The 51,986-nt window shown below is 63.6% G+C and carries 50 protein-coding genes and 2 tRNA genes (1 of these 52 only partly in view); 30 read left to right on the top strand and 22 right to left on the bottom strand.

Features of this window, described 5'->3' with window-relative positions; all coding sequences use genetic code 11:
• Positions 1–161: 161 nt before the first annotated feature.
• Complete coding sequence (locus ACGYK7_RS07255; RefSeq protein ID WP_394400392.1) at positions 162–359, bottom strand: Flp family type IVb pilin; 198 nt, start codon at positions 357–359, stop codon at positions 162–164.
• A gap of 359 nt (positions 360–718) precedes the next feature.
• On the opposite strand from ACGYK7_RS07255, the gene ACGYK7_RS07250 reads away from it, so the two are divergent.
• Positions 719–1,534, top strand: a complete 816-nt coding sequence (locus ACGYK7_RS07250) for a lytic transglycosylase domain-containing protein (RefSeq protein WP_394400391.1) — start codon at positions 719–721, stop codon at positions 1,532–1,534.
• Between the two features lie 44 nt (positions 1,535–1,578).
• On the opposite strand, the gene ACGYK7_RS07245 is transcribed toward ACGYK7_RS07250, so the two are convergent.
• From ACGYK7_RS07245 to tldD, 6 genes are all read right to left on the bottom strand, one after another.
• Positions 1,579–2,202: a CoA transferase subunit B gene (locus ACGYK7_RS07245; protein WP_394400389.1), complete on the bottom strand. Its 624-nt coding sequence runs from the start codon at positions 2,200–2,202 to the stop codon at positions 1,579–1,581.
• Complete coding sequence (locus ACGYK7_RS07240) at positions 2,202–2,906, bottom strand: CoA transferase subunit A (protein WP_394400387.1); 705 nt, start codon at positions 2,904–2,906, stop codon at positions 2,202–2,204. Before ACGYK7_RS07240 ends, ACGYK7_RS07245 begins: the two co-directional genes overlap by 1 nt.
• Positions 2,907–3,001: 95 nt before the next feature.
• Positions 3,002–3,589: a L,D-transpeptidase gene (locus ACGYK7_RS07235; protein WP_394400385.1), complete on the bottom strand. Its 588-nt coding sequence runs from the start codon at positions 3,587–3,589 to the stop codon at positions 3,002–3,004.
• Positions 3,590–3,740: 151 nt separating this feature from the next.
• Positions 3,741–6,425 carry a type I DNA topoisomerase gene (topA, locus tag ACGYK7_RS07230; protein WP_394400383.1) on the bottom strand — a complete coding sequence of 895 codons (2,685 nt, stop codon included), beginning with the start codon at positions 6,423–6,425 and terminating at the stop codon, positions 3,741–3,743.
• A 243-nt stretch (positions 6,426–6,668) separates the two neighbouring features.
• A complete protein-coding gene (gene dprA / locus ACGYK7_RS07225) occupies positions 6,669–7,823 on the bottom strand; it encodes a DNA-processing protein DprA (protein ID WP_394400381.1) in 1,155 nt (384 codons plus the stop codon).
• Positions 7,824–7,919: 96 nt separating this feature from the next.
• Positions 7,920–9,341 carry a metalloprotease TldD gene (gene tldD / locus ACGYK7_RS07220; RefSeq protein WP_394400379.1) on the bottom strand — a complete coding sequence of 474 codons (1,422 nt, stop codon included), beginning with the start codon at positions 9,339–9,341 and terminating at the stop codon, positions 7,920–7,922.
• 179 nt (positions 9,342–9,520) lie between these two features.
• On the opposite strand from tldD, the gene coxB reads away from it, so the two are divergent.
• The 10 genes from coxB to ACGYK7_RS07170 all read left to right on the top strand — a co-directional run bounded on the left by coxB (position 9,521) and on the right by ACGYK7_RS07170 (position 18,592).
• Positions 9,521–10,438: a cytochrome c oxidase subunit II gene (gene coxB, locus ACGYK7_RS07215; RefSeq protein WP_394400378.1), complete on the top strand. Its 918-nt coding sequence runs from the start codon at positions 9,521–9,523 to the stop codon at positions 10,436–10,438.
• 68 nt (positions 10,439–10,506) lie between these two features.
• A complete protein-coding gene (gene cyoE, locus ACGYK7_RS07210; RefSeq protein ID WP_394400377.1) occupies positions 10,507–11,442 on the top strand; it encodes a heme o synthase in 936 nt (311 codons plus the stop codon).
• Complete coding sequence (locus ACGYK7_RS07205) at positions 11,442–11,609, top strand: cytochrome C oxidase assembly protein (protein WP_067267789.1); 168 nt, start codon at positions 11,442–11,444, stop codon at positions 11,607–11,609. Before cyoE ends, ACGYK7_RS07205 begins: the two co-directional genes overlap by 1 nt.
• On the top strand, positions 11,609–12,184 hold the full coding sequence (locus ACGYK7_RS07200; RefSeq protein WP_394400375.1) for a cytochrome c oxidase assembly protein: 576 nt from the start codon (positions 11,609–11,611) through the stop codon (positions 12,182–12,184). The genes ACGYK7_RS07205 and ACGYK7_RS07200 overlap by 1 nt, the downstream gene beginning before the upstream one ends.
• 35 nt (positions 12,185–12,219) lie before the next feature.
• Positions 12,220–13,026 (top strand): cytochrome c oxidase subunit 3, encoded by an 807-nt coding sequence (locus ACGYK7_RS07195; RefSeq protein ID WP_394400373.1) that lies wholly within the window; start codon positions 12,220–12,222, stop codon positions 13,024–13,026.
• Between the two features lie 95 nt (positions 13,027–13,121).
• On the top strand, positions 13,122–13,808 hold the full coding sequence (locus ACGYK7_RS07190; RefSeq protein ID WP_394400371.1) for an SURF1 family protein: 687 nt from the start codon (positions 13,122–13,124) through the stop codon (positions 13,806–13,808).
• Positions 13,809–13,812: 4 nt separating this feature from the next.
• Positions 13,813–15,201 carry a threonine synthase gene (thrC, locus tag ACGYK7_RS07185; RefSeq protein ID WP_394400369.1) on the top strand — a complete coding sequence of 463 codons (1,389 nt, stop codon included), beginning with the start codon at positions 13,813–13,815 and terminating at the stop codon, positions 15,199–15,201.
• Positions 15,198–16,460, top strand: a complete 1,263-nt coding sequence (locus ACGYK7_RS07180) for a M16 family metallopeptidase (protein ID WP_394400367.1) — start codon at positions 15,198–15,200, stop codon at positions 16,458–16,460. The genes thrC and ACGYK7_RS07180 overlap by 4 nt, the downstream gene beginning before the upstream one ends.
• Positions 16,457–17,041 carry a GNAT family N-acetyltransferase gene (locus tag ACGYK7_RS07175; protein ID WP_067267819.1) on the top strand — a complete coding sequence of 195 codons (585 nt, stop codon included), beginning with the start codon at positions 16,457–16,459 and terminating at the stop codon, positions 17,039–17,041. The genes ACGYK7_RS07180 and ACGYK7_RS07175 overlap by 4 nt, the downstream gene beginning before the upstream one ends.
• Before the next feature lie 135 nt (positions 17,042–17,176).
• Entirely contained in the window at positions 17,177–18,592 is a 1,416-nt protein-coding gene (locus ACGYK7_RS07170) for an FAD-binding oxidoreductase (protein WP_394400365.1), read from the top strand.
• Here ACGYK7_RS07170 and ACGYK7_RS07165 read toward each other — a convergent pair.
• Both ACGYK7_RS07165 and ACGYK7_RS07160 read right to left on the bottom strand, forming a co-directional pair.
• The gene (locus ACGYK7_RS07165; protein WP_394400363.1) at positions 18,589–19,119 is read right to left on the bottom strand and encodes an adenine phosphoribosyltransferase; all 531 of its coding nucleotides are present in this window, start codon (positions 19,117–19,119) and stop codon (positions 18,589–18,591) included. The genes ACGYK7_RS07170 and ACGYK7_RS07165 overlap by 4 nt on opposite strands.
• A gap of 167 nt (positions 19,120–19,286) precedes the next feature.
• Positions 19,287–20,159, bottom strand: coding sequence for an S-methyl-5'-thioadenosine phosphorylase (locus ACGYK7_RS07160; protein ID WP_394400361.1), 873 nt, complete (start codon positions 20,157–20,159; stop codon positions 19,287–19,289).
• Positions 20,160–20,427: 268 nt separating this feature from the next.
• Between ACGYK7_RS07160 and ACGYK7_RS07155 the strand changes: the two genes are divergently transcribed.
• A complete protein-coding gene (locus ACGYK7_RS07155; protein ID WP_394400359.1) occupies positions 20,428–22,059 on the top strand; it encodes a SulP family inorganic anion transporter in 1,632 nt (543 codons plus the stop codon).
• Between the two features lie 269 nt (positions 22,060–22,328).
• Here the strand turns inward: ACGYK7_RS07155 and ACGYK7_RS07150 are convergent, their stop codons facing one another.
• Positions 22,329–22,934, bottom strand: coding sequence for a flavin reductase family protein (locus ACGYK7_RS07150; protein ID WP_394400357.1), 606 nt, complete (start codon positions 22,932–22,934; stop codon positions 22,329–22,331).
• 103 nt (positions 22,935–23,037) lie between these two features.
• Between ACGYK7_RS07150 and ACGYK7_RS07145 the strand changes: the two genes are divergently transcribed.
• Together ACGYK7_RS07145 and ACGYK7_RS07140 are read left to right on the top strand one after the other, a co-directional pair.
• Positions 23,038–23,517 (top strand): GNAT family N-acetyltransferase, encoded by a 480-nt coding sequence (locus ACGYK7_RS07145; protein ID WP_394400412.1) that lies wholly within the window; start codon positions 23,038–23,040, stop codon positions 23,515–23,517.
• A 50-nt stretch (positions 23,518–23,567) separates the two neighbouring features.
• A complete protein-coding gene (locus tag ACGYK7_RS07140) occupies positions 23,568–24,335 on the top strand; it encodes an EcsC family protein (RefSeq protein ID WP_394400355.1) in 768 nt (255 codons plus the stop codon).
• Here the strand turns inward: ACGYK7_RS07140 and modC are convergent, their stop codons facing one another.
• The 3 genes from modC to modA are packed head-to-tail and all read right to left on the bottom strand — an operon-like array spanning position 24,336 to position 26,840.
• Entirely contained in the window at positions 24,336–25,421 is a 1,086-nt protein-coding gene (gene modC / locus ACGYK7_RS07135) for a molybdenum ABC transporter ATP-binding protein (RefSeq protein ID WP_394400353.1), read from the bottom strand.
• A complete protein-coding gene (gene modB / locus ACGYK7_RS07130; protein ID WP_394400351.1) occupies positions 25,421–26,113 on the bottom strand; it encodes a molybdate ABC transporter permease subunit in 693 nt (230 codons plus the stop codon). Before modB ends, modC begins: the two co-directional genes overlap by 1 nt.
• Positions 26,103–26,840 carry a molybdate ABC transporter substrate-binding protein gene (modA, locus tag ACGYK7_RS07125; RefSeq protein WP_394400349.1) on the bottom strand — a complete coding sequence of 246 codons (738 nt, stop codon included), beginning with the start codon at positions 26,838–26,840 and terminating at the stop codon, positions 26,103–26,105. Before modA ends, modB begins: the two co-directional genes overlap by 11 nt.
• A gap of 110 nt (positions 26,841–26,950) precedes the next feature.
• Between modA and ACGYK7_RS07120 the strand changes: the two genes are divergently transcribed.
• The 5 genes from ACGYK7_RS07120 to ptsP all read left to right on the top strand — a co-directional run bounded on the left by ACGYK7_RS07120 (position 26,951) and on the right by ptsP (position 32,383).
• Entirely contained in the window at positions 26,951–27,418 is a 468-nt protein-coding gene (locus ACGYK7_RS07120) for an NUDIX hydrolase (protein ID WP_394400347.1), read from the top strand.
• 94 nt (positions 27,419–27,512) lie between these two features.
• Positions 27,513–27,980: a DUF1178 family protein gene (locus ACGYK7_RS07115; RefSeq protein ID WP_394400345.1), complete on the top strand. Its 468-nt coding sequence runs from the start codon at positions 27,513–27,515 to the stop codon at positions 27,978–27,980.
• Between the two features lie 26 nt (positions 27,981–28,006).
• Positions 28,007–28,651, top strand: coding sequence for an SDR family NAD(P)-dependent oxidoreductase (locus ACGYK7_RS07110; protein ID WP_394400343.1), 645 nt, complete (start codon positions 28,007–28,009; stop codon positions 28,649–28,651).
• A gap of 87 nt (positions 28,652–28,738) precedes the next feature.
• Complete coding sequence (locus tag ACGYK7_RS07105; protein WP_394400341.1) at positions 28,739–29,977, top strand: aspartate kinase; 1,239 nt, start codon at positions 28,739–28,741, stop codon at positions 29,975–29,977.
• 162 nt (positions 29,978–30,139) lie between these two features.
• Complete coding sequence (ptsP, locus tag ACGYK7_RS07100) at positions 30,140–32,383, top strand: phosphoenolpyruvate--protein phosphotransferase (RefSeq protein WP_394400339.1); 2,244 nt, start codon at positions 30,140–30,142, stop codon at positions 32,381–32,383.
• Positions 32,384–32,392: 9 nt separating this feature from the next.
• On the opposite strand, the gene ACGYK7_RS07095 is transcribed toward ptsP, so the two are convergent.
• Positions 32,393–33,415, bottom strand: coding sequence for an NAD-dependent epimerase/dehydratase family protein (locus tag ACGYK7_RS07095; protein WP_394400337.1), 1,023 nt, complete (start codon positions 33,413–33,415; stop codon positions 32,393–32,395).
• Between the two features lie 197 nt (positions 33,416–33,612).
• On the opposite strand from ACGYK7_RS07095, the gene ACGYK7_RS07090 reads away from it, so the two are divergent.
• Positions 33,613–35,241 carry an alkaline phosphatase family protein gene (locus tag ACGYK7_RS07090; protein ID WP_394400335.1) on the top strand — a complete coding sequence of 543 codons (1,629 nt, stop codon included), beginning with the start codon at positions 33,613–33,615 and terminating at the stop codon, positions 35,239–35,241.
• Positions 35,242–35,290: 49 nt separating this feature from the next.
• Here the strand turns inward: ACGYK7_RS07090 and ACGYK7_RS07085 are convergent, their stop codons facing one another.
• The 6 genes from ACGYK7_RS07085 to ACGYK7_RS07060 form a co-directional block, all read right to left on the bottom strand.
• Positions 35,291–36,979, bottom strand: coding sequence for an amidohydrolase (locus ACGYK7_RS07085; RefSeq protein WP_394400333.1), 1,689 nt, complete (start codon positions 36,977–36,979; stop codon positions 35,291–35,293).
• 77 nt (positions 36,980–37,056) lie between these two features.
• A complete protein-coding gene (locus tag ACGYK7_RS07080; RefSeq protein ID WP_394400331.1) occupies positions 37,057–38,076 on the bottom strand; it encodes an extracellular solute-binding protein in 1,020 nt (339 codons plus the stop codon).
• 20 nt (positions 38,077–38,096) lie between these two features.
• Positions 38,097–38,900, bottom strand: a complete 804-nt coding sequence (locus ACGYK7_RS07075; protein ID WP_394400329.1) for an ABC transporter permease — start codon at positions 38,898–38,900, stop codon at positions 38,097–38,099.
• On the bottom strand, positions 38,893–39,804 hold the full coding sequence (locus ACGYK7_RS07070) for an ABC transporter permease (RefSeq protein ID WP_394400327.1): 912 nt from the start codon (positions 39,802–39,804) through the stop codon (positions 38,893–38,895). Before ACGYK7_RS07070 ends, ACGYK7_RS07075 begins: the two co-directional genes overlap by 8 nt.
• A 3-nt stretch (positions 39,805–39,807) precedes the next feature.
• A complete protein-coding gene (locus tag ACGYK7_RS07065) occupies positions 39,808–40,881 on the bottom strand; it encodes an ABC transporter ATP-binding protein (RefSeq protein ID WP_394400325.1) in 1,074 nt (357 codons plus the stop codon).
• Positions 40,878–41,126 carry a hypothetical protein gene (locus ACGYK7_RS07060; protein ID WP_394400323.1) on the bottom strand — a complete coding sequence of 83 codons (249 nt, stop codon included), beginning with the start codon at positions 41,124–41,126 and terminating at the stop codon, positions 40,878–40,880. Before ACGYK7_RS07060 ends, ACGYK7_RS07065 begins: the two co-directional genes overlap by 4 nt.
• Before the next feature lie 16 nt (positions 41,127–41,142).
• Here ACGYK7_RS07060 and ACGYK7_RS07055 point away from each other — a divergent pair, with 16 nt between their 5' ends.
• Positions 41,143–41,811 (top strand): LuxR C-terminal-related transcriptional regulator, encoded by a 669-nt coding sequence (locus ACGYK7_RS07055; protein WP_394400321.1) that lies wholly within the window; start codon positions 41,143–41,145, stop codon positions 41,809–41,811.
• A 217-nt stretch (positions 41,812–42,028) separates the two neighbouring features.
• Positions 42,029–42,259 carry a hypothetical protein gene (locus ACGYK7_RS07050; protein WP_394400319.1) on the top strand — a complete coding sequence of 77 codons (231 nt, stop codon included), beginning with the start codon at positions 42,029–42,031 and terminating at the stop codon, positions 42,257–42,259.
• Between the two features lie 24 nt (positions 42,260–42,283).
• Here the strand turns inward: ACGYK7_RS07050 and ACGYK7_RS07045 are convergent.
• A tRNA-Cys gene (locus ACGYK7_RS07045) sits at positions 42,284–42,357 on the bottom strand.
• A gap of 143 nt (positions 42,358–42,500) precedes the next feature.
• On the opposite strand from ACGYK7_RS07045, the gene ACGYK7_RS07040 reads away from it, so the two are divergent.
• The 6 genes from ACGYK7_RS07040 to ACGYK7_RS07015 all read left to right on the top strand — a co-directional run bounded on the left by ACGYK7_RS07040 (position 42,501) and on the right by ACGYK7_RS07015 (position 49,410).
• Complete coding sequence (locus tag ACGYK7_RS07040; protein ID WP_394400317.1) at positions 42,501–43,154, top strand: protein-L-isoaspartate O-methyltransferase; 654 nt, start codon at positions 42,501–42,503, stop codon at positions 43,152–43,154.
• A 121-nt stretch (positions 43,155–43,275) separates the two neighbouring features.
• Positions 43,276–44,712: a TolC family outer membrane protein gene (locus ACGYK7_RS07035; RefSeq protein ID WP_394400315.1), complete on the top strand. Its 1,437-nt coding sequence runs from the start codon at positions 43,276–43,278 to the stop codon at positions 44,710–44,712.
• A gap of 93 nt (positions 44,713–44,805) precedes the next feature.
• Entirely contained in the window at positions 44,806–46,005 is a 1,200-nt protein-coding gene (locus ACGYK7_RS07030) for a hypothetical protein (RefSeq protein WP_394400313.1), read from the top strand.
• 126 nt (positions 46,006–46,131) lie between these two features.
• A complete protein-coding gene (locus ACGYK7_RS07025) occupies positions 46,132–46,590 on the top strand; it encodes a (2Fe-2S)-binding protein (RefSeq protein ID WP_209219091.1) in 459 nt (152 codons plus the stop codon).
• A 1-nt stretch (position 46,591) separates the two neighbouring features.
• On the top strand, positions 46,592–48,832 hold the full coding sequence (locus ACGYK7_RS07020) for a molybdopterin cofactor-binding domain-containing protein (protein ID WP_394400311.1): 2,241 nt from the start codon (positions 46,592–46,594) through the stop codon (positions 48,830–48,832).
• Positions 48,829–49,410: a hypothetical protein gene (locus ACGYK7_RS07015; protein WP_394400309.1), complete on the top strand. Its 582-nt coding sequence runs from the start codon at positions 48,829–48,831 to the stop codon at positions 49,408–49,410. The genes ACGYK7_RS07020 and ACGYK7_RS07015 overlap by 4 nt, the downstream gene beginning before the upstream one ends.
• Here ACGYK7_RS07015 and ACGYK7_RS07010 read toward each other — a convergent pair.
• Complete coding sequence (locus tag ACGYK7_RS07010; protein WP_394400307.1) at positions 49,401–50,342, bottom strand: YihY/virulence factor BrkB family protein; 942 nt, start codon at positions 50,340–50,342, stop codon at positions 49,401–49,403. The genes ACGYK7_RS07015 and ACGYK7_RS07010 overlap by 10 nt on opposite strands.
• Positions 50,343–50,509: 167 nt before the next feature.
• Between ACGYK7_RS07010 and ACGYK7_RS07005 the strand changes: the two genes are divergently transcribed.
• Positions 50,510–50,583: transfer RNA gene (locus tag ACGYK7_RS07005), tRNA-Gly, on the top strand.
• A 154-nt stretch (positions 50,584–50,737) separates the two neighbouring features.
• A protein-coding gene (locus tag ACGYK7_RS07000; RefSeq protein ID WP_394400305.1) for an ABC transporter transmembrane domain-containing protein crosses the window boundary here: on the top strand, positions 50,738–51,986 show its 5' portion. Its footprint extends 563 nt past the window's final position; only the first 1,249 of its 1,812 coding nucleotides appear in the window; it begins with the start codon at positions 50,738–50,740; the stop codon falls past the right edge of the window.

Genomic DNA, 51,986 nt, shown 5'->3' with positions numbered 1-51,986 from the left:
ACCGATGCCCAAAGGTCTTCCTCTCAGCCATCGCTCTCGCCGCCACTGTCATCTACTGGCTATGAGTCCTGAGCCTAGCATTGAAAGAGGACCGCGCCCCAAGAGGGAGGCGGTCCTAAATCTTCGTAGAACCTATCGGTTTTGACCAGGTTTGGATTTAATCAGGGGGACTCAGCAGGGGCCTCGTCAGTGACACCAGCGATGTCGCCAGCGATTTGGTTCGTCAACGCAGTAGTGTTTTCGCCAATTGTGTTGAAAGCAACCACGGCCAGACCAACGATCGCAGCGGTCAGAACGACCCAGTCAACTGTCACGGCACCGTCTTCGTCTTTGCGGAAGTTTTTGATAAAGTTCATCATGTCATGTCCCTCCAAGGATCACTGAGTAAAAGGTCTTAACCTCGCCGTCCGGTTTGCCTCGCTCTCTCATTTGAAGCTGTCCGACTTGGTATGACCCTTTATAGCCGTCGGATTGGGGCGCTAATTTGGCAGCAAAAGTCCCTTTTTCAGACTATTGCCGGTTTTCTTGTGAAAACTTGTTAACCCGTTGTTCAGATGCACTTTAATTTTCGAAATGCGCCTTCTGACTGTGCGTTCGCACCCTCTAACACCGCAATTGCGGCGAAATCGCCATGATCCCCGCCTCCAACGCTGGCCCGATTCCACGATTCGTGAGATATTGCCGGGCAAAGGCGCGTCAGACGCAAGGTAGAGCAGGCATGTATCGCATATTGGCATTCTCGCTGGTCACGGCCCTCATGGCCCCTGCCGCCATGGCAGAGGGGCCGAAACCGTTCCCTGAGTTCTCGGCCAAGCGGGTCGGTCCGCCCAAGAAAGGGGCCAAACGCATCACTGTGCAAATTGATCTGGCGGCCCGTGCCGCCGCTGCAGCGAAGGTGGATACAGGCCCCGCCGTTGTCGCCACCCCGAGCGGCGCGATCGCGCCTTTGAACGCCGGGCAGTTCGATTGGTTCTGGGATAAAATCTCCCCCGCGGCTGAGCGGCGCGGGGCAGGGCGGTTGGCCCCGGCGATGGCGGCGCTTTCCGGTGGCCAAGTCCCCGCCCCGCGCCTGCAACATCTGCAAGATATCGCGCGCAGCAACGGGGTGGATATCCTGCGCGCCACGGTTGGCACCAATGTCTCGCCCGCGCTGGTGCTGGCGGTGATCAGCGTGGAATCCGCAGGCCGTGCCGATGCGGTGAGCCGGGCGGGCGCGGCTGGTCTGATGCAACTGATGCCCGATACCGCCGCCCGTTTTGGCGTGCGCAACACTATGGTCGCGGCCGAGAATATCTCGGGCGGGGTGAAATACCTCGACTGGCTGATGGGGGAGTTCGACCGCGACCCGATTCTCGTGCTCGCGGGCTATAACGCGGGGGAGGGGTCGGTGCGCAAACATGCGGGCGTGCCGCCCTTTGCCGAGACGCGCGACTATGTGCCCAAGGTGCTGGCGGCGTTTCAGGTGGCGCAGGGGCTTTGCCTGACACCGCCGGAACTGATCAGCGATGGCTGCGTTTTTGCCGCGATGAACTGAGCGCGACAGGCATGCCCCCGGCGGATGCCGCCGAGGGCTGATTTTCAAACGATGGTCGCTTGGGTCGCGGCGCGCAGCTCTTCTTCGGTCACGCCATCGGCGCATTCGACGATCTTCAAGCCACCTTCGACCACATCGAGTACGCCGAGGTTGGTGATGATCCGATCGACCACGCCCTTGCCGGTCAGCGGCAGGGTGCATTCTTTCAGCACTTTCGAGTCACCGGCCTTGTTCTGGTGGTCCATCACCACGATGACCTTGCGGACGCCGGCCACGAGGTCCATGGCGCCGCCCATGCCTTTGACCAGCTTGCCGGGGATCATCCAGTTCGCCAGATCGCCGTTCTCGGCCACTTCCATGGCACCGAGGATCGCCGCCGCGATCTTGCCGCCACGGATCATGCCAAAGGACATGGCGCTGTCGAAATAGGCGGTGCGGCTCAACTCGGTGATGGTCTGCTTGCCAGCGTTGATCAGGTCGGGGTCTTCATCGCCCTCGTATGGGAAGGGGCCCATGCCCAACATGCCGTTCTCGGACTGAAGGGTGATGTCCTTGTCGCCGACATAGTTCGCCACCAGCGTCGGAATACCGATGCCGAGGTTCACATACATACCGTCTTCGAGTTCCTCTGCGGCCCGTGCCGCCATCTGATCTCTATCCCAAGGCATTATGCGTCCTCCCGCTTGCGTGTCGTGACCTTCTCGATGCGTTTCTCATGCGCGCCTTGGATGATGCGATGCACATAGATGCCCGGCAGGTGGATGTGGTCGGGGTCGAGGCTGCCGCGGGGGACGATCTCTTCGACCTCGACGATGCAGACCTTCCCGCACATGGCTGCGGGCGGGTTGAAGTTGCGCGCGGTCTTGCGGAAGACGAGGTTGCCCGTGTCATCGGCTTTCCACGCTTTCACGATCGACAGATCGGCAAAGATGCCCTCTTCGAGGATGTAATCCTCGCCGTGGAACTGCTTCACTTCCTTGCCTTCGGCAATCTGGGTGCCGACGCCGGTCTTGGTGTAGAAACCCGGGATGCCCGCACCGCCGGCGCGCATACGCTCGGCCAGGGTGCCTTGGGGGTTGAATTCAAGCTCAAGCTCACCCGAGAGATACTGGCGCATGAACTCGGCATTCTCCCCCACATAGGAAGAGATCATCTTCTTCACCTGCCGCGATTGCAGCAGAATGCCGATGCCGAAGTCATCGACGCCCGCATTGTTCGACGCAAAGGTGAGGTCTTTGGCCCCGTTTTCCTTGATCGCCTGCAACAGCAATTCCGGAATGCCGCAAAGGCCAAAGCCCCCGGCGGCGATCAGCATGCCATCCGACAGAACGCCTTCCAGCGCCTCGACGGCGGATCCATAGATTTTGTTCACGGGCGACCTCCCTACAGTTTCGCTGCGCCATATGTGACCCTGCGTCGGGGCAGTGTCAATTACGTGGTGCTACGCAGGAAAGGCCGCCCGGAAGGTCAGATGATGCGCACCCGCGTGCCCACGGGGCAGAGGCCGAAAAGCTCTTCGATCTTTTCGTTATAGAGCCCGATGCAACCGTCCGAGGACCGCCGCCCGATCTTGCGCGTGTCATGGGTGCCGTGAATGATATAGGCAGGCCAGCTGAGGTACATCGCATGGGTGCCCAGCGGATTGTCCGGGCCCGGCGGCATGTATTTGTAATGCGGAAAACGCTCCATCATCGAGGCGGTGGGCGTCCAATCGGGGCCGACCTTCTTGCGCACGATCTCGGTGTAGCCGCGTTTGGTCAGCTCTTCGGTGGCGGGTACGGAGGTCGGGTAGACCTTATAGGTCTGGCCGTCCGCGCTCCAGTAATGCAGGGCGCGGCTGGTGGTGTCCGCCACGATCGCGCCTTTGCCAAGGCTGTCGAAATGGTTCTGCCAGCGCTGCGTGGCAAAGCTCGACGTGTTGCGCGACACGGGGGCTTCGGTGGAAAACTCGCGCGGCGCTTGGCCGGGCTCCTGTGCCCGCAGGATTTGCGGCGTCATCAGCGCCGCGCCGCTTGCGGCGATCAGCCCGCGCCGGGTGAATTTCATGCCTGACATTGATCTGCCTTTCATATTGGTCTTGCCACCGCCCCTGATCCGAAAATCGCAGGGGAATGGCAAATCACATATTCATGATGCTGGATATAAAGGCAGGCCACAGGCGGAACCGCGCCGATCTCCCGGCGCGGTTGCTGTGCCTATATGCGGCTTACGCGCTGTCGGCTTTTTTCGCGGTTGTTTTCTTCGCCGCGGGTTTCTTGGCCGCCGTCTTTGCCGGTGCCTTTTTTGTGGCCGTCTTTTTCGCCGCCGTCTTCTTGCCAGCGGTCTTCTTGGCCGCCGTCTTCTTAGCGGGTGCCTTCTTCGTCGCCGCTTTGCGTTTGGCGGGGGATTTGGCGAGCTTCTCTTCGATCAACTCCACCGCGCGTTCCATGGTCAGGTCTGCCGGTTCGATCTCCTTGGGGATCGTGGCGTTGACCTTTTCCCATTTCACATAAGGGCCGTATTTGCCTTCCATGACGTTGACCGCGCCACCCATATCCGGGTGCTCGCCCATCTCGCGGATCGGTTTCGCGGCCTTGCCCCGGCCACCGCGGCTGGCGACCTTTTCGGCCAGAAGCTGCACGGCGCGGTTCATGCCCACGGTCCAGACCTCGTCGATGCCTTCGAGGTTGGCATTGGTGCCGCCGCGGTCCGAGGTGCTCTCGGCGTGTTTGATGTAAGGCCCGTAGCGCCCGATGTTGGCCCAGACCATGACGCCGTCCTCCGGGTGGGGGCCGATCTGGCGCGGGAGCGACAAGAGCATCACGCCCTGTTCCAGCGTCAAGTCCTCGGGCACCCAATCCTTGGGGATCGACTGGCGCGGGGGTTTCTTGTTCTCTTCGGTCACCGGCCCGCGCTGTACGTAGGGCCCGAAACGGCCTTTGAAGACGCGGATCTCGTCGCCCTGATCCTCGCCCAGAAGCTTGCCATCCGGCGGGATGGCCGAGGCTTCGGCTTCCGGGTCGGGCGGGCCGAAGGGGCGGGTGTAGCGGCAGTCGGGGTAGTTCGAGCAGCCGATGAAGGCGCCGCCCGAACGCGCGGTGCGCATCGACAGGCGGCCAATCTCACAGTTCGGGCAGAGCCGCGGATCGCTGCCGTCCTCGGTGGGCGGGAAGAGATGTGGCTCCAGCACCTCGTTGATCTTCTCCAGCACCTCGGTGATGCGCAGCTCTGACGTTTCGGCGATGGCGGCCGAGAAGTCGCGCCAGAAGCGGCGCAGCACTTCTTTATAGGCGGCATCCCCGGCGCTGACTTTATCGAGTTGGTCTTCCAGATCGGCGGTGAAGTCATAGCCAATATAGCGGCGGAAGTAGTTCTCAAGAAAGGCGGTCACCAGACGGCCCTTATCCTCGGGGATCAGGCGGTTGCCGTCCTTGCGGACATATTCGCGGTCCTGAATCGTGGTGACGATGCTGGCATAGGTCGAGGGGCGGCCGATGCCGAGCTCTTCCATCTTCTTGACCAGCGTCGCTTCGGTATAGCGCGGCGGGGGCTGGGTGAAATGCTGCTCGGGGGTGACGGCGCGCTTGTCCATCGCGTCGCCCTGATGGATCTGCGGCAGGCGCTTGTCGTCCTCATCAACCACATCGTCGCGGCCTTCCTCATAGACCTTGAGGAAACCGTCGAAGAGCACGACCTGACCGTTGGCGCGCAGCCCGACCTGCGCGTCGTCGCTGCCGATCTCGACCGTGGTGCGTTCCAGCCGGGCGCTCTCCATCTGGCAAGCCAGCGTGCGTTTCCAGATCAGGTCGTAGAGCTTGGCCTGATCGGCATCGAGCTTCAGCGCCTTAGCGTCCTTGGTCATATCCGTGGGGCGGATACATTCGTGGGCTTCCTGCGCGTTCTTGGCCTTGTTCTTGTAAATACGCGGCTCTTTCGGCACGTAATCCGCGCCAAAACGGTCCTTGATCGCGTCGCGCGCCATCGAGACGGCCTCGGGCGCCATGTCGATGCCGTCGGTCCGCATGTAGGTGATGTGGCCTGCTTCATAAAGGCGCTGCGCGGTCGACATGGTCTGGCGCGCGCCCATGGAAAACTTGCGGCTGGCCTCCTGCTGAAGGGTCGAGGTCATGAAGGGGGCCGAGGGATTGCGGCTGGCCGGCTTCGCCTCGACGTTCATCACCTTGAGCGCGCGGGAGGTGATCGCCTGCACCGCCATCTCGGCCTGCGTGGCATCGGCGAGATCGAAGCGCTCGAGCTTCTTGCCGGCGAGCGAGACGAGGCGGGCCTCGAACTCCTGACCGCGCGGGGTGGCGAGCAGCGCCCTCACCGACCAGTATTCGCGGGCGCGAAAGGCCTCAATCTCCATCTCGCGTTCGACGATGAGGCGCAGGGTCACCGATTGCACGCGGCCCGCGGATTTCGCGCCGGGCAGTTTGCGCCAAAGCACGGGGGAGAGGTTGAAGCCCACCAGATAGTCCAGCGCGCGGCGGGCGAGATAGGCCTCGACCAGCGGCATGTCGACCTGGCGCGGGTTCTGCATCGCCTCGGTCACGGCCTTTTGGGTAATCTGGTTGAAGACCACGCGGCTTACCGGCGTGTCCTTCTTGATCGACTTGCGCTTGGTCAGCGCTTCTTGCAGGTGCCAGCTGATCGCCTCGCCCTCGCGGTCGGGGTCGGTCGCGAGGATCAGTGCGTTGTCTTGGGCCAGCGCGTCGGCGATGGCCTTGACGTGTTTCTTGCTGTCGCTGGCCACCTCCCATTTCATGTCGAAATCGGCGTCAGTGTCGACCGAGCCGTCTTTCGGCGGCAGGTCGCGGACGTGGCCGTAAGAGGCGAGAACGGTGTAATCGTCGCCCAGATATTTGTTGATCGTTTTGGCCTTGGCTGGGGATTCGACGACGACGACGGGCATAAATACAGGCACCTTAGATCAAAAACGGGGGCGGCTTTGCGCTGTCTCATGTGGGATGGCAGGGGTGTTTGTCAATGCGGCTGCTGCGTATCACGGGTTGGCCGCGCAGCGGTTTCGCAGGCCGGATGGGCCGTTTCGGGGGCATTGACCCTCGGCATTCGACGCTTGCTTGGCCCGCTTAAGTGTCGCGCGGTTGGCCCCCGGTCCCCGTGGTCTTCGGCCCAGGACTGCGTCATCGCGGCGTCAGGCGGAGCGGCTGAGCAGCCCGCCGGGTTGGCGCTGAATTTCTCCCGCCATCTCAAGATCGAGGAGCGCGGGGGCGACGTCGCTGCTGGGCACTTGCAGGTCGCGGATCAACTGGTCTTCGGCCAAGGGCGCATGGCCGAGACGGGAGAGGATCTGCGCGTGGAGTTTCGCGACGGGGCTTTGATTTCGCGGCGGCGGTTCCGGGCGAGGCGCTGCGGGGGGCTTGCTGCGAGGTGCCGAGGTCTGAACTCCCCCCTCCGGCAAGACCTCCAACACATCCGCGGCGGAGCGCACCAGCACCGCGCCGTCGCGGATCAGCATGTTGCAGCCTGCCGCGCGGGCGTCCATCGGATGGCCAGGGACCGCAAGCACGTCGCGCCCCTGATCCAGCGCATCGCGTGCGGTGATCAAACTGCCCGAGCGGGCCGCCGCCTCAACCACCACCGTTGCACGGCTCAGACCCGAGATGATGCGATTGCGGCTTGGGAAATGCCGCGCCATTGGTTGCAGGCCCATCGGTTGCTCTGACAGGCGCAGCCCCTGCGCGGCAATTTGACCGGCCAGCGCGGTGTTCTCGCTGGGATATATAATGTCGACCCCGCCTGCCTGCACCGCGATGGTGCCGTGGGCCAAGGCGGCATCATGCGCTGCCGCGTCGATCCCCCGAGCAAGGCCAGAGACGACGACGAAGCCAGCCTCCCCAAGTTCGGCGGCGAGGTTGCGGGCCATGCGCAGCCCAAGCGAAGAGGCGTTTCGCGCGCCCACGAGGGAGATCATCGGCCGGCCCAGCAAGGCCGGGTCGCCGATCAGCCATAAGAAGGGGGGCGCATCGGGGAGGTCGCGGAGCAGGCGCGGGTAGGGTGCCTCCCCCTCGACCAGTAGCCGCGCCCCGGCGCGGCGGGCGGCGTTGAGTTCCGCCTGAACGACCCCTTCGGGGCAGATACGATAATCCGATATTCCGACGGCACGTGCGACTTCCGGCAGCGCCTTCAGCGCCTCTTGGGCAGAGCCATGTTCATCCAGCAAGCGCCGGTAGGTCGAAATTCCCACACGGCGAGAGCGCAACAGACGAAGCCGGGCAAACTGTTCGTCTTCCTGGGTGGGTGGGAGTGGGGGGTGAGTGGAAGAAGGATGTAGGTCCTTGTCAGTCATCCCGAAACTCCGTCCGTTGCAGAATCAGGTATAGGATTTAGTGCTTAACAACCTATGAACATTTCCCCACGCATTTGATGCAATCCCTGCGTGCTGTCAGGTCGCGGCCCCGCCGACGGTCAGCCCGCCGATCATCAAAGTGGGCTGGCCCACGCCCACCGGCACCCATTGCCCCTGCTTGCCGCAGTTGCCCATGCCGGGGTCGAGCGTGGGGTCATTGCCGATAGCGCGGATCTTTTGCAAGGCCGTGGCCCCATCGCCGATCAGCGTGGCGCCTTTGACCGGGGCGCCGATCTTGCCGTTTTGCACGCGGTAGGCCTCGGTGCAGGAGAAGACGAATTTGCCGTTGGTGATATCGACCTGCCCGCCGCCGAAACCCACGGCATAGATCCCGTCCTTGAGGTCAGCCACGATATCGCCCGGAGCCGCCTCGCCGCCCAGCATATAGGTGTTGGTCATGCGCGGCATCGGGATATGCGCATAGGACTGCCGCCGCCCGTTCCCCGTTGAGGCACCGCCCATCAGCCGCCCGTTCTGACGGTCCTGCATATAGCCGACCAACACGCCATCTTCGATCAGCACATTGCGCGCCGAGGGGGTGCCCTCGTCATCGACCGAGATCGAGCCGCGCCGGTCGGGGATCGTGCCGTCGTCCAGCACGGTCACGCCCTTGGCGGCGATTTGCTGGCCCATCAGCCCGGCGAAGGCGCTGGAACCCTTGCGGTTGAAATCGCCCTCAAGCCCGTGGCCGATGGCTTCGTGCAGCAGAATGCCGGGCCAGCCGGGGCCGAGCACCACGTCCATCACGCCCGCGGGGGCAGGGACGGCTTCGAGGTTTACACAGGCAATGCGCAGGGCTTCGCGGACCTTGGCCTGCCAGTCTTCGGGGGCGAGCATCCCATCAAGCCCGATCCGCCCGCCGCCGCCGACACCGCCGCTTTCGCGGCGGCCATCCTGCTCGACGATGACCGAGACGTTGACGCGTGTCATCGGGCGCAGGTCACGCACCGAATGCCCCTCGGGGCGAAGGATCTCGACCTCTTGTATGCTGGCGGCGATGGTGGCGCTGACCTGAACGACGCGGGGGTCGAGCCCGCGGGCATAGGCGTCGATCTCGCGCAGAGTCTCGACCTTGACCGGGAAGGCATGGCCGGCGATCGGGTCTTCATCCGTATAAAGCCGCGTGTTGCTGGCCTGAGGCGCATCCGCCCAAGTGCCGCCGCCATCGCCCACCGCCAGCCGCGCCGTTTCCGCCGCGCGGCGCAGGGCGGCCTCGCTCAGTTCGGTCGAATGGGCGTAGCCTGCGACTTCGCCCCGCACGGCACGCAGGCCAAAGCCCTCGGCAGCATCGTAGCTCGCGGTTTTAAGGCGTCCGTCGTCGAACACCAGCGCTTCGGAGCGGCGCCGTTCGAGGAACAATTCGCCGTCATCGGCACCGGCCACGGCCTCGCGCAGCACGCTCAGAGCGGTTTCTCGGTCCAGATCGGCCTCGAAGGGGGTGAAATGCGCGCGGCTCATCGGGGGTATCCTTGCTTGCTGTCACAAAACTGTCTCGCGCGGCTCTATGACGCAAGCATGTGACTTTATCTTGTAGGCAGAATATGATTGTAAGCACCCAGGATTACAACGGCACCGGATCGCAGCCGCGGTTTGGGGTGCTTATCGGCTTCTTAATGGTCACAAGATCAGGACGACATATGAAACATCTACTCCCCCTTTCCGGTCTTTTGACCAGCCTTGCCGCCCTGCCCGCATTGGCACAGGACAGCCTGCGCATTGACGGGCTTGATGTCATCGGCAGACCTGTTGACGGCGAGACAGGCTTTCAACCCGCCGTTACCGAATTGGCGCGGGATATCCATGATTTGGATCACCTGATTCTGGTGATCATCACGGCAATCACCATCTTCGTGACCGGTCTGATCGTCTGGGTCATGGTCCGCTACAACAAAAAGCGGAACCCGAACCCCTCGTCCTTCACCCACCACACCCCGATCGAAATCGCTTGGACCATCGGGCCGATTCTCATTCTCGTGCTGATCGGTGCCTATTCGCTGCCGATCCTGTTCCGCCAGCAGGAAATCCCCGAAGCGGACATCACGATCAAGGCGATCGGCAACCAGTGGTACTGGACCTATGAATATGTCGACGAAGAGATAGCTTTTGACAGCTACATGATCGGCGCCCCGGCGACGCTGGGCGACGGCGATGAGGACGTGACCCCCTTCGTGCTGAATGACGCGATGGTCGCCAAGCTCGAAGAAGAAGGCTACAGCCGCGACGACTTCCTGCTGGCCACCGACACATCCGTCGTGATCCCCGTGGGCAAGACCATCGTCGTGCAGGTCACCGCCAGCGACGTGATCCATTCTTGGACCATCCCCGCCTTCGGCGTGAAACAGGATGGCGTGCCGGGCCGTCTGGCCGAACTGTGGTTCACTGCCGAGCAAGAGGGCGTCTACTTCGGCCAGTGTTCCGAGCTTTGCGGTCAGGCCCATGCCTATATGCCGATCACCGTCAAAGTCGTCTCGGAAGAGGCTTATGCGGAATGGCTTGGCAACGCCAAGGCGGAATATGCTGGCATCGAACAGCCGCTGACCGTCGCCTCTAAGTAAGCAAGTGCCACGGGGCAGGGCGCAGGCCCGTGCCCCGTGTTTCCCCTTGGAAGGTTCGAAGGTTCGGGATGACTGACATCACCAATACGCCGACACGTGAATACGACGCGCAGCTGGGGGATTACTTCGCCCTGCTGAAGCCGCGCGTCATGTCGCTGGTCGTTTTTACGGCCTTCGTGGGTCTGTTGGCCGCGCCGGTTTCGGTCAACCCCGTCATCGGCTTTTGCGCGATCTTGTTCATCGCCATCGGCGGCGGGGCCTCGGGCGCGCTGAATATGTGGTGGGACGCCGATATCGATGCGGTGATGCGCCGCACGCGCGGGCGCCCGATCCCCTCGGGCCGGGTCCAACCCGGTGAGGCGCTGACGCTTGGCGTGGCGCTCTCGGGTCTGTCGGTGATGATGCTGGCGCTGGCGACCAACCTGCTGGCGGGGGGGATGCTGCTTTTCACCATCCTTTTCTACGCCGTTTTCTATACCATGTGGCTCAAGCGTCTGACACCGCAGAACATTGTCATCGGCGGTGCTGCGGGGGCCTTCCCGCCGGTGATCGGCTGGGTCGCCGCCACGGGCAGCTTCTCAGTCGAGGCATGGCTGATGTTCGCGCTGATCTTCATGTGGACGCCGCCGCATTTCTGGGCGCTGGCGCTCTTCATGCGCTCGGATTACGACGACGCGAAGGTGCCGATGCTGACCGTGACCCATGGCCGCCCGGCCACGCGGCTGCATATCTTCGTCTACACCGTCCTTCTGGCCGCTCTGGCCATCGGCACGGCTTTCACGGCCATCGGCGGCATCTTCTATTTCGCCGTGGCGCTGGTGCTGAACGCGGCTTTCCTCTTGGGAGCCTACCGCATCTGGAAACGGGATGAACTCATGGCCGAGGGTGACGACTATGCCGAAGAGCGCAAGTTCTTCCGCCTGTCGCTGGCCTATCTCTTTTTGCACTTCGGGGCGATCCTGGGCGAAGCGGCCCTGCGCACCTTTGGCTTGGGGGGCTGGTAATGGGCATCCGACCCGAGCATGAGCTGCACGACCGCCGCCGGGGCCGCAACATCGGCGTGGGCCTGATGCTGGGCGCCTTCGTGGTGCTGATCATGGCGCTGACCTATGTCAAGATCACCCAGACCGATTTCGAACTCCCCCCGGAGCAACGCGAGGTGACACAGTAATGGCGCTTTCCGGTCCTCAGAAAACAGTGATGCAAACCGTCGGCGTGGTGGTGCTCATGGGCGGCCTCGCCTGGGCGTCGGTGCCGTTTTACGACTGGTTCTGCCGCGTCACCGGCTTTGGCGGCACGCCGGGCCAAGTCTCTGCCGCCAGCGCCGATGTGTTGGATAAGACGGTCAAGGTACGGTTCGACGGCTCGTTGAATGACGGCATGCCGTGGGAGTTCAAACCCGTGGTGCGCGAAATGGAAGTCCGCATCGGCGAGACCGGCTTGGCGTTCTATGAGGCGTACAACCCGACCGACCGACCCGTGGCGGGGCAGGCGAGCTATAACGTCACCCCCTATACCGCCGGCGCCTTCTTCGAGAAGATCGACTGCTTTTGCTTTACCGAACAGGTGCTGGCCCCGGGTGAGCGCGTGCAGATGCCGGTGAGCTTCTTCGTTGACCCGGAAATGGTCGAAGACCGTGATGGGAAGTTTGTACATACCATCACTCTGTCCTATACATTCTACGAAATTGACCTGCCCGAGGGCTATGCCGCCCTTGATCAGGACAGCGCCACAACAACCAATTAACGACCTGATTGAACAAAGGTGAGGGACCCGCAACCATGGCCCATGCAAAAAACCACGACTACCATATTCTCCCCCCCTCGACCTGGCCGCTGCTGGGGTCGGTAGGCGGATTTGTCATGCTGGCGGGCGCTGTCCTGTGGATGCACGGGATGACGCCCTTCGTCTTCTTGGGCGGTCTGGTCGCCACCCTCTACGTCATGTTCGGCTGGTGGGCCGAAGTGGTCTCTGAAAGCGAAGTGGGCGATCACACCGGCGTGGTGCGGATCGGCCTGCGCTATGGTTTCATCCTCTTCATCATGTCCGAAGTGATGTTCTTCGTCGCGTGGTTCTGGTCCTTCTTCAAACAGGCCCTTTACCCGATGTATGAATATGTCGGCACGCAATACGTCCAGCCCGAGATTCACGCGGTCGACGCCTTTCACCTGCCGCTGATCAACACGCTGGTCCTGCTGCTGTCGGGCTGTGCCGTGACATGGGCGCACCACGCGCTGGTGCATGAGAACAACCGCAAAGACCTGATCTCGGGCCTGACCATCGCGGTGATCCTCGGCGTGCTCTTCACCGGGCTGCAGGCTTACGAATACTACGAACTGCTGGTCCACGACGATTGGACATTCGGCGGCGACATGTATTTCTCCAGCTTCTTCATGGCGACCGGCTTCCATGGTTTCCATGTGATCATCGGCACGATCTTCCTCTTCGTCTGCCTGCTGCGCGCCATGCGCGGCCACTTCACCCCCGAACGCCATGTCGGCTTCGAGGCAGCGGCGTGGTACTGGCACTTCGTCGACGTGGTCTGGCTGTTCCTCTTCTTCGCCGTCTACATGTGGGGCCAGCCCTAAACATAGGGCGGGGTTGCATCCGCGCCCCACACCCGTAAAACCCAAACGCGCGAAGCCCTCTTCGCGCGTTTGTCGTTTCAGCCAGAGAGATTCGAATGCGGCGCAGCCTGTTCTTCATCATCGTCGGCCTTGGCGGAGCAGCCATCCTCGTCGCGCTTGGGGTCTGGCAGGTGCAGCGGCTGGCGTGGAAAGAAGCGATCATCGCCGATATCAACAACCGCATCGCCGCCGCGCCCGTCGCCTTGCCCGCCGATCCTGACCCCGAAGCCGACGCCTATCTGCCCGTCACGGTCAGCGGAGAGATCGGGGAGGAAGCGTTGCATGTGCTGGTCAGCCAAAAGCAGAAAGGCGCAGGCTACCGCGTCATCGCGCCCGTGGCACTGGAGAGCGGGCGGCGCGTGCTCATCGACCTCGGCTTTACCGCCACGTCGAACAAAGACGCTATCGCCCCCGCAGGCGCCACCACCCTGACCGGCAACCTGCAATGGCCCCAGGAGGTCGACAGTTTCACCCCCGAGGCCGACCTAAGCCGCAATATCTGGTTCGCCCGCGATGTTGAACTCATGGCCGAAACCCTCGACACCGAACCGCTCTTGATCGTGATGCGCGAAGGCACCGGGCCGGACCCAAAGATCACCCCGCTGCCCGTCGATACCGCCCGCATCCCCAACGATCACTTGCAATATGCGATCACCTGGTTTTCCCTCGCCGCCATCTGGCTGGCGATGACCGTCCTTTTCCTGCGCCGCCGCCGCGCCCCTGCAACGCCGAAAGTCGACTGACACTATGCGCTATATCTCTACCCGTGGCTCCGCCCCCGTTCTGTCCTTCGAAGAGGCGATGCTGACCGGCCTCGCCCGTGACGGCGGCCTCTACGTCCCCGAAACGATCCCCGCGCTGAGCGCGGAACAGATCGCGGCCATGCAGGGCCAAAGCTACGAAGAGGTGGCCTTTACCGTCATGCGCCCCTTCATCGGTGACACTTTTACAGATGAAGAATTCCGCGCCATCATCGCCCGCGCCTATGAGGGTTTCGGCCACACAGCTCGCGCGCCGATGGTGCAACTCGCGCCGAACCACTTCCTGCTGGAACTCTTCCACGGCCCGACTCTAGCGTTCAAAGACTTCGCCATGCAGTTGATCGGCCAGATGTTTCAGGCCGCTCTGGGTCGCAAGGGCGAGCGGGTGACCATCGTGGGCGCCACCTCGGGTGACACCGGCTCCGCCGCGATCGAAGCCTTCAAGGGGCTCGACAATGTCGATGTCTTCATCCTCTACCCCCATGGCCGGGTGTCGGATGTGCAGCGCCGCCAGATGACCACGCCCGCGGAACCCAATGTGCACGCGCTGGCCATCGACGGTGATTTCGACGATTGCCAAGCACGCCTCAAGGACATGTTCAACGATTTCGACTTCCGCGATTCAGTGCGGCTGGCGGGCGTGAACTCGATCAACTGGGGCCGGGTGCTGGCGCAGGTGGTCTATTACTTCACCGCCGCCACCAGCCTTGGCGCGCCCCTGCGGGAGATCAGCTTTACCGTGCCCACGGGCAATTTCGGCGACATCTTCGCGGGCTATATCGCCAAGCGCATGGGCCTGCCCATCGCCGATCTGGTGGTAGCCACCAACCAGAACGACATCCTACACCGCTGCCTCTCGGGCCAAGGCTATCACAAAGGGGGCGTGACGCCTTCGATCAGCCCCTCGATGGACATTCAGGTCTCCTCAAACTTCGAGCGTGCCCTCTTTGACGCCTATGATCGTGACGCCGGTGCCGTGGCGCAGCTGATGGACGAGCTGGGCCGAGGCGGGTTCGACGTCTCCCAAGGGGCGATGCAAGCGCTGCAAGACGTCTACCGCTCGGGCCGCGTCTCCGAAGAGGAAACCACTGCCACCATCGCCGACCGGCGTCGCACCACGGGCGAGTTGCTCTGCCCGCATTCCGCCGTTGGCGTGAAAGTCGCGGATGATCTGCGCAATCCGGCCACGCCGATGGTCACGCTGGCCACCGCCCATCCGGCCAAATTCCCCGACGCGGTCGAAGCCGCAACCGGCATCCGCCCCGCCTTGCCGCCCCGCATGGCGGACCTTTTCGACCGGGAAGAACGTTTCACCCGGCTGCCCAACGACCTCGACGCGCTCAAAGCGCATATCAAAGGAAACCTCTCCGCGTGAGCCTTCAACAGACCACATTGCCCAACGGCTTTCGCATCGTTACCGAACATATGGAGGGGCTTGCCTCCTCCGCCATCGGCGTCTGGGTCAACGCAGGTGCGCGGCATGAGACGCCGCAGCAAAATGGCATCGCGCATTTCCTCGAACATATGGCGTTCAAAGGCACCGCGACCCGTTCTTCGCTGCAAATCGCCGAGGCGATTGAGGATGTGGGCGGCTATATCAACGCCTATACCTCGCGCGAAGTGACGGCCTATTACGCGCGCGTGCTGGAAAACGACGTGGCGCTCGGCCTCGATGTGATCGCCGATATCCTGCGCAACCCGGTGCTGGACCCTTCGGAAGTCGAGGTCGAACGCGGCGTGATCCTGCAAGAGATCGGCCAAGCGCTCGACACGCCTGACGATGTGATTTTCGACTGGCTGCAAGAGCAGGCCTACCCGGATCAGCCCATCGGCCGCACGATCCTTGGGCCTGCCGAGCGGGTCTCGGCCTTCTCGCGCGACGATCTGCAGCTCTTCATCGCCGATCACTACGGGCCGGAACAGATGATCCTTTCGGCGGCCGGTGCGGTGGACCACGACAAAATCGTCAAACTTGCCGAAAGCCTCTTTGGCGATATGCCCGCCAAGACGCTCTACCAGATCGACAGCGCCCGTTTCGGCGGCGGTGAATATCGACAGGTCAAACAGCTGGAACAGGCCCATTTCGCGCTTGGCTTTGAGAGCCCGGGGTATCGCTCCGACGACATCTACATCGCCCAAATCTATGCCTCGGCCTTGGGCGGCGGGATGTCCTCGCGCCTGTTCCAAGAGATTCGCGAGAATCGCGGCCTTTGCTACACGATCTTCGCCCAAGCCGGTGCCTATGCCGACACGGGGATGACCACGATCTACGCCGGCACCAGCGCCGAGCAATTGCCCGAACTGGCCAATATCACCATCGACGAGATGAAACGCGCGGCCTCAGACATGTCGCCTGCCGAAGTCGCCCGCGCCCGTGCGCAGATGAAGGCCGGGCTGCTCATGGGGCTGGAAAGCCCCTCGAACCGTGCCGAACGTCTGGCCCGGCTGATCCAGATCTGGGACCGCGTGCCGCCGCTCGAAGAAACCGTGGCCCAAATCGACGCCGTGACCACCGGTGATGTGCGTGATTTCGCCGAACGCATGGCAACGCAGGCGCCTGCGGCCCTCGCGCTTTACGGTCCGGTCGAAGCCGCGCCGACGCTGGGCGACCTCCACAACAGACGCGCCGCGTGATGCTGGGGCGACGCAAACTGCGGATAGAGACGGAACGGCTGACCCTGCGTCCGCCGATCCATGCCGATTTTCGCGCCTGGGCCGCCCTGCGCCGCGCCAGCAACGACTACCTGCGCCCGTGGGAGCCGACATGGGCCGAGGATCACCTCACCCGCAAGGCTTTTACCAACCGCGTCTACTGGGCGCAGCGCTCGGTCTCCTCGGGCAACGCCATGCCGCTCTTCCTGATCCGGCGCAGCGATCAAAACCTCGTCGGTGCGATCACCCTCGATAACATCCGCCGCGGTCCTGCCCAATCCGGCACTTTGGGCTATTGGACGGGCGAACCCTTCGCCCGCCAAGGTTACATGCGCGAGGCGATCGAAGCGACGGTGCATCAGGCTTTCACCCGGCTTGACCTGTCGCGCATCGAGGCAGCCTGCCTGCCGGAAAACCAAGCCTCCCGCGGCCTGCTCGAAAAGGCAGGCTTCAAATACGAGGGCGTCGCGCAGAGCTATCTGCAAATCGATGGCCGCTGGCGGACCCATGTGCTCTACGCCTCCCTGCGTAAAGATCGGCGCGGCCGCACGGACGTAGGCTAAGCCGCAGCCCGAAACCTTTCGCTGACAACACAAGCATCGCCGGGGCATTATCGCCCCGCCTCACGCCTCGCATTCTCCCAGCCGTTCGGGCGCTTTGCCCTTGCATCCGCGCGCCCCGCGCAGGATCAAAGGCCCATGACATTGAACCCAGCCGACACCGCCTTCATCGACACCCTGCGCGCGCAATTGCCCGATGATGTGCTGCGCGACCCCGAGCAGCGCTACCTCGAAGAGCCGCGCGGCCGCTACGCAGGGCAGGGGGGCGTCTTGGCCCTGCCGCGTAGCACCGAAGAGGTCGCCACCCTGATCCGCGCCGCCCATGCCGCCCGCGTGCCGGTCGTGCCCTATGGCGGCGGCACAGGCCTTGTCGGCGGCCAGATCAGCAGCGATGGCCCAGCACCCCTGATCCTCTCCCTCGAACGCATGAGCCGCATCCGGGCTGTCCTGCGCGAAGAGAATGTATTGGTCGCCGAAGCGGGCACGATCCTCGCCGATGTCCAAACCGCCGCCGAAGAGGCAAGCCGACTCTTCCCCCTGTCCCTCGCCGCCGAAGGGACCGCGCGCATCGGCGGCACGCTTTCGACCAACGCAGGCGGCACCGGCGTGCTGCGCTACGGCAATGCGCGCGACCTCTGCCTTGGCCTCGAAGCCGTCCTGCCTGACGGCCAAATCTGGCACGGCCTCACCCGCCTACGCAAAAACAACACCGGCTACGATCTGCGCAACCTGCTGATCGGCGCGGAAGGCACGCTCGGCGTGATCACGGCCGCGGCCCTCAAACTCTACGCGCGCCCCGCCCGCAGCGGCACCGCGCTCATGGTGGTCGAGAGCCCCGCCGCGGCATTGGCGCTCCTCTCCCTTGCGCGCGACCACTTGGGCGAAATGATCAGCGCCTTCGAATTGATGCACCGAAGAGGTTTCGATTTCCTTAACGAAACCCTGCCCAACATCCGCCAACCCTTCGCCGAAACCCCGCAATGGTGCGTCCTGATCGACATCGGCACCCCCGGAGAGATCGACACCGACGCCGCCCTAGAGACGCTCTTCGCCGCCGCCCTCGACGCGGGCCTCGTCTCCGACGGCCTCATCGCGCAAAACGCCCAACAGGCCCAAGACTTCTGGACGATCCGCGAAACCATCCCCGAGGCCAACCGCCTGATTGGCTCGGTCTCCAGCCACGACATCTCGGTGCCTCTCGGCGCGATCCCCGGGTTCATCACCCGCGCCACCGATGCGCTCTCGGCTCTCAGCGACTTCCGCATCAACTGTTTCGGCCATGTCGGGGACGGTAACCTGCACTACAATGTCTTCCCCGCAAAGGGCAAAAGCCGCGCCGATTACGAAGGCCAACGCGACGCGGTGAAACGTCTGGTCCATGACCTCGTCCATGAGCTCGGCGGCTCGTTCAGCGCGGAACATGGCGTGGGCCGCATCAAGGTCGACGACCTCGAACGCTACGGCGACCCCGCCAAACTCACCGCCATGCGCGCCATCAAAACGGCGCTCGACCCCCAAGGCATCATGAACCCCGGCGCCGTCCTAAGGGCCTAAAGCCCGTCGAAAGCGCAGAGCGCATGCACCTCTTTGCCAAGCGCTTCCAAACGCTTGCGCCCGCCCAATTCAGGCAGATCGATGATAAAGGCGCAGGAGACGATCTCGCCGCCCAAACGCTCGATCAGCTTGATCCCGGCCTCCGCCGTGCCGCCGGTGGCCAAAAGGTCGTCCACAACCAAAACCTTCTCACCCGGTTTGATCGCATCGTCATGCAGCTCGACGATGGCCTCGCCATATTCAAGCTTATAGTCCTGACTGATCACCGTGCCGGGCAGTTTGCCCTTCTTGCGGATCGGCACGAAACCCACGCTCAGCTGATGCGCAATCGCGCCGCCCAGAATAAAGCCGCGCGCCTCCAGCCCCACGACCTTATCAATCGCAATCCCCGCATAGGGGTGCAGCATCTGGTCGATCGCCATGCGAAACCCGCGCGGATCGGCAAAAAGCGTTGTCACGTCACGAAACATGATCCCCTCATGGGGGAAATCTACGATCGTGCGAATATAGTCCTGAACCTGTTTCATGCCGCCCTTCCGCGTGTTAGACCGGACCCGTCTTAGCGCAACGCGCCGCCCGGGCGAACCCCCCATCTGCGCGCGCCGCACAACATCCGAAAAGGGGCGCCAAACCCCCTCCTTCATCCTTTCTTAAATACCTTCCGCCCTCCGCCAAGCAAAGCCGCCGCCTGCGGTCAAAGCATCCGCCCCGCCACCGCATCCAGCTTGGCCAGCAGTTCAGGATCGCGCGCATCCGGCTGGGTCAGGATCGCAAATTCCAGCGCCCGGTCACAGCCATGGGGGCAGGGCGCGCGCTCGGCCCCCAGAAGCGCGGGCAGGCGCGAGACCATGGCGCGGCCCTTGTCGGCGTTGCCCATCAGCGTGGCGATGATCTGGGTCACATCCACCTCGCCGTGCTCCGGATGCCAGCTGTCGTAATCGGTGATCATCGCGACGCTGGCATAGCAAAGCTCCGCCTCGCGGGCGAGTTTCGCCTCGGGCATATTGGTCATGCCGATCACGTCCGCCCCCCAGCTGTCGCGGTACATCTTGGATTCAGCGAGCGTCGAGAATTGCGGCCCCTCCATCGCCAGATAGGTGCCGCCCCGGTGCACGTTGATGCCCGCGTCTCGTGCGGCGGTTTCGCAGGCGTCCCCCAAGCGCGGACAGGTGGGATGGGCGACCGAGACATGGGCCACACAGCCGGGGCCGAAGAAGCTCTTTTCCCGGGCCATGGTGCGGTCGATGAATTGGTCGACGATCACGAAGTCGCCCGGGGCCATCTCCTCGCGGAACGACCCGCAGGCCGAGACGCTGACCACATCCGTGCAGCCCAGCCGTTTCAGCGCGTCGATATTCGCGCGGTAGGGGACAGAGGTCGGCGTATGCACATGCCCGCGGCCATGGCGCGGCAGAAAGACCATGGCGACCCCATCCAGCGTCCCGGTCAGCACCTGATCCGAGGGCGCGCCCCATGGGGTTTCCACCGTGACCCAATCGGCATCCTGAAGCCCGTCGATGTCGTAAATGCCGGAGCCGCCGATCACGGCGATTTTCGTATCTGTCATGAGGGGTAAGCCTGTGCTTTGGATGGTTGCCGGTAAGGGTCAAAGAACCTCATAGAATGCCCCGCGGATCAAGTGTTTTTGCCGGGAGGCGAAACACGACTGCGTCAGGGGGAAGGGGGCGAGGGTGTTTTTGCATTGCAGCAACTCCCATCGCCTCGCCGCCAAGACGCTTTTCTTTGCAGGGAAATTCCTCTAGGTGCAGCCAAAAGCGCCCCGCATCCGCGGGCACGACGCTATACCCGTTTTCCGAAAGTCAAAGGACGCCCCCATGCGCGCCACGCTGCACAATTTCGCCAAGAACCTCGATGTGACCGATCTGCGGTGGATGCCGGATGACGGTTTCTCTGTCGGGCGGCTGCGGATCGAACTGCTGTCGGGGCTGACCGTGGCGCTGGCGCTGGTGCCCGAGGCGGTGGCCTTTGCCTTCGTCGCCGGGGTGCACCCGTTGGTCGGCCTCTACGCCGCCTTTCTTGTGGGTCTCATCACCGCGCTGATCGGCGGGCGGCCCGGGATGATCTCGGGCGCCACGGGCGCTTTGGCTGTCGTCATGGTGGCTTTGGTTTCGCAACACGGGGTCGAATACCTCTTTGCCACCGTCGTGTTGATGGGGCTGTTGCAAATTTTTGCGGGCGTCATGCAATGGGGCAAGTTCATCCGGCTGGTGCCGCATCCGGTGATGCTGGGCTTTGTCAACGGTCTGGCGATCGTGATTTTCCTCGCTCAGATGAGCCAGTTCAAAGTGCCCGGCACCATGGTCGACACCGGCCATGGCGTGGGCGGTGGTGAATGGCTTTCGGGCCAGCCGCTTTACCTGATGCTGGCGCTGGTGGCGGCGACCATGGCGATCATCTGGATCACCCCGCGCATTACCAAGGTGATCCCCGCGCCGCTTGCGGGCATCGGCGTGATTGCTGCTTTGGTGATCGGTTTCGGCCTCGACGTGCCGCGGGTGGGCGATTTGGCGTCGATCCAAGGTGGCTTGCCAAGCTTGCATATCCCCATGGTGCCGCTGACTTGGGAGACTTTCGAGATCATCCTGCCTTACGCCGTCATCCTCGCCGCCATCGGCCTGATCGAAAGCCTGCTGACCCTGAACCTCGTTGGGGATCTCACCGGCAAGCGCGGCGGCGCGAGCCAAGAATGTATCGCCCAAGGTGTGGCCAATACGGTTACCGGTTTCTTCGGCGGCATGGGCGGCTGTGCGATGATCGGCCAGTCGATGATCAACGTGAAATCCGGCGGGCGCACCCGTGTCGCCGGGATCGCAGCGGCGGTGTTTTTGCTGCTCTTCATCCTCGTCGGCTCTTCGGTGATTGAGCTTATTCCGCTGGCCGCTCTGGTGGGCGTGATGTTCATGGTGGTGATCGGCACCTTCGCGTGGAACTCCCTCACCATCCTGCGCAAAGTGCCGCTGATCGACGCTTTCGTCATCATTCTGGTGACCGTGGTGACCGTGATGGAAGACCTCGCCGTGGCGGTGGTCGTGGGCGTGATCGTCTCGGCGCTGGCCTATGCGTGGAACAACGCGCGCCGCATCCACGCGACCACGCGCGAGTCGGTGACCGAGAAGGGCGCCAAGGTCTATGAAGTCCACGGGCCGCTGTTCTTCGGCTCCTCCGACGGCTTTGCCGAGCTTTTCGACGTGGAGAACGACCCGCAGGTGGTGATCGTCGATTTCGCCGACAGCCGCGTGGTGGACCAATCCGCCCTGCAGGCGATCGAAGCGATGGCCGCGAAATACGAGGCTGCGGGCAAACGTCTGCAACTGCGCCATCTCAGCCGGGATTGTCACCGTCTGCTGAACAAGGCGGGGCATCTGATGGTCGATAGCGATGACGACCCCGATTATGAATTGGCGGTTGATTACGATGTGCGCACCGGGGTTCTAGGCGGGCATTGAATGGAAAACCCGGCGCCGAAAGGTGCCGGGTTTTTTGTTTCTGGTCGAGTTTGCCACCGGCCCGGAATCAAGCCGCAGGCGCCGGGCCATCGCCTGCCCGCCCGTCACGCCAAAGGCGTGCCGTATTATTCTGAGCGCACCTTCGGTGCGACCGGGTAGGCGATCCGGCGAGGCGAGGCGCGACACTGAGAAGGCACATCACGGCTGAGCAATAAAGTGGCCCGTGCCGAGCGTTGGATCGCCGACCCGCGGGCAGGCGCTGGCCCTCATCAATCATCAGGCCGCTTCAACTCGAACACATCCCGCACCACTGTGTAATCGCGGTACCCCAAACGCGACAGCGGCTGGAACCGGGTCACGTCGAACCGCCCATCGACCACGCAATCGTCGCGCATATGCACGCCCACGACTTCGCCGAAGACCGCGAAATTCGCCTCGCCCGGCAGTTGCACGATCTGGGTCAGCTTGCACTCGAGGCTCGCGGGCGCATTCGCCACCCGCGCGCAGGCGATCTGCTCGCATTCGGCCTTGTCGATTCCGGCACGGGCAAACTCGTCCTCGCCATGGGGCAGGGTGGCGGAACTCACGTTCATCACGTCACGCGCCGCATATTCCACCACGTTTACGCAGAACACCCCGGTCTCGCGGATATTGGCCACGGAATCCTTGGTGCCCTCTACATCTTCCTTGGCGCTGGTCGAGGCGAACATCACTTGCGGCGGCACATAGGCCACGGCATTGAAAAAGGAATAGGGCGCGAGGTTGTCTCGACCCGCGCCATCACGGGTGGAGATCCAGCCGATCGGGCGGGGGCTGATGATGGCATTAAAGGGGTTGTGCGGCAGACCATGGCCGTCTTCGGGACGATAGAACATGTACACTCCTTTGGTTTGCACCCATGGCTAGCCTCATGCTACGTCCAGCGCCACCCGCAATTGCTCCTGAAAGCCTCCGGCCTTGCATCAGACGCCCTACAAGATGACCCCGGAGGTGGCCGCCGACCATTGGGAGGTCGAAGCGCTCTATGACACCTGTTTCGCGCCGGGGCGCGAGGCGCTCTCGTCCTACCGGCTGCGCGATGGCGTGCCGCCGGTGGCGGGGCTGAGCCATGTGGCACGCGACAGCGGGGGAATTCTGGCCGGGGCGATCCGCTATTGGCCCGTGCGCATCGGCACGGCGACGGCGCTGTTGCTGGGCCCGGTGGCGGTGCACCCCACAAGGCAGGGCGAAGGGCTGGGCGCGGCGCTGATCGAAACCTCACTGGCGCAGGCGGCCCCGCTGGGCTGGGAGCGGGTGATGCTGGTGGGCGACGCGCCTTACTACAACCGCTTCGGCTTTACCCTGTTGCAGGGTGTCGAGATGCCGCCGCCGACGAACCCCGCGCGCATCTTGGGCCGCGCCCTGGCCGAGGGGGCTTGGGCCGGGGTGACGGGCAAGGTTCGCCGCTGGCACGATTGATTTTACCCCGCCCGCGACCCACATTGAGCCTAAGCTCAAAGGGGACGCCCATGCAGATCGAAAGCAACCTGCCCAGCACCATTGATGTCGATGCCCGGCTGGATGAGATCGCCCGCCGCTACAAACAGGCCGGCGGTGTGGGCATCCATGTCCTTAACCTCATCGGCGGCAGCGCGGATGGGTTGATCGACCGTCTGCCGGGGGCGGTGCGCCGCAACCTAGAAGGGGCGACGATGAAGACGCTTGGCCATGCCATGCAGGCCGCCCATTCCAGCCGCAGCTATGTGAAAGATCAGCAGGGCTGGCTGAACCAAGCGGTCTCGACCGCAATGGGCGCGGCAGGCGGGGCCGGGGGGCTGCCGACCGCCTTGGCGGAACTGCCGGTGACCACAACGCTGCTGTTGCGGGTCATTCAAGGGGTGGCGGCGGAACATGGGTTCGATCCCTCGGCGGAGAATGTGCAATTCGACTGCGTGCATGTCTTTACCGCTGCCGGGCCGCTGGCGGATGACGATAGCGCCGATCTGGGGTTTCTCACCGTGCGCATGGCGCTCACGGGCCGCGCGATGAACGCGGTGATCGCCCGCGTGGCGCCGCGTCTGGCGCTGGTCATGGGGCAAAAGCTTGCCGCGCAGGCGGTGCCGGTGTTGGGCGCGGTGGCGGGGGCGGCGACGAACTATGCCTATACCAGCTATTACCAAGACATGGCCCATGTGCATTTCGGCCTGCGCAAACTGGCGATTGAGGCGGATATTCCGCAAGAGGAGCTGGTCGCCCGCCTCCGAAAGAAAATGGGCAGGACGCCGCCCAAACTATGATCAGCGCCCGATGCTTCCCGGGGCCACTGTGGTGGCCTTGAGGATGGCATAGCAGCCCATGCCCTCGCGCAGATCAAGGTCGCGGACCGCCCGGGCCGTCACCCGCGCCAAAAGGCGGTCTCCGCCAGCGTTGAGCGCGATGGCCGCACCCGGCCCGTCGCCCGGATACACGGCCTCGACCCGGACGGGCAGGATGTTGACCGAAGACAGCCCCTCGGGCCGCGCGCGCGACAGGATCACATCCTGCGCCAAGACCCGCAGCCGCACCCGCGCGCCGACTGGCGCTTGCACGCCGGGAAGCTCCAACTGTCCCGCCCGCACGGCGAGGGTCGAAAGCCCATCTTCGGCATGAGCGATGACATCGGCCTCCAGCACCGCGCCCGCTTCGCGCACGCCGAGCAGCGGCACGGCTGCCGGGTCGGCCATCACGTCGAACAGCGCGCCCTGGGCCTTCAGCCGCCCGTTTTGCAGCAGCACCAAGCGATCGGCGAGGCGGGCAATTTCATCCACCGCATGGCTGACGTAGAGGATCGGCAGGCCCAACCCCCCGTCGCGCAGCCGTTCGAGATAGGGCAGGATCTCTTGCTTGCGCGGCCCATCGAGGCTGGCCAGCGGTTCATCCATCAGCAACATGCGCGGATGGCACAGCAGCGCCCGGCCAAGGGCGACGCGCTGTTTTTCTCCGCCCGAAAGCGTTGCCGGGGCACGGTCGAGCAGGGGCGATAGCCCCAGCAGCGCCACGACATCCGCAAAACCCGCGCCTTGGCTGCCGCGGGGCGCATAGCGCGCGCCGAAGGTCAGGTTGCCGCGCACGTCCAAATGGGGGAAAAGCCGCGCGTCTTGAAAGACATAGCCCAGCCTGCGGCGATGCGGTGGCACCCAGATGCCGCGCCGCGTATCCAAAAGCACCTCACCGTCCAGCACCACGCGCCCGACATCGGGGCGCAGCAATCCGGCAAGCGCATTGATCACCGTCGTCTTGCCCGCGCCGGAGCGGCCAAAGAGCGCGGTGATCCCGCCTTGGGTGGTGAAAGACAGGTCCAGATCGAAGCCGTCGAACCCATGGCGTAGCGTGACCTCAAGCATCAGCGCGCCCCCGAAATGCGTTTGGCGACCCGCCGTGCCAAGGCTTCGGACAACAACACGGCGGCCAGTGCCACCAGCCCGGCCAGTCCGGCCATGGCCAGCGCACGGTTCTCACCGCCCGGCACCTGCAAGGCCGTCCAGATCGCGCTTGGCAGGGTTTGAGTCTGGCCGGGGATATTGGCAACAAAGGTGATCGTGGCGCCGAATTCGCCCATCGCCTTGGCAAAGCCCATCACCGCCCCGGCGAGGATGCCGGGAAAGATCAGCGGCAGGGTGACGCGGCAAAATACGCTCAGGCGCGGCGCGCCCAAGGTGGCGGCGGCGTCTTCGATCCGGGGGTCGACCGCTTCGATGGCCAGCCGCATGGCGCGGACCATCAGCGGGAAGCCCATGATCAGCGCGGCCAGCACCGCGCCCGTCCAGTGAAAGGCAAGACCGATGCCGAGGCTCTCCAACAGACGGCCCAAAGGGGCGTTGCGGCCAAAGCCGAGCAGCAGCAGGTACCCCGTCACCACCGGCGGCAGCACCAGCGGCAGGTGGACCAGCGCGCTCAACACGCCTTTGCCGCGAAACTCCTTCCGGGCGAGGATCCACGCCACCCAAAGCGCCAGCGGCAGGGAACAGAGCATCGCCACGCTGGCCACCCGCAGCGACAGCGACAGCGCGGCCCAAGCGGCGGCGTCAAGACCCATGATCGGCCCGAAGAAACCCGTGGTCCACAAGGATTGCCTGCGCCGCCTCGGTGGTCAGGAAATCGACCAGCGCCTTGCCCTCGGGCGTCAACGCCGCGGCTGGATAGGTGATCGGGGCATGGGCCTCGGCGGGCACCTCATAGACGGTCTGCACCTCCGGCTCGGCCTGCGCGTCACTGGCGTAGACCACGCCAAGCGGCGCATCGCCCCGCGCGACCAAGGCCAGTGCGGCGCGGACATTGTCGGTCTCGGCCAAGCGGCTTTGCAGCCGCTGCCAAAGCCCCGCATGGGTGAGCCATGCACGGGCATAGCTGCCTGCGGGGACGGCATCGCGTTGTCCCATGGCAAGCCGCCCTTCGGCGCCGAGCCGGGCGGGCAGCTCGGCGGGATCGGCAAGTGGGGCGCTGTCGGCGGGGGCAATGACAACGAGCCGGTTGCGGGCGATGATCTGCGCAGTTTCGGCCCCTGCCACGCCTTTGTCCGCGAGCCATGTCATCCAGTCGCTATTGGCAAGCACGACCACATCGGCGGGCGCCCCGGAGGCCACCTGCCGCGCCATCGTCCCCGACCCGCCGTAAGACAGCACCACCGGCGCGGGGAAACCGGCCGCTACCTCCTCCAAAGCGCCGCGCAGGCTGGCGGCGGCAAAGACCGTCACGGGGGCCTCGGCCCGAAGGGGCAGGGCAAGACTGCAAAGCACTGTCAGGATAGCGGAAAATCTTATCATTTCGGTAGTATCTTTGATGCGATGAAAGGGGGCAAGGGGATATGGCCAGACGGGGAACGCCGCGCTAGGGTCACGGGGAAACAACCTGCCAAGGGGCGCGGCTGCAGCGGATGGTGAAACAGGCTCCGATATCCTTGAACGGCGGACAGAAGGATGAGCTGCGCATTCAATTCGCGGCGCTTTGCTGGCGTCGCAAACGGGGCAAGTTGCAAATTCTGCTGATCACCTCGCGCGGGAGCAAACGTTGGATCATTCCCAAGGGCTGGCCGATGGAGGGCAAAACCCCCGCCGCTTCGGCCTTGGTCGAAGCCTGGGAGGAAGGCGGCGTCGTGGGGCAGGCGCGGGGGCAATGTCTGGGCGTCTACAGCTATGCCAAAACGGGCGAGGACGGGACCTTGCCCTGTCTGGCGATGCTCTATCCGGTGAAGGTCAAGGCACTGGCCAAACAGTTCCCCGAGAAGGGGCAGCGCAAGCGGATGTGGTGTTCGCGCCGCAAGGCCGCCCGGCTGGTGGAGGCCCCCGATCTGGCGCGGCTGATCCGTGATTTCGATCCGCGCAGCGGTGGTTTGGCGGGCTGACCGCGCGGCGTGGCGACGCGCGCCGCGCGCGCGGCTGTCTTGACCTCTTTCGCGCCGCAGCCCATTTAAAGCAGAGAGTTTGAGGACCGGGCGAATGATCCGTTATGCACTGAAATGCGAGGCCGGGCATGGTTTCGAGAGTTGGTTCCAATCCGCGGCTGCCTTTGACAGCCTCGCCCGTGCGGGCCATCTGAACTGTGCGGTTTGCGGCTCGACGGAGGTAAGCAAATCGCTGATGGCCCCGCGGGTGACCTCAGGCAACAGCGCTCCGGCTGCGCCGGACGCGTCGGAAAAACCGCAATCTGCCAAGACACCCGCCTCGGCCCTGTCCAATCCGGCAAGTGACGTGGAAAAGGCGCTGACCGCTCTGCGCAAAAAGGTCGAATCCACCTCCGATTACGTGGGTAAGAATTTCGTGGCCGAGGCGCGGGATATGCACGCAGGGCGTACCCCCGAACGCCCGATCTATGGCGAGGCGCGGTTGGATCAGGCGCGGGAATTGGTGGCGGAGGGCGTGCCCTTGATGCCGCTGCCGTTCAAACCAAAACGCCAACTTTCCTAAAGGCCCGCTGTCAAAAAGGATCGCCCATGACCATCGTTATCACAGGCGCCAGCCGCGGCATCGGCGCGGCGCTGGCCCGCCAGTATAAAGACGCGGGCGAAGAGGTGATCGGCACCGCACGCGACGCAGGCGCGCAGGCCGTGCTGGACGTGACCGACCCGGCAAGCCACGCGGCTTTCGCGGCCAGCCTGCAAGACCGCCCGCTGGAGCTGCTGATCTGCAACGCGGGGGTCTATCTGGACAAGGGCGATGACTTGGACACCGGCTTTGGCCCTGACCTCTGGGCGCAGAGCTTTGCGACCAATGTGACCGGGGTGTTCCTCACCGTGCAGTCCCTTTTGCCAAACCTGCGCGCGGCGCAGGGGGCGAAAATCGCGATCGTCGCCTCACAGATGGGGTCGCAAACGCGGGCGCCGGGGGGCAGCTATATCTACCGCGCCTCCAAGGCAGCGGCGATCAATCTGGGGCGCAATCTGGCGGTTGATTTGAAGTCCGAGGGCATCGCGGTGGGCATTTACCACCCCGGCTGGGTGCGCACCGATATGGGCGGCGATCAGGGCGAGATCAGCGTCGCGGAGTCCGCACAGGGCCTCGTCGGGCGGATCGCCGCGCTGGACCTCACCCTGACGGGTTGTTTCGAGACATGGGATGGCCGCGCGCATCCATTCTAGCCGGCGCTCTATAACGTCATGTTAAATAGGCTTGCCCTTGCCGTGCCGTGGGCTTAGACCGCGCTGGACTGTTGCGCGGGGGACAATATGCCTGTTCTGGTTATGAAATTCGGTGGGACTTCGGTTGCCACTTTGGACCGTATCCGCCGCGCGGCAAAGCGCGTCGGCGTCGAGGTGGCCAAGGGCTATGACGTGATCGTCATCGTATCCGCCATGTCGGGAGAGACGAACAAGCTGGTCGGTTTCGTCAATGAGACTTCGCCGCTTTATGATGCGCGCGAATATGACGCCATCGTGTCGAGCGGGGAGAATGTCACCGCGGGCCTGATGGCGCTGACTTTGCAGGAAATGGACGTGCCCGCGCGGTCTTGGCAGGGCTGGCAGGTGCCGGTGCGCACCACCGATGCCCATTCCGCCGCCCGGATCGAAGAGATCCCCACCGACAACATCACCGCCAAGTTCGGCGAGGGCATGAAGGTGGCCGTGGTCGCAGGTTTCCAAGGCATCAGTCCGCAAGGCCGGATCACCACGCTGGGCCGGGGCGGATCGGACACGACCGCCGTCGCCTTTGCCGCCGCTTTCGATGCGGAGCGCTGCGATATCTATACCGACGTCGATGGTGTCTACACCACCGACCCGCGGGTCGAATCCAAGGCCCGCAAACTTGACAAGATTTCCTTTGAAGAGATGCTTGAACTGGCCTCTCTCGGGGCGAAGGTTTTGCAGACCCGTTCGGTTGAACTGGCGATGCGCTACAAGGTCAAACTGCGGGTGCTGAGCAGTTTCGAAGAACAATCTGACGATGCCGGGACGCTCGTCTGCGATGAGGAGGAAATCATGGAAAGCAATGTGGTGGCCGGGGTCGCGTTTTCCCGTGATGAGGCAAAGATGACCTTGGTGTCCGTGGCGGACCGCCCCGGCATCGCCGCGACGATCTTTACCGCGCTCAGCGAGGGCGGCGTGAATGTCGATATGATCGTTCAGAACATTTCCGAAGAGGGGCGCACCGATATGACGTGGTCCTGCCCCGTCGATCAGGTGATCCGCGCTGAAAAGGCGATGGAAAAGGCCCATGACGAAGGGATCATCAACTATCAGGAGTTGATCGCCGACAAGGCCGTGGCCAAGGTTTCCGTGGTGGGGATCGGCATGCGCAGCCACACCGGCGTGGCCGCCAAGATGTTCAAGGTGCTTTCGGACGAGGGGATCAACATCAAGGTGATCACCACCTCCGAGATCAAGATCAGCGTGTTGATCGACCGCAAGTATATGGAATTGGCCGTGCAAGCGCTGCACGATGCTTTCGAGCTCGATAAAGCGGCCTAAGCACCTGCGAAGAAATGGCTTTTACGCAAGGTGACCCCTTGCGTAAAACTGCAGCATCCCGCCGATATGCTGGCCGAGGATGTAGGGTATGGCGCGAATAGCATTTCTATCCTTGCGCGAGTGCGCTAAACCTCTGCTCCAGAGGGACAGGGACCGGAGCACATGGCCGAACGGGTTGAAACAGAAAGCCGCAAGCTGCTGGGGCGGCTGCGTGATGCGATGGCCAGCGATGTGGCGGGCCAAGCGCGGCTGGACAAGATCACCCAGTTGATCGCCAATTCCATGGGCTGCGAAGTCTGCTCGATCTATCTGTTCCGCGACGAAGACACGCTTGAGCTTTGTGCCACCGAAGGCCTGAACGAAGCGGCGGTGCATGAAACGCGCATGAAACTGGGCGAAGGTCTGGTCGGTCGGGTCGCCAAGAGGCGCACGGTCATCAACACGCCCGATGCGCCCCAAGCCGCCGGTTTCCGCTTCATGCCCGAGACGGGGGAGGAGATTTATTCCTCCTTCCTTGGGGTGCCGGTGCAACGTCTGGGGGAAACGCTGGGCGTCTTGGTGGTGCAGTCCAAAGTCGCGCGGGAGTTCTCCGCCGATGAGGTCTATGCGCTTGAGGTCGTGGCGATGGTGCTGGCCGAAATGGCCGAGCTTGGCGCCTTTGTCGGCGAGGGGGCTGCGATGTCGGCCCGGCATAGCCAGCCGGTGCTGCTGCGCGGCACCGTGGGGCAGGAGGGTGTGGCCGAGGGGCACGTCTGGCTGCATGAGCCGCGGGTGGTGGTCTCCAACCCCATTGCCGACGATCCTGAACGTGAGACGGAGCGGCTGACCGAAGCGGTCGAGCAATTGCGGCTCAGCGTTGACCAATTGTTAAGCCTTACCGCCGACAAAGAGCAGCAGAAGGTGCTCGAAGCCTACCGCATGTTCGCCAATTCCAAAGGCTGGATGCGGCGCATGGTGGAGGATATTCAAAGCGGGCTGAGTGCTGAGGCCGCGGTCGAGAAAGAGCAATCCATGGCCCGCGCCCGTCTGGGGCAGGTCAATGATGCCTATCTGCGCGAGCGGTTGTCGGATCTGGATGATCTGTCGAACCGCTTGCTGCGCAATCTGACGGGGCAGGGCAGCGATACCGGGGCCGAGATGCCGGTCGATCCGATCCTCGTGGCGCGCAACATCGGCCCGGCGGAACTGCTGGATTACGGGCGGTCGCTGCGCGGTATCGTGTTAGAGGGCGGCTCGGTCGGCTCTCACGCCGCTGTCGTCGCGCGGGCGCTGGCGATTCCGCTGATCGTCCATGCCAGCCGCGTGACCAATGACGCGCTGAACGGCGATCACATCATGGTCGATGGTGAGCAGGGCGTGGTGCATCTGCGGCCCGACTATACCGTGGCCACGGCCTTTCGCGACAAGATCGCGATGCAAGCAGCGGCGCAGGAACGCTATGCCTCGATCCGCGATAAACCGGCTGAGACGAAATGCGGGCGGATCATCAGCCTACAGATGAACGCAGGTCTGATGGCCGATCTGCCCTCGCTCGAAGGGTCGGGGGCCGAAGGGGTGGGGCTCTTCCGCACTGAATTGCAGTTTCTGGTGCGCAACCAGATGCCCCGCCGGACCGAGCTTGCCGCGCTTTACGCCCGTGTGCTCGACGCCGCCCATGGCCGCCGCGTGGTCTTCCGCACGCTCGACATCGGGTCGGACAAGGTGCTGCCCTATATGAAGCCCCATGATGAGCCGAACCCGGCTTTGGGCTGGCGGGCGATCCGGGTGGGGCTGGACAAGCCCGGTGTCATGCGGATGCAGTTGCAGGCCCTGATCCGTGCCGCCGCGGGCCGCCCGCTGGCGGTGATGTTCCCCTTTATCGCCCAGTTCGAGGAATTCCGCGCCGCCCGCGCGGAGGTCGACAAGGCGATGGAGCGTGAGCGTATTCTGGGCCATGTCCTGCCCGAAAAGCTGGAGGTCGGCGCCATGCTGGAGACCCCCAGCCTCGCCTTTGCCCCAAAGAAATTCTTTGAAGAGGTCGAGTTCCTGTCGATCGGGGGCAATGACCTAAAGCAGTTCTTCTTTGCCGCCGACCGTGAGAATGAGCGGGTGCGGCGGCGCTATGACACGCTGAACGTCTCCTTCCTGACCTTCCTTGAGGGCATCGTAGAACGCTGCGCCGAAACAGATACTGCGCTGTCTTTCTGCGGGGAGGATGCGGGCCGCCCGGTTGAGGCGCTGTGTTTCGCGGCCATCGGGCTCAAGACCCTGTCGATGCGCCCGGCGTCGATCGGGCCGGTCAAAAGCCTGCTGCGGCGCTGCAATCTCGACGACGTGCGCGCGGTCATCCATGCCGCACGAGAGCAGGGCGAGATGTCGGTCAGGGGCGCGGTGATGGACTACGTCCGCCAGCAGCACCAGCACTAAGCGCTGCGGCTATCTGCCGTGATAATCCCGAAACCAAGCGACGAAACGCGCGATGCCTTCGTGAATGTCGGTCTGTGGGCGGTAGCCGGTGAGCCTATGTAGCAGAGTCGCATCGGCCCATGTGGCGGGGGCGTCACCCATCTGCATCCCCATGTAGTTGCGGACCGCCCGTTTGCCGAGCGCGGCTTCGATCGCCTCGACGAAATCCAGCAGGCGCACCTTTTCGGAATTGCCGATATTCACCACACGGTAGGGGGCCGCGGGAGAGAGCGAATCCCAGTCCGGCGGCGGTGGCGCCGTGCCCGGTTGCGGCGGAACGCAATCCATCAGCAGGCGGATGGCGCGCACCAGATCGTCGACGCAGGTGAAATCGCGGTACATCTCGCCGTGGTTGTATATATCGATCGGGCGGCCATCGAGGATCGCTTCGACGAATTTACTCAAGGCAAGGTCGGGCCGCCCCCAAGGCCCGTAGACGGTGAAAAACCGAAACATCGTCGTCGGCAGACCCCAGAGATGGGCATAGGCATGGGCCATCCCCTCATTCGCCTTTTTCGTGGCGGCGTAGATCGACAGGGGCCGGTCGGTGGCCCCGGTCTCGGCGAAAGGCATATCGGTATTGGCCCCGTAGATTGACGAGGAGGAGGCCATGAGCAGGTGTTTCACCTCCAACCGACGCGCGGCTTCCATCACGTTGAAGGTGCCGGTGATATTCGCCTCCAGAAAGGCGCGGGGGTGGTCGATGCTGTGGCGCACGCCAGCCTGTGCGGCAAGGTGCACGATCATGTCGGGGGCAAAGTCATCGACCAGCGCGTCAAAGGTCTCGCGGTCCTCCAGCAGGGCTTCTTTCGTGGTGAAATGCTCATGCTGAAGCAGCATCGCGTGGCGGCGTTGTTTCAGGGCGACATCGTAGTAATCGGTCATCCCATCATAGCCCTGCACCCGTGCGCCTTCGGCCAGCAACAGCCGGGCAAGGTGAAAGCCGATGAAACCGCCCGTGCCGGTGACAAGTATCCTTTGCGTGCTGTCCATTCTGGCATCCTCGCTTTGCGCGGCTTGAGTTGCCTTTCCCATCGTCCTGGTGAAGGTTGGGCCGTGAATGCTAAAAATTTGGTTAAATTTGGGCCGGGAACTGCAAAGCACTGTCAGGCGGGCCAAAATCAAGTCGCGGCACGACGAAACGCTTCGCGGGCAGGGCGCGCGAAGGACCATCACAGGGAAAGCGGCCCATGCCCAAGAACGTTCTTTTCATCATGTGTGACCAGCTTCGCTGGGATTACCTCTCCTGCACCGGCCATCCGCATCTGCACACGCCGCATATCGATGCGTTGGCCGCGCGCGGGGTGCTTTTTGACCGCGCCTATGTGCAATCGCCGATTTGCGGCCCCTCGCGCATGTCCTTCTACACAGGCCGCTATGTCAGCTCGCATGGGTCGACTTGGAATGGCATCCCGCTGAAGGTGGGGGAGATGACGCTGGGCGACCATCTGCGCCCCTTGGGCGTGCGCACGGCGCTCTGCGGCAAGACCCATATGGCCGCCGATATCGAAGGGCTGCGCCGTCTTGGCCTAGCGCCCGACAGCGAGATTGGCGTGCTGATCTCGGAATGCGGGTTCGAGCCCTATGAGCGGGACGACGGGCTGCACCCCGACGGCGGACCCTACGCCCGCAACCCCGCCTATGACGCGCATATGAAGGACCGCGGGTGGCAGGATGAGAACCCTTGGCATTCCGTCGCCAACAGCGCCGAGGACGCAGAGGGCAATATCCTGAGCGGCTGGTTTTTGGACCATGCCGACAAACCGGCCCGCGCGGCGGATGAGGAGAGCGAGACGCCCTATATCACGGGCCGCGCGATGGATTTCATCCGCGAGGCCGGGGATCAGCCCTGGTGCCTGCATCTGAGCTATATCAAGCCGCACTGGCCCTATATCGTCCCCGCGCCCTACCATGATCTCTATGGGCCTGAGAGCCATCTGGACCCGGTGCGCAGCGCGGCGGAAAAGCGCGATCCGCATCCCGTCTATGGCGCATTCATGCAAGAGCGCGTCTCAAAAGCCTTTGCCGATGACGCGACCCGAGGCCGGGTTCTGACCGCCTATATGGGGCTGATCAAACAGCTCGACGACCAGATCGGCCGGCTGATGGCTTTCCTGACCGAAGAGGGGGTCGCGGATGAGACGATGATCGTCTTCACTTCGGATCACGGCGATTACCTTGGCGATCACTGGATGGGCGAAAAAGAGCTTTTTCACGACCCCTCCGCCCGCATCCCGATGATCGTTGTCGACCCCCGCCCCGAGGCCGATGCGACGCGCGGGGCAAAACCCACAGCACTGGTGGAGGCGATCGACGTGGTGCCCACCATCCTCGACTATTTCGGCGGCGCTGCCGTGCCGCATATCATCGAAGGCCGATCTCTCTTGCCGCTGCTGCATGGCAAGGCCGAGCGGCTGCGCGATTTCGTGGTCTCGGAATACGACTACGCGCAGCGCGACGTGCGCAAACGCTTGGGGGTCGAGGTGAGGGACGCCAAGTTGACGATGCTCTTCGACGGGCGGTGGAAATATGTCTTTGCCGAAGGGTTTCGCCCGATGCTTTTCGACCTTGAAAGCGACCCCGATGAGTTGGTCGATCTGGGGGCCGACCCCGCCCATGCGCCTGAGCGCGCCCGGCTCGAGCAACTGCTGTTCCGCTGGACGCGCCGCACCGCTCAACGCACCACCATCTCCGACGCCAAGATCGCGGCGAGCGATGCCACGATGGGGGAGGCGACGGCGGGTATTCTGATCGGCTACCGCAATGAGGATGAGTTGCGCGCGGTTTTGGCGGCGGCGGGGAAAAGCGGCGAGGTGTGAGACATGGCCGCGCCAGCGCCGCCATGTCTGCGCTCGAGTGCCTAAAACGTCAGCCTGCGACGCCCCGCTGAAACGTGATCTGTCCGTCCATGATCGCCGCAATCGCATTCACATCGGTGACCGCCTCTGCAGGGTATTGGGTGATGTCGTGGCTTAGCACCGCGATGTCAGCGTCCATGCCCTCTGCCAGCTGCCCGCGGCAGCCTTCCGCGAACTCTGCCCAGGCATTGTCGCGGGTATAGCTGGCGAGGGTGTCTTGCAGGCTCTGCGTTTGATCCGGCCACGCCTTGCCAAGGTCCAGCGGCGCAATGGCGGCTTTGATCGTGGCCATCACATCCACCGGGATCACGGGCCAGTCGGTCGAGAAAATGACCTTGGCCCCCGTCTCCCGAAGGGTTTGCCATGCATAGGCGCCTTCGATCTGCTGGGGGTGGATGTAGTTGCCCACGCCGGTAGGCGGAAAGATATGGCCGCGGGGGGCGTGCCCGGGTTGGAGGGAGGCCACGATGCCCAAGGCCGCAAGCCGGGGAATGTCGTCGGGATGGATCACTTCGATATGCTCGATCCGGTGGCGGCTGTCGCGTGTGCCATTTGCCTTTTGGGCGGCCTCGAAAGCGTCGATGGTGCGGCGCACGGCGGCATCGCCGATGGCATGGACAGCGATCTGAAACCCCAGCCGATCCGCTTCGACACAGGCCGCGACGAAATGCTCTTGGGTGAAAACCTCATCGCCGCAATTGCCGTCTTTGCCCATTTCGCCCGGATAGGGCTGAAGCATCAGCGCGGTGCCGCTTTCGATCACCCCGTCGATGAACATTTTGACGTGGCTACAGCGGACCTTATCGCCTTGAAAATCGGCGCGCAGGGAAGGGGCTTCGCGGGCCAGCCGCGCAACGGGGTCCGTGCCTTTGAGGTGAAAGGGGACAAGACAGCGGCAGAGCAGGCGGCCCTCGGCCTCCAACTCGGACAGGAGTTCGAGTTGATAGCGGTTGCCGTCCATCAGATGCAGACCGGTGATGCCCTGCGCCGCGCAATGGGCCAGCCCGCGTGCGATGACATCCTTATCCATCTCGCGTTCTGCCGGTGTGGCGGGCGGTTCGGGGTCCCGCCCGGCGGTGAGGCCCAGCATATCGCGGCCGCCATATCGGGTGAGCGACAGGATCGGACTATAGGCGCCGGGCTCAAGCAATTCGCCGCTGGCAAGCCCGTCATCCCCCATCACGATCTCGGAGCCCGCATCGACCGTGCCACCTTGCAACAGCCCTGCCGCCTTCAATGCTGCGGTATTGGCCCAGACGGTGTGATGGTCCGGGGCGAACATCGCCAGCGGGCGGTCGGGCAGGATGGCGTCAAGGTCATGGCGGGTGAGGGTCTTGCCGGTGCCCAGAATGCCGTAATCCGCCATGACGCAGAACAGCATCTTATCCTCGGGGTTGGCCTCGGCATAGGGCAGGATGGCTTGGCGCATGTCCTCCAGCCCGGTGATGCCGTAGAGGCTGAGGTATTCCAGTTCGACCGATCCGCCAAAAAGATGCACATGGCTGTCGATGAACCCGGGCAGCACCGTGCCGCCCTGCGCGTCGATCACCTTGGTCGTTGGGCCGATCAGCGCCATGATCTCAGCGTCCGATCCGACCGCCGCAATCTTGTTGCCGGTGATGGCCAGAGCGCTGGCATGAGGCTGGTCCGGATCGAAGGTGATCAACGCGCCGTTATGGATGACGATATCTGCCGACATGGGCCTGTAGTCCTTATTGCGATGCGCGCCCCGACCAAGGGCCGGGGCGCAATGTGTGTATCGAGCCGGGGTTGGCGTTACTTCTGAAGGTCGGTCCAGATCGCGGTGTAGAGCTTTTGCGCCTCGGGCGGGCAGACCTTGGCGACATAGGCGGCCCCCTTTAGGTCTTCTGGCACCACCACTTCCGGGGCAGACTTCATGTCTTCTGGCATGAACGCCTCGGAGCCCTTGATGCCATTGGCATAGCGGGCGAACTCGGACAGCATCGCAGCATTTTCCGGGTCCATGATGAAGTTGAGGAAGGTCTTGGCCTCTTCCACATTCTGAGCGTCGGACAGGATCGCGGCATTGTCCATCCAGACCGGATAGCCCTCTTGCGGGTAGCCGAAGGCGATGTCGGGGTTCTGGTTGCGCGCACGGAAGGAGGCGCCGTTCCAGTTCACCCCGGCGGCGAGGTCACCCTTGGCGTATTTCTCGATATTGCCATAGTCCATCGACAGCCAATTGGGCTTGGCCTCACGCAGGATGTCGCGGACTTTCTTCAGCATTTCCTTGTCGGCGGTGCACTGCTCCCCGCCCGCAAAGTGGATCGCCATGCCCATCACGTCATTCATCTCGGGCACCACGTTGATCTTGCCCTTCAACTCTTCTGGCGGGTCAAAGATCACGGCGGCGGTGTTGATGTCGCCGTCATAGACCGCGGTGTTCACCGTCACGCCGACGGTCCCCCATTGCCACGGCACGGTGTAATTGCGGCCCGGATCGAATTCCACATCGACCCATTGCGGGTCCATATTCTTGAAGTTCTCCATCTCGTTGGGCTTGCTTTCCATCAAAAGCCCTTCGCCCACGAAGATTGGCACATAGGTGCCCGAGGGCACGACGATATCAAAGCCGTGACCGCCCGCTTTGATCTTGGCCAGCGCCGTATCGTTGCTGTCGTAGTCGGTGATTGTGACCTTGATGCCGGTCTCTTTCTCGAACTTCTCGATCATCTCGGGACTGGTGTAATTGCCCCAGTTGTAGATGTTCAGCTCGCCCTCGGCCATGGCTGGCCCGGCGAGGATGAGGGTAAGTGCCGTCAGTGTCTTTTTCATTTTAAGCTCCCGTTGGTTGATTATTTTTTGACTTTGCTGAGCAGGGTATAGGCGATCACCATCGTCACGGAGATAAAGAGCAATACGGTCGATATTGCGTTGATCTCAGGTGTCACCACCCGCCGTAATTGGCCCAGCATATAGGTTGGCAGGGTATCCTGCCCGGCGGATTTCACGAATTCGGTTATGACCACGTCATCGAGGCTGATCACAAAGGCCAGCATCGCCCCGGCAAGGATCCCCGGCCAGAGCTGGGGCAGGGTCACATGGCGGAAGACCTGAAACGGTGTGCCATAAAGGTCCGCCCCCGCCTGTTCGAGAGTCAGGTCCATGCCTTGCAGCCGTGCGCGGATCGGAAGATATGCAAAGGGAATGCAGAAGGCCGAATGCGCGATGATCAGATACATCAGGCCAGTATAGCCCGTGACGACCTTGATGGAGGCAAAGAAGATCAGCAGCGCCACCGCGGTCACGATCTCGGGCACCATGAGCGGCTGATGGATTAGCGCGAAAACAGCGGTCTGGCCTCGAAACTTGCCCGTGCGGGTGGTGCCGAGGGCGGCGAGCACCGCCACACTGGTCGAGATGGCCGCGGCGGAGACGGCGATCACGAGGCTGCGCACCGTGGCCTCCTGCACCATCTCATTGTCCCAAGCCGAGACGTACCACCGCCAAGAAAACCCCTCCCAGATCGCGACCGAGGTGCCCGCGTTGAAGGAATAGACCACCAGCAGGATGATCGGCATATAGAGCATGAAGAAACATGCCATCGCGATGGTGGAAAAGCCCGTAAGCTTGCGAATGTCGAAGCCGCGATTAGCCATGTTTCACCTCCTCATTCCCCGCCGCGCGGACATAGGCCAGCAGAGCCACCATCACGATGGCGAGCAAGGTGATCGACAGCGCCGCCCCCAAGGGCCAGTTGCGCCCCTGTCCGAATTGCAATTCGATCAGATTGCCGATCATCAATTGATTGCCCCCGCCCATGACGCGCGGCGTCACATAGGCTCCCAGCGACGGCACCAACACGAGGATAGACCCCGCGATCACCCCCGGCTTCACCAGCGGCAGGATGACCCGGCGCAGCACGTGAAAGCGCGTCGCATAGAGGTCGTAGCCTGCTTCGACGAGCCGGAAATCCAACCGCTCAAGCGAGGCATAGATCGGCAGGACCATGAGCGGCAGGTAGACGTACACCATGCCCAGAATGATCGAAAACTCGGTGAAAAGCATTTGGATCGGTTCATCAATGATGCCAAGCGCGATGAGGATCGAATTCATCGTGCCTTCGTTTCGGATCAATTCCAGAATGGCGAAGGTGCGGATCAGCAGGTTCGTCCAAAAGGGGATAATGATCAGCAACATCCAGAATTCGCGCTGCTTTTTTGGCCGCGTGGCGATGAAATAGGCGGTGGGGAAGCCAAAGAACAAACAGGCGAGCGTTGTCAGGATCGACAGTTTGAGCGACCGCCAGAAGATGCTGAGATGGGCATCCGACCAGCCCAAAGTGTCGTCGAAGATATCGCGCTGCATCAGCACGCCGAACCACGCATCGGTGGAGAAATCCCAAACCACCCCGCCATAGTCGCCGGGCGTGAGGAAGGAATAGAACAGCGTGATCAGCAGGGGGCCGCTGGCGGCGAAGATCAGGATGATCAGCGCGGGCGTCAGCAGCAGCCACCGGTTGCGGGCAGCGCGTTTTGCGACGGTGTTGGAAAGCTCTGCCATGGGTCAGTCCCTCAGAACCTGAGCGGCTCCGGCGGGGAAGGAGACGCCAACCCGATCGCCGGTCACATAGGAATGCGCGACCTCGGGGCCGTTTTGTTGGCGCAATACGAATTCGCTGCCGTCATCGAGGTCGACGTGAAAATGCGTATCGGTGCCGAAGTAGACCACCTCGCGCAGGCGCCCGGCCAGAAGACCGTCAGCCTCTGGGGTCAGTTCCGCATGTTCGGGCCGCAGGGCGAGGGTCACCCGACCTGTGGCCGCTTCATTCGCATGGGCCGCGACCATCTTCCCTGAAGGCAAACGCAGCTGCGCGGTCTCACCTTCCCGGCCAGTGATCTCGGCAGGCAGAAAATTGGTATCCCCGATGAAATCCGCCACGAAACGGTCTGCGGGGCGGTCGTAGATTTCGCGGGGGCGCCCGACCTGACGCACGGCGCCGTTGGACATGACCGCAATGCGGTCCGACATTGTCAGCGCCTCTTCTTGGTCGTGGGTCACGAAGATGAAGGTGATCCCCGTCTCGGTCTGTAGCCGCTTCAACTCCAATTGCATCTTCTTGCGGAGCTTGAAGTCCAAGGCGCTCAGGGGTTCATCCAGCAACAGAATCTTGGGCCGTGGCGCCAGGGCGCGGGCGAGGGCGACGCGCTGCTGTTGCCCGCCGGAGATCTGGCTGGTCTGACGATCCGCCATCTGGGTCATTTGCACCAGTTCCATCATCTCATCGACGGTGGATTTGATTGCCGATTTGGGCGTGCCCAGCATCTGCAAGCCAAAGCCGATATTCTCGGCCACGGTCATATGGGGAAACAGCGCGTAGTTCTGAAAGACGGTATTAATGGGCCGTTTGTAAGGGGGTGAGGCAAGCAGGCTTTCGCCAAACATGTCGAGGCGGCCCGAGGTGGGGTGTTCGAACCCCGCGATCAGGCGCAGCAGGGTCGTCTTGCCACAGCCCGAAGGGCCGAGCAGCGTAAAGAACTCATTGTCCTGAATTTCCAGATCGATACTTGCAAGCGCTTCGACCGGCGGGTTGCCGGGGTATACTTTGCGCAGCGCCTGTGCGGTAATTGCCTTGGTCATCTTTCCCCCTGATAGCCCATCTTGTTTCTTGTTTTTGAGCAAAGCTTGGCTCGTATGATTGCGCCAATAGTAATTGGTGAATATACCCCCTTGGGGGTAGTGTTCTTGGAATTTTGATCAGATTCTGGAGTATCTTTGGGCGAAAGGCTGATAAATATAGCGATTGAGCAATTACGCGATGCGCTTCGTGCGGTCGGCACCCCGGATTTTTTCGAGGCTTTCAAAAGCTTTTTCAGCAGCCGCATCACATTCGGCACCTTCTTGATACTGCGCTTCGATGCCGATCAGCCGCCCTTGTTGCTGGACTATTGGATCGAGCCCGGAAAACTGATCGGGCGACCGCTCGAAGACTATATGGAGAGCAGCTACGGCTTCGATCCCTTTTATCTGCACCGTAGCCTGCCCAAGGGGGGCGGGCTGTTTCGTCTGGCCGACATCGCGCCGGACCGGTTCTTTTCCAGCGAGTATTATCTGCACTATTATCGCGGCACCGGGCTTTGCGATGAGATCGGCCTGCTTGCCCCGCTGGGGGACGGTGGGGTGGCGCATCTGTCGATAAGCAGGCGGGATGGTCAGGGGCCGTTCCGCCGAAACGAGCTTCGGCATCTGGAGGCCTTTGCGCCGTTGTTGCTTGAGCTTTTGGTGCAGCATTGCCGGACTGTGGCACCGACCCCTGTTGGCCAACAGGCAACCCGCCCCCCGCTTGCCGATGCCATCCGGCTTCATGCTGGGGATCGGTTGAACATCGGCCTGACCCTGCGCGAGGCGCAGATCGCGGGGCTGGTGCTTCAGGGCCATTCCAACGCATCCGCCGCCAAGCTTCTCAATATCGCGACAGAGACCTGTAAGGTGCATCGCCGGAACCTTTACCGCAAGCTTGTCATCTCATCGCAGAGCGAGCTTTTCGGCGTGTTCAAACATCTGTTGTAGCGGCTCTGCGGTGCGTTTGCGCTAAGGGCGCCCCATTGGCCCGGGCGGACCTGCGCGCCCCGAGATGTCCCCCATCCCCAAGGCCGCAGCGCGCTTGATGCATGCAAATGGATGGGCGAGCGTTTTGCCGAAAGGCGCCAACACATCGGTTTCTGAGGGGGGTATGGGATCGTGAAAGCACTGAGCCGTATGTCCACGAAATCCACCCCCCATCGAAGTGCTGCGCAAAGGCCCGCTAGGGCACAAGCCGGGCTACATGATCCACCACGGCAGCGTCGCCTATGGGTCTTTCGACTTTGAGAACGACCCGCCGATGATCCGCAACGCCTATATCGAGAATTCGGTCCGGAACACGGTGCATGACCCCGAAGAGCGCTATGCGGGCGGTAAATTCGCTTTGCTGCGAGTGGCAGTTTTGCGCCGATCCGCGCAACCGCGGGCGGGGTGAAACTAGCTCATATCGGGGGGGGGATGGAGGCGAGTACCGGAATCGAACCGGTGTACACGGATTTGCAATCCGCTGCGTAACCACTCCGCCAACTCGCCGACCGGTGGTTGGCGCACTGCTAACGGATCGCGAAGGGGGCCGCAAGTCCCATATGCGCGCGAAAATGCGGTCAGGGCGTTGCCGCTGGCCCGGCAATGTGGCACATCACTCTTCAGACACCCTGAACGAACGAGTTTAGCTGATGAGTGATTTCGCCGCCCGCCGCGTAACCATGGTAGATACGCAGGTTCGTCCTTCGGATGTGACCAAGTTTCCAATCATCGACGCGATGCTGACCGTGCAGCGCGAAGACTTCGTGCCGGCGGCACAGCGCGAGGCTGCCTATCTGGGGGAAAACCTCGATCTAGGGCAGGATCGGGTGCTGCTCGACCCGCGGACATTGGCCAAGATGCTCGATCACCTCGACATCACCAACGAAGAACTCGTGCTCGATATCGGCTGCGCCATGGGCTATTCCAGCGCCGTGATCGCGCATATGGCCGAGGCCGTCGTCGCCGTTGAGGAAGACGAAGCCATGGCCGCCGAGGCGCAAGAGGCGCTGGCGCAGGCGGGCGCGGACAATGTGATCGTCCATGTCGCCCCGCTGACCAACGGCGCGCCGCAGCATGGGCCCTATGACGTGGTCATCATCCAAGGTGCAGTAGGCGAGGTGCCCGAGGCGCTGGTGGAACAGGTGAAAGAGGGCGGGCGGATCGCTTGTCTCTTTATGGATCGGGGGCTGGGCGAGGTGCGCGTGGGCTATAAGCGCGGCGGTCACGTATCCTGGCGGCCCGAATTCAACGCCGGTGCGCCGGTGCTGCGTGGCTTTGAGCGTCAGGCAGAATTCCAGCTGTAAGCGATAGGATGGCGCGCCGGTTCTACCGCGCGCCACTTCGCTTTCAGGGGAGGGGCACCCGCCCCGATCGGCCCACGGGCCGGTCTAAAGGTCTATAAAAGCTATTCAGGGGCATTGAGCCATGAGCGCGAACAGTTTCACGAAATCCCTCAAACGTTATGCCATCGCCCTGCCGGTGAGCCTCGTCCTCGCCGGCGGGGCCGCCCTGCCGCGTGTGGCTGCCGCCGAAACATTGGCCGACGCGCTGGTGGGGGCCTATGAGCATTCTGGCCTGCTGGAGCAGAACCGCGCGCTTTTGCGTGCCGCGGATGAGGATGTGGCCGCGGCGAAATCGGCGTTGAAGCCGGTGCTGCGGTGGGCTGCGGGGCTGACGCAAAGCTTTGGCACCACGCGCAGCTCTTCGCTGTTGCCAGCCCAGTCGACGGAAAGCCTGAAGGCGTCGATCAGCCTGATTGGGGAGCTTTTGCTCTATGATTTCGGCGCGAGCGCCTATCGCGTGGAGGCGGCGAAAGAGGCCGTGCTGGCCACCCGCCAGACCTTGGTCAACCTAGAGCAGCAGGTGCTGCTGCGCGCGGTTGCGGCCTATATGGGCGTGATCGAAGCTTCGGAAACGGTTGAGCTGCGCAACAACAACCTGCGTCTGCTGACCCAAGAGCTGCGCGCCGCGCGGGATCGTTTCGACGTGGGCGAAGTCACCCGCACCGATGTGGCGCTGGCCGAAGCGCAGCTTGCCAATGCCCGCAGCGGGCTGGCGGGTGCCGAAGGCGCGCTGCTGCGCGCGGTTGAGGAATATCGCAACGCCGTGGGTCATGCGCCGGGCAACCTCAGCCAACCGCCGAGCCTGCCGAATGTCGGCGGCAGTCTGGCCTCGGCCAAGGCATTGGCCGTGCGCACTCACCCGTCGATTATCGCAGCACAGCATCAGGTGGCGGCGGCCGATCTCAGTGTCGAAGCCAATGAGGCGGCCATGGGCCCGCGGATCACGCTGAACGGCCAATATGGCCTGAACGAGACCTTCGACAGCGAGGCCTATACCCGCAGCGGCAGCGTTGGGGTCGAGGTCGGTCAGACCATCTATCAGGGCGGGGCGCTGTCTTCGGCCGTGCGCAGCGCAATGGCGCAGCGGGACGCGCAGCGCGCCAACCTGCATGTGGTGCGCCGAGACGTCGAGCAGGAGGTGGGCAACGCCTATGCTGCGCTGGCCTCGGCACGGGCGCAGTTGGAGGCCTCCGACCGGCAAATTCGGGCCGCGCGTATCGCCTTCCGGGGCGTCCGCGAGGAAGCCACCCTCGGCGCGCGCACCACCTTGGACGTGCTGGACGCAGAGCAATCGCTGCTGGATGCGGAATCGACCCGCGTGTCGGCCCGCGCCAACCTTTATGTGGCGGCCTATTCCGTGCTTGCGGCCACGGGCCGTCTGACTGCGCAGGATTTGAAGCTGCCGGTGCAGATCTATGACGCGGGGGCCTATTACAACCTTGTTAAGGACGCCCCTGCTAAATACTCGAAAGAGGGCCAAGCACTGGATCGGGTGCTGCGCGCGCTGCAAAAAGACTGACGTTTGCACGGTCGTTCGGCATTTTGCACCGCCCCATTGTGAGAATCCTTCCACGCGGTTAAGCTATCCGCGAGGCAAGAGTGGTAGAGAAATATGTCCGAACCCGTCAAAAACGCGGAGGTGGAAGACGTCCTGTCGTCGATTCGCCGTTTGGTGTCCGAAGACAAGCGTCCCCTGCAAACGTCCAACCCGACGCCGGTTTCCAAGCCGGAGGCCACGGGCGCCGCGCATGACGCCGGGGCTACGCCTGTGGTGCGCCAGCCACAGGGCGAGGGCGCCGCGTTCAAGAGCACGCGGGGCGGCGCGTTGGACGGGCCGACATCGGACAGCCTCACGCCTGAGGATTTTACCCCGCATCTGTCGCTGCGCACCGCTTCGGGCGGCACGGCGCGCCCTGCTTCTAACGAAGGCGCCGGTGAAGCACCCAAAGCCGCGCCGCCGCCGCTGAGCCTGACCCAAGCCATGCAGGCAGAGGCCGACGACAACGCCGATGACGCAGAGCGTCCTTTCGTCTCGGCCCGCCATCCCGCAACCCCGCCTGCCGAGAAGGCTTCCGTGGCGTCGAGCGACCGTTTGGTCCTGACTCCCGCGCTCAGGGTTGCCACCTCCGATGGCGCGGATCGGCCAAAGGCCGCTGCGGTTGATCCGGCCAAAGTCTCGCCCTTGGACTACGACATGCTGCATGACGATCCGAGCGATCTGCATGCCGAGGATTACCGCACCCCCGCGCCAGAGGCCGCGGGTGAGGCCCGCGCCCGCGCCGTCTCCGGCACCGTGGCGCAATCCTCGGGGGGCAGCCGCAGCGACAAGCTGGCGGCGCTTGAAACGGCCATTGGCAAGATTTCGGACGATTGGGATCCGGACGCGCCCGGCGATAACGACTATTCCGGCACCGAACCTCCGGCGATGGAGTGGAAAGACGAGGCGGAGCTTGACGCGCCAGAGGCTCCGACTGCCGACACGGCCACGGTAGAGGCCGAGACCCCCGCGCCGCCCGCCCCCCGCCGCCCGCAGGCTTCGACACCGCAGGTGGAAGAGCAGGTGCGCCGTTTCGCCGACAGCGGCCCGCGTGTCGCCGATCCTGCCGCCACCGCGCCTGAATTCGACTATGCCACTCCGGCGCAGGACGCGGGCGAGGATCAGTTTCTCGACGAAGAAGCGCTGCGCGATATGGTGACCGAGATCGTCCGCGCCGAGCTTCAGGGCGCCTTGGGTGAGCGGATTACCCGCAATGTGCGCAAACTGGTCCGCCGCGAAATTCACCGCGCGCTGACGGCGCAAGACCTCGAATAAGCGAAGCGGCGGCACCCGCCGCCATGACCGCCCCGCCAAGGTGACGCTGCGCGACCCGCCGCGCGCGTGGTCTTGCGCGATATGTGCTACCGGCTACATTGGGGCACCAGCGCGGAAGGATCACCGATGGAATTGACGGTTAACGGCACGGTCCACGAGGTGGATGTGGAAGACGACATGCCGTTGCTCTGGGTCTTGCGCGATGAGTTGGGCATCACCGGGCCGAAATACGGCTGCGGCATCGCGCAATGCGGTGCCTGCACCGTGCATGTCGATGGGCTGGCCGTGCGGTCCTGCCAATTGCGGGCGGCGGATGTGAACGGCGATGTCACCACCATCGAAGGCTTGGGCACGCCCGAAGCGCTGCATGTGGTGCAGGCGGCATGGGTGGAGCATCAGGTCGCGCAATGCGGTTACTGCCAATCGGGGCAGATCATGCAGGCGGCCTCGTTCCTGGAGCTGAACCCCGAGCCGACGGACGATCAGATCGACGCCGCGATGAGCGGGAACCTCTGCCGCTGCGGCACCTATCCGCGCATCCGTGCCGCCGTTCACAGCGCCGCCGCGCGGCTGCGGGGGGGCTGACATGTCGCGCCTGCGCACCATCACCCGCCGCAGTTTCATCGTCGGCTCCGCCGCCATTGCCGGGGGCGTGGCCTTTGGCACCTATCTGTACAAACGCGACCTGAAGAACCCGCTGCTCGAAGGCTTGCCACCCGGCGCGGCGGCGATCACGCCCTACGTCAAGATCGACGCGAGCGGCGTCACCCTGATCACCCCGCGCGCCGATGTGGGGCAGGGGGCCTATTCGATCCAAGCCCATATGATCGCCGAGGAATTGGATGTGGACCTCGACACGGTCCGGATCACGCCCGGGCCGCCTTCGCCGGTCTATTACAACGGCGTGGTCGGGGTTGAGGCGATGCCGATCGCCGCGACCTCGGAAACGCTGCTGGCGCGGACCGGGCGCGGCGCCTCGGATGTGGCGGGAAAGCTGCTTGGCCTGCAATTGACCGGCGGCAGTTCGACCGTGCCGGATATGTACGACCGGCTGCGCATGGCCGGGGCCGTGGCGCGCGAAACTCTGCTGGCCGCCGCCGTGGCGCAGACGGGGCTGGAACGGAGCCAACTCAAGACCGAGGCGGGCGCGGTGGTGCTGCCCGACGGCATGCGGCTGGCCTATCAAGACCTCGCCGCCGCCGCGGCGGAGATCGACCCGGTGACTGAGCTCACGCTGCGCGATCCCGGCGCGTGGCGGCACCTTGGCAAGGCCCAGATGCGCACCGATATCATGGCCAAATCCACCGGCACCCAGACCTATGGCATCGACATGGCGATGGAGGGGATGCTTCACGCCACGACCCGCACCAACCCGGCGCAGGGCGGGGCGATCATGGGCTTTGACGCGGGTCGCGCCGAAAAGATGCGCGGCGTGAAGGCGGTCTTGCCCATCACCGGCGGCGTCGCCGTGGTGGCCGACAACACATGGCGGGCCTTTCAAGCCGTGCAGGCGGTGAAATGTGATTGGGGCGCGTCGCCCTATATCGGCGACACGGCGGATCAGTTCGAGGCCGTGGCGGCCTCCTTCACCGATGACCGGCAGGACAGCCGGTTTCGCGATGACGGTGATGTCAGCGCGGCCCTGGCCGATGGGGAGGTGTTGGAGGCCGCGTACCGCATCCCCTATCTGGCCCATGCCCCGCTGGAGCCGATGAGTGTCGTGGTGAAGCTGGAGAAGGCCCGCGTCGATATCTGGACCGGCACGCAGATCCCGCGTTTCATGCAGGCCAATGTCGCCGCGCTGACCGGGATCGACGCCGAGAACGTGCATATCCATGTGCTGATGTCGGGCGGTAGTTTCGGGCGGCGGCTTGAGGATGACTATACCCTGCGGGCCGTCGAAGTGGCGATGCAGATGCCCGGCACGCCGATCAAGATGGTCTGGTCGCGCGAGGAGGATTTCACCCATGACTTCCCCCGCCCGCTGGCCATGGCGCGGGCGCGGGGCAAGGTTTCGGAGGGGCAGATCGCGGCCTATGATCTGGCCATCGCGGCACCTTCGACAGCGGAATCGCAGATGGCGCGGTTGAACCAGCCGGTCTTCGGCCCCGACATGGCCATCGTCGCAGGCGCATGGGATCAGCCCTTTGCGATCCCCAATTACCGCGTGACCGGCCACCGTGTGCCCGCGATGGTGCCGGTGAGCTCATGGCGCTCGGTCGGGGCGTCGGGCAACGGCTTCCTGCACGAAAGCTTCATGGATGAGATGTGCCATGCCGCGGGCGTCGACCCTTTGGAGGAACGGCTCAGGCTGTGCAGCCATGCGCCCTCGCGCGGGGTGTTGGAGGCCGTGGGCGAGATGTCGAACTGGGGCGCAGAGCTTGGGCCGGGGCGGGGCCGGGGGCTGGCGTTCTGCCTGTCCTTCGGCGTGCCGGTGGCCGAGGTGGTCGAGGTCAGCCAGACCGACGCAGGCCTCAAGATCGACCGCGTTTTCGTTGCCGCCGAAGTGGGCCGCGTGATGGACCCGGTGAACTTCGAGGCGCAACTCTCCGGCGCGGTGATCTGGGGTTTGGGCCATGCGATGAACTGCGAACTGACCTATCGCGACGGGGTGCCGCAGCAGGACAATTACCACCTCTACGAAGGGTTGCGGCTGTATCAGACGCCCAAGATCGAAGTGCGCGGGCTAGAGAATGGCGGCAAGCTGCGCGGCATCGGTGAGCCGGGCGTGCCGCCCGCCGCGCCGGCGCTGGCCAATGCAATCTTCGCCGCCACGGGCCAGCGGATCCGTGAACTCCCCCTGTCTAAATCCGTGGATTTCGCATGAGATATCTATCGACCTGCGCCGCACTCATGCTGGCCGCCCCCGCCTTCGCGCAAGACGCGCCCGATCGCGCCGAGGGGCTGGCCGCTTGGGATCGGATTTTCATCGTCACCGCGCATCCACGTTGCACCAATTGCCATGTGGGCGAAGAGGGCCGGCCGATGTGGCAGGGCTTGGGCTATGGGCCGGAGGCGGTGCACGGCATGAATGTGCGCGCGGGCGAGAGCAGGATCGGGGCCGAGAGCATCCCTTGTGACGCCTGCCACGTCACCTCTGCGGCTGCGAATACCGTGCCCCATGCCCCACCGCATATCGACGATGCCTGGCGGCTGCCGCCGGTGGAATTGGCGTGGTTCGGCAAATCCTCTGTCGAGGTCTGCACCCAGTTGCGCGACCCTGAGACCAACGATGGGCATGACATCGCCTCATTGGTCGATCACCTGCAAAACTCGGCTTTCGTGAACTGGGGCTTCGCCCCCGGCGCGGGGCGGTCAGTGCCCGAAGGGACGCTCGATGCGCTGGTGCATGACGTGACAGTCTGGGGCGCTGCCGGCACGCCCTGCGCAGGGGATCAGGGCTGATCGCTCATCGCGCGGGCCAATCTGCGGATGCGCAAGGCGCGGTTCAACTCACCGCCAAAGATCAGCACCAGTGCCGCGAGATACATGAAGTAAAGCGCCGCGATGATCCCTGCCATGCCCGCGTAATAGCTGGCATAGGTGCCAAAGCTGCGCAGGTAGGATGAAAACAGCACCGCCAGCACGGTCCAAGCGGCGGCGGTGGCGACCACGCCGGGCCAGATGTTGTTGAACCGCGTCCGCCGTGCGGGCAGGATCACATGGGCCGCGAAGAGGGCGACCAGCAGGATCGTGGCCGAGGCGGGAAAGCGGACCAGCCCTACGGTAACCGAACGCGGATCGAAACCCGGCATCAGCATATGCAGCCAAGACCCGGCCCGGGGGGCGAGCACCAGCAGGTAGCCCACGATCACGAGGATCAGGCTCGCCAGCAGCACCATGGCCACCTGCACGGCGTAGATGGTGAAGACGGACCGCGTCTCGCGCAGCCCATAGGCGCGGTTCAACCCCACGCGCACCCCATCGACCCCGCCCACGGCGAACCAAACGGTCAGCAGGATACCCACGCTCAGCAGATCGCCGCGCGGCACGGTCATGACCTTTTCCACCTCCGTCACGATCGGTTCGATCAGGGCAGGGGGGACGATGGCGATCAGGAAATGGATCAGGTCATCGGCCATCGACCGGTCGCCGACAAAGGCAGTGAGCGAACTGGTGAAGATCAGGAAGGGAAAGATCGCCAGCAGCGCGCGAAAGGCCACGTTTCCGGCCATGCCGAAGGCATCATCGCTCCACAGCCGCAGCACCGCCTCGTGCAGGACGGCCCGCACGACCCGCAGCCCGGTGCCGTGAAACAGATCCTCGGGATCCTCGCTGAGAACACCGTGGGTCATGACGACCTCGCGCTTTTGGTCTTGGGCCGGTCTGGCGTCCATTCCAATGCCTCGTTTTCATCCCATGCGGCTAAGCTAGTGCCCCTTTGCCCGGGCCGCCACCTTGATGACGGCCAAAGGCGAGAGCAGGCTCATGTAATTGATCTTACCAAAGGGGCCTCGCTCCACTTGACGCTCAAGGACCGATAAAATAGGAGAGGAGCCGTAGCGCGGGCGTTGTGTAATGGTAAGACCTCAGCCTTCCAAGCTGATGATACGGGTTCGATTCCCGTCGCCCGCTCCACTCTTTCTCCGAAGCTTTCGTGACCGCCGCCGCGCGGGATAGTTGCGCCCGCCGCAGCCTGTCGGGGGCGGCAGATTGTCCTCATTGGGGCGGTCTTGCTTGACCCCGCTCAGCCCCCGCGCCATGACCGATGTGGAAAGACAAAGGAAAGCCCATGGCACGCACCCCAGCCCCCGCACCAAGCGCCAAAGACGAACGCGAAAAGTCGCGGCGGATCGGGGCTTTGGCGGCGCTGATGCCCTTCATGGCGCCCTATCGCTGGCTGATGGCCGCCGCCGGGGCGGCGCTGGTGATGACCGCGATGATCTCGCTCACCCTGCCCTTGGCGGTGCGGCGGGTGATCGACAATTTCGGCACGGGGGAGAGCGAATTGCTCGACCTCTATTTCTTCGCGGCGCTGTTGATTGCAGGGCTGCTCGCCCTTGGCACCGGGCTGCGCTATGCGCTGGTGACACGGTTGGGCGAACGGGTGGTGGCCGATATCCGGCGCGCGGTGTTTGACCGTGTCGTGGGCATGAGCCCCGCCTTTTATGAACGCATCATGACCGGCGAAGTGCTGAGCCGGATCACCACCGACACGACGCTGATCCTCTCGGTGATCGGCTCTTCGGTCTCGATCGCGCTGCGTAACCTGCTGATCTTTGTGGGCGGCTTGGGGCTGATGTTGCTGACCTCGGCCAAACTGACCGGGCTGGTGCTGCTGATCGTGCCCGCCGTGGTGATCCCCATCCTGACGCTGGGCCGCCGCCTGCGGGTGCTCAGCCGCGAGAACCAAGACTGGATCGCGGCGAGTTCGGGCAACGCCTCTGAAACGCTGGGCGCGGTGCAAACGGTGCAGGCCTTTACCCATGAGGCCGCAAGCCGGGGGCAATTCGCGCAGATGACCGAAGCCTCTTTCGATGCCGCGCAGCGCCGGATCAAAACCCGCGCCGTGATGACGATGATCGTGATCTTTCTGGTCTTCGCGGGTGTGGTGGGCGTGCTGTGGATCGGCGCGCGCGACGTGAGGGCGGATGTGATGAGCGCGGGCGCGCTGGTGCAATTCGTGATCTATGCGGTCATGGTCGCGGGCGCGGTCGCCGCCCTGTCCGAGATCTGGGGCGAATTGCAGCGCGCCGCAGGGGCCACGGAACGGCTGATCGACCTGTTGCAAAGCGAGGATACGGTGCAAGACCCGGCGCCCACAGCGCAGAGCAGCCTGCCGCAGCCTGTCGCGGGGCGGATCGCCTTTGAGAACGTGCAGTTCACCTATCCGGCACGCCCCGATGTGGCGGCGCTGGATGGTGTCGACCTTGAGATCAACCCCGGTGAGACGGTGGCCTTTGTCGGCCCCTCGGGCGCGGGGAAGACGACGATTATCCAGATGATCCTGCGCTTTTACGATCCGCAGTCGGGGCGGGTCA

Source organism: Sulfitobacter sp. 1A15299 (assembly GCF_043556915.1).
Taxonomy (GTDB): domain Bacteria; phylum Pseudomonadota; class Alphaproteobacteria; order Rhodobacterales; family Rhodobacteraceae; genus Sulfitobacter.
The sequence above is the reverse complement of the archived record's forward strand: the minus strand, read 5'-3'. Positions and strand labels throughout refer to the sequence as shown.

Excerpts from the sequence above, each read along its gene's own strand:
- ACGYK7_RS07090 (WP_394400335.1), top strand. The coding sequence starts at position 33,613 with ATGCCCAAGAACGTTCTTTTCATCATGTGTGACCAGCTTCGCTGGGAT.
- ACGYK7_RS07205 (WP_067267789.1), top strand. The coding sequence starts at position 11,442 with ATGGGCATCCGACCCGAGCATGAGCTGCACGACCGCCGCCGGGGCCGC.
- ACGYK7_RS07235 (WP_394400385.1), bottom strand. The coding sequence starts at position 3,589 with ATGTCAGGCATGAAATTCACCCGGCGCGGGCTGATCGCCGCAAGCGGC.
- ACGYK7_RS07140 (WP_394400355.1), top strand. The coding sequence starts at position 23,568 with ATGCAGATCGAAAGCAACCTGCCCAGCACCATTGATGTCGATGCCCGG.
- ACGYK7_RS07190 (WP_394400371.1), top strand. The coding sequence starts at position 13,122 with ATGCGGCGCAGCCTGTTCTTCATCATCGTCGGCCTTGGCGGAGCAGCC.
- ACGYK7_RS07150 (WP_394400357.1), bottom strand. The coding sequence starts at position 22,934 with ATGTTCTATCGTCCCGAAGACGGCCATGGTCTGCCGCACAACCCCTTT.
- ACGYK7_RS07165 (WP_394400363.1), bottom strand. The coding sequence starts at position 19,119 with ATGAAACAGGTTCAGGACTATATTCGCACGATCGTAGATTTCCCCCAT.
- ACGYK7_RS07040 (WP_394400317.1), top strand. The coding sequence starts at position 42,501 with ATGAGTGATTTCGCCGCCCGCCGCGTAACCATGGTAGATACGCAGGTT.
- ACGYK7_RS07120 (WP_394400347.1), top strand. The coding sequence starts at position 26,951 with ATGGTGAAACAGGCTCCGATATCCTTGAACGGCGGACAGAAGGATGAG.
- ACGYK7_RS07075 (WP_394400329.1), bottom strand. The coding sequence starts at position 38,900 with ATGGCTAATCGCGGCTTCGACATTCGCAAGCTTACGGGCTTTTCCACC.
- ACGYK7_RS07030 (WP_394400313.1), top strand. The coding sequence starts at position 44,806 with ATGTCCGAACCCGTCAAAAACGCGGAGGTGGAAGACGTCCTGTCGTCG.
- ACGYK7_RS07170 (WP_394400365.1), top strand. The coding sequence starts at position 17,177 with ATGACATTGAACCCAGCCGACACCGCCTTCATCGACACCCTGCGCGCG.
- ACGYK7_RS07110 (WP_394400343.1), top strand. The coding sequence starts at position 28,007 with ATGACCATCGTTATCACAGGCGCCAGCCGCGGCATCGGCGCGGCGCTG.
- ACGYK7_RS07245 (WP_394400389.1), bottom strand. The coding sequence starts at position 2,202 with ATGCCTTGGGATAGAGATCAGATGGCGGCACGGGCCGCAGAGGAACTC.
- modB (WP_394400351.1), bottom strand. The coding sequence starts at position 26,113 with ATGGGTCTTGACGCCGCCGCTTGGGCCGCGCTGTCGCTGTCGCTGCGG.
- cyoE (WP_394400377.1), top strand. The coding sequence starts at position 10,507 with ATGACTGACATCACCAATACGCCGACACGTGAATACGACGCGCAGCTG.
- dprA (WP_394400381.1), bottom strand. The coding sequence starts at position 7,823 with ATGACTGACAAGGACCTACATCCTTCTTCCACTCACCCCCCACTCCCA.
- ACGYK7_RS07250 (WP_394400391.1), top strand. The coding sequence starts at position 719 with ATGTATCGCATATTGGCATTCTCGCTGGTCACGGCCCTCATGGCCCCT.
- ACGYK7_RS07095 (WP_394400337.1), bottom strand. The coding sequence starts at position 33,415 with ATGGACAGCACGCAAAGGATACTTGTCACCGGCACGGGCGGTTTCATC.
- ACGYK7_RS07085 (WP_394400333.1), bottom strand. The coding sequence starts at position 36,979 with ATGTCGGCAGATATCGTCATCCATAACGGCGCGTTGATCACCTTCGAT.
- ACGYK7_RS07255 (WP_394400392.1), bottom strand. The coding sequence starts at position 359 with ATGATGAACTTTATCAAAAACTTCCGCAAAGACGAAGACGGTGCCGTG.
- modC (WP_394400353.1), bottom strand. The coding sequence starts at position 25,421 with ATGCTTGAGGTCACGCTACGCCATGGGTTCGACGGCTTCGATCTGGAC.
- modA (WP_394400349.1), bottom strand. The coding sequence starts at position 26,840 with ATGATAAGATTTTCCGCTATCCTGACAGTGCTTTGCAGTCTTGCCCTG.
- ACGYK7_RS07020 (WP_394400311.1), top strand. The coding sequence starts at position 46,592 with ATGTCGCGCCTGCGCACCATCACCCGCCGCAGTTTCATCGTCGGCTCC.
- topA (WP_394400383.1), bottom strand. The coding sequence starts at position 6,425 with ATGCCCGTCGTCGTCGTCGAATCCCCAGCCAAGGCCAAAACGATCAAC.
- ACGYK7_RS07115 (WP_394400345.1), top strand. The coding sequence starts at position 27,513 with ATGATCCGTTATGCACTGAAATGCGAGGCCGGGCATGGTTTCGAGAGT.
- ACGYK7_RS07195 (WP_394400373.1), top strand. The coding sequence starts at position 12,220 with ATGGCCCATGCAAAAAACCACGACTACCATATTCTCCCCCCCTCGACC.
- coxB (WP_394400378.1), top strand. The coding sequence starts at position 9,521 with ATGAAACATCTACTCCCCCTTTCCGGTCTTTTGACCAGCCTTGCCGCC.
- ACGYK7_RS07080 (WP_394400331.1), bottom strand. The coding sequence starts at position 38,076 with ATGAAAAAGACACTGACGGCACTTACCCTCATCCTCGCCGGGCCAGCC.
- ACGYK7_RS07010 (WP_394400307.1), bottom strand. The coding sequence starts at position 50,342 with ATGGACGCCAGACCGGCCCAAGACCAAAAGCGCGAGGTCGTCATGACC.
- ACGYK7_RS07070 (WP_394400327.1), bottom strand. The coding sequence starts at position 39,804 with ATGGCAGAGCTTTCCAACACCGTCGCAAAACGCGCTGCCCGCAACCGG.
- ACGYK7_RS07065 (WP_394400325.1), bottom strand. The coding sequence starts at position 40,881 with ATGACCAAGGCAATTACCGCACAGGCGCTGCGCAAAGTATACCCCGGC.
- ACGYK7_RS07160 (WP_394400361.1), bottom strand. The coding sequence starts at position 20,159 with ATGACAGATACGAAAATCGCCGTGATCGGCGGCTCCGGCATTTACGAC.
- ACGYK7_RS07155 (WP_394400359.1), top strand. The coding sequence starts at position 20,428 with ATGCGCGCCACGCTGCACAATTTCGCCAAGAACCTCGATGTGACCGAT.
- ACGYK7_RS07200 (WP_394400375.1), top strand. The coding sequence starts at position 11,609 with ATGGCGCTTTCCGGTCCTCAGAAAACAGTGATGCAAACCGTCGGCGTG.
- ACGYK7_RS07015 (WP_394400309.1), top strand. The coding sequence starts at position 48,829 with ATGAGATATCTATCGACCTGCGCCGCACTCATGCTGGCCGCCCCCGCC.
- ACGYK7_RS07025 (WP_209219091.1), top strand. The coding sequence starts at position 46,132 with ATGGAATTGACGGTTAACGGCACGGTCCACGAGGTGGATGTGGAAGAC.
- ACGYK7_RS07060 (WP_394400323.1), bottom strand. The coding sequence starts at position 41,126 with ATGCGGCTGCTGAAAAAGCTTTTGAAAGCCTCGAAAAAATCCGGGGTG.
- ACGYK7_RS07035 (WP_394400315.1), top strand. The coding sequence starts at position 43,276 with ATGAGCGCGAACAGTTTCACGAAATCCCTCAAACGTTATGCCATCGCC.
- thrC (WP_394400369.1), top strand. The coding sequence starts at position 13,813 with ATGCGCTATATCTCTACCCGTGGCTCCGCCCCCGTTCTGTCCTTCGAA.
- tldD (WP_394400379.1), bottom strand. The coding sequence starts at position 9,341 with ATGAGCCGCGCGCATTTCACCCCCTTCGAGGCCGATCTGGACCGAGAA.
- ACGYK7_RS07145 (WP_394400412.1), top strand. The coding sequence starts at position 23,038 with ATGACCCCGGAGGTGGCCGCCGACCATTGGGAGGTCGAAGCGCTCTAT.
- ACGYK7_RS07105 (WP_394400341.1), top strand. The coding sequence starts at position 28,739 with ATGCCTGTTCTGGTTATGAAATTCGGTGGGACTTCGGTTGCCACTTTG.
- ptsP (WP_394400339.1), top strand. The coding sequence starts at position 30,140 with ATGGCCGAACGGGTTGAAACAGAAAGCCGCAAGCTGCTGGGGCGGCTG.